Consider the following 57,656-nt stretch of genomic DNA (forward strand, 5'->3'; position numbering starts at 1 on the left):
ATTTAATATAGCAGCTGTTTTAAATTTGCAACAGTTATACACAAATCCTGTCATTTTAACGTAACAAAGTTGTGACTCTCTCAAATCGCACAGCTATTGGTCTGGACTGTATTTTAGGGTAAAGTTCGCGCCTTGAAAATTTTCAGTCAGGGTTACAAGAGTGGGTGGAGCAGAAGTCAGTTTAGAGCACCTTTATAAAGTTTTTACTATGCCAGAAGGTAAAAGCTCGAAGTTAGCCCAAATTGAGCAACATTTATCAGATAACCTTGCCGGATTTTTATCCCAGCATGTGGTTACCAGCGTTAAATCTTTAGAGCAAATCGAAAAGAACTTTGCCGAGTATGCTGTGCCCGAGCAGCCTGAGTTTGTCTCGCAACATGCGGCCAATCTACTGGATAAGCTAGTCGCTAATTCTGTTAATACCTATTCGCCAACTTTTATCGGTCATATGACCTCAGCTTTGCCTTATTTTCATTTACCTTTAGCAAAACTGTTGGTGGGCTTGAATCAAAACCTCGTAAAGATCGAAACATCCAAGGCTTTTACACCGCTTGAACGCCAAGTATTAGGTATGATGCATGAACTAGTCTACGGCCAATCCAGCGATTTTTATGGTACTTACCTGCACAGCGCCAATCACGCTTTGGGGGCATTTTGTTCAGGTGGCACTATCGCCAATGTGACGGCCCTATGGGTAGCGCGTAATAAAGCTTTGCCTGCTACAGCCCAGTTCAGAGGTGTTGCATATGAAGGTTTTGCTGCCGGTTTGCAGCATTATGGTTACAAAAAGATGGGGGTTTTATCATCTAAACGTGGACACTATTCATTATCAAAATCGGTAGATTTATTAGGTTTAGGTCGCGAACAATTATTAACCATCGACTGCCCAACCCAAAGATTGTCAGCCGAAAAGGCTTTATCTGTAGGTAAACAATATCAAAACGAAGGCAACAAAATCCTTGCCATAGTGGGTATTGCTGGCACAACAGAAACCGGCCATGTTGATCCTTTAGATGAATTGGCTGATGTTGCACAAGAACTAGGTTGTCATTTTCATGTGGACGCCGCATGGGGTGGTGCAACCTTGTTTTCCCGTACCTATGGCAAGTTACTTAAAGGTATTGAGCGTGCCGATTCTGTCACCTTGGATGCTCACAAACAAATGTACGTTCCTATGGGGGCAGGCATGGTGTTATTTAAAGATCCTAATGACAGCAACGCAGTACGTCATCATGCTAATTATATTCTACGGGCAGGTTCGAAAGATTTAGGCGCCACTACCCTTGAAGGCTCACGCAATGGCATGGCAATGATGGTCTATGCTTCATTGCATATTTTTGGCCGTCAAGGTTATGAATTATTGATCAATCAAAGCATTGAAAAAGCCAAAACCTTTGCCCGTATGATCCAATCAAACCCAGATTTTGAATTGATCACTGCCCCCATCCTTTCGTTACTGACTTACCGAGTCAATCCCGAGGCATTACAAGATAAAATCAATCGCATGCCCCAACTAGCCAGTGCGCTAAACCTTGAACTTGACCAATTAAATGTCAGCATTCAAAAACAACAACGTGAAGCAGGTAAATCTTTTGTTTCTCGTACTCGTTTGCAAACCGAAAAATATAACAGTCAATCTATAACGGTATTCAGAGTGGTTATCGCCAATCCCCTGACCACGGAATTGGATTTACAAAATATACTGAATGAGCAACTTACCATCGCCCACAAAACCAAAATGTGGCAAAAACTGTGTGCCAAACACAAAAAAGCAGAGTAGTACTCTGCTTTTTGTTATACAGGTAACACTAAATGTTTATAGTTTGATCTGAATATTATCGATCAAACGAGTTTTACCCATAAAGGCCGCTGCCAGTATTACCAAGTTGTTTTCCTCATGGCTCGGTGGCATCAATGTTGCTGCCGCCCGAATTTCGATGTAGTCAGGTTTGAAACCCAGTTCAGCCAACTCTGCTTTGCAATTATTCGCTAATTTGGTGTAGTCTCGGCGGCCTTGCATGATGACATCCGCCAACTCTTGCAGCTTTTGATACAACACTGGCGCTAAAGCCCGTTGCTCTGCGTTTAAATACTGATTTCTAGAACTCATGGCTAAACCATCGGTTTCCCGAGTGGTTGCTACACCAAAGACTTGCAAATTCATCGAAAGATCAGTGACCATAGCTTTAATAACTTGTAGCTGCTGAAAATCCTTTTCACCAAAAAACGCCAAATTGGGTTGCACCATATTAAACAACTTACTTACTATGGTAGCCACACCGCGAAAATGCCCTGGGCGACTAGCACCACAGATCATATAAGAGATACCCGGCACTTCCACAAAGGTTTGCTGCTCTAATCCACGCGCATACATATCCGCCACTTTAGGGGCAAACAATACATCGACACCTAGTGCTTCTAACAACTCTGCATCTTTTGGTAAGGTGCGAGGATAGGCATCCAAATCTTCGTCGGGACCAAATTGCATTGGGTTAACAAAAATGGATACCACTACCACATCCGCATGGCGCTTGGCTTCGCGCACCAGATTCAAATGGCCCTGATGTAAATTACCCATAGTTGGCACAAAGGCAATAACCTTTGACTTTAACTGCCATTCACGCCTTAACTCACGTAATACGGGGATTTCACTGACTAATTGCATATATCGCTTCTCAGAATCTAATTAAAACTGTGTTCTGCAGAAGGGAAAGTCCCTTCCTGTACTTCACGGATAAAATCATTGACCGCAGCGCGCATATCACCACTGGCGAGCAAATAATTTTTCGAAAACTTAGGCATGTAGTTAGCACTGATGCCAAACATATCGTGCATCACTAAGATCTGGCCATCGGTCAGATTGCCTGCACCAATGCCAATCACTGGGATATTTAAACTATGTGTGATTTTTTCAGCTAAACCAGAAGGTATACATTCCAGCACTAATAATTGTATGCCCGCGCGTTCTAATTCTTTGGCTTGTTCAAGGATTTGCTCGGCCTGTAAATCATCCCTACCCTGTACCTTAAATCCACCAAATACATGCACTGATTGCGGTGTTAAACCTAGGTGACCACAAACCGGTACACCACGCTCGTTTAAACCTTTAATGGTTTCTTGCAGCCATGAGCCACCTTCAAGCTTCACCATGCTCGCGCCAGCACTCATCAATTGCGCCGCATTTTGGTAGGCAAGTTCTGGTGTGGCATACGACATAAAGGGCATATCCGCCACCACAAACGCACGCTGCGTTCCACGGCGCACTGCCTTGGTATGATAGGCTATATCGGCAACAGTGACCCCTAGAGTGTCATCTGCGCCCTGTAATACCATGCCTAGGGAATCACCAATGAGCAAAACATCAATACCTTGTTCATCAAACATCTTGGCAAAACTGGCATCGTAAGCCGTAAGGGCGCTTATGCGTTGTTTGTCTTGTTTCATCTTTAACAAGCTTGATGTACTTACTTTTTTCATAAATTTACTCCAATCTCAAGGTGAAATATGGGTTAGTTAAGATGGATGTGTGGCTGAAACAATACGAACAACTAGTTATTAAGTTGGAAAATAGGGGCAGGAGACAAAATTTTAAGGCCGTTTATCGGACATTTTTTAATCAGCTCGGCCAGCAATTCTCCGTCTGGTAAACATAGTTGCGGGCTTATCTCAAATAAGGGAAACAGCACAAACTCCCGTTGTTTCATACCATAGTGTGGTACTACTAGCTCACTACTGTCAATCTGTTGCTCACCGTAAAGCAGTATATCAATATCCAGTGTACGCGGTCCCCATCGCTCTGATTTACGCACTCTGCCATGTTCAAGTTCAATCTCTTGTAAGGCTTTTAACAAAAACAAAGGCGCTAATTGAGTGTGGATCAATACCACAGCGTTAACATAGTCGGGTTGATCTTGTGGCCCCATGGGCTGACTGGCATATAAACTAGAGCAACATTTAATTGCGGTTTCAGCAAGATTATCTAAAGCCTCAAGGGCTGCCTGAATTTGGTGGACAGGCTTATCCAGATTACTGCCTAGGCCAAGATAAACGTCTATACCCATATATTAACTCAGACTTTCTTTTTGCCACGATAACGCCGGTTACGACTTGGAGCGCCTGCCCCACTTTCAGTATTTCTTAAAGTCAGCAACATAGTTTTACGAGCATCTTCATCCGCTTCTTGGAATTCTGTCCACCACTCGGCTAATTCCAATAGTTGCCCACCTTCTACTTCTGAGCGGACTAACAAAAAGTCATAAGCTGCACGAAATTTTGGATGTTCCAGCATTTGATAAGCACGACGACCAAAACGCTTAGACATGCGCGTTTGCAACTGCCAAATTTCGCGAATGGGAATAGTAAAACGTTTGGGGATCATGATGCGCTGAATTTGCTTTTGCAGCACGTCATTCATGGCAAGATTGAAAGCATCAAAATGAGTAAGACCACCCTCAACCATCAGTTGCTGCACACGCTCTTCCAAGGGATACCATAAAAATGCTGCAAATATAAATGCCGGCGTCACTCTTTGCCCCGTATTAATGCGGTTATCGGTATTGATCAATACTTGTTCAACAAAACGTACTTCACGGCTTTGTTGATCCTTTAACATGGGTGCAAGCAGCGGGAACAAAGGCTCAAACAAATGATATTGGCATAATAATCGGAAAGTCTCTAAACCTTGGCCAGACAATAACAATTTAAGAATTTCTTCAAACAACCGTGCGGCCGGGATATTTGCCAACAAGGGTGCAAGTTCTAAGATGGGTTTAGCGCTTTTATCACTAATGCGCATATTGAGTTTAACGGCAAAACGTACGGCACGTAACATACGCACCGGATCTTCACGATAACGCAGCGCAGGATCACCAATTAAGGCAATTTCTTTGGCTTTAATGGCTGCCATGCCACCTGCAAAATCGGTGATCGAAAAATCCGCAATATTGTAGTACATAGCGTTAATGGTGAAATCACGGCGCTGAGCATCTTCTTCAATGCTGCCAAACACATTATCCCGCAACAATTGACCATGATCACTTTGTTTGCTTAGGTTAGATTCTTGCTCGTTATCTTCTTCGCTTTCTTCTTGGTGGTGACCACGAAAAGTCGCCACCTCGATAACTTCGCGGCCATAAACAATATGGGCTAAACGAAACCGGCGCCCGATTAAACGACAGTTACGAAACAAACCTTTAATTTGCTCAGGAGTAGCATTGGTTGTGACGTCAAAATCTTTAGGATGTTTACCTAGCAAAATATCCCGTACACAACCACCAACCAAATAGGCTTCATAACCCGCATTACTGAGGCGATAGAGCACCTTAAGGGCATTTTCACTAACATCATCACGAGAGATTGGATGTTCCGCACGAGGAATAATGGTGGCGCTCAGTTTTATAGGGGGTGCCACTACAGCCACGGTCTTGCCGCGCAGTGCATCTTTCACCTTATCGATTACACGAGAAATTATGAGTTGTACTCCCTGACTGAGTTAAGCCTGAAAAAGGCGCTAATCATATACGTTATAGCGCCTAAATTCTATTATCATTACTGGCCAGTTTGGCCGGAATTGCCTTAAGTTCCCAGACATTTACCGCCCATTCAAGCACGTCTTTCAATTCAGCCGTTTTTAATAAGCTTGAGGGTTCTAATCCCAAAAAATTTAAAGCATCAATGATGTTTTTTTTGGCTGTTTTATTATCCAGCGCCATCGCGTGATTTTGTTTGCTGAGTTTTTGACCTGGTCGGCTTTCGACAACGGGCAAATGCGCATATTCTGGCGCCTCTATTCCAAAAGCCTGATACAAAGCTAACTGATAAAAAGTCGCATGTAATAAGTCCGCTCCACGCACCACTTGGGTAATACCCTGGGCAATATCATCCACCACCACGGCAAGTTGATAAGCATACAGACCATCTTTACGTTTGATCGCAAACTGCGCTTCATTGGCATTTTGTATTGCGCATACTTTACCCTGAACACCATCAAAGAAGGCTCTTGGGGCTTGGGTATTATTAAACCGGATCGAGGCACCTGAGACAGCTTGTTTATTTGTCGCGCAAAGGCATAAAGCATGTTTACCCAAACTGGCTAAACTCGCGCGGCTGCAGTGGCAATAATAAGTATCGCCTTGTGCAATCAGCCAAGCAATTTTATTGTCGTACAAGGTACTGCGTTGGCTTTGGTAAACGGGTATGTCATCCCACAACAGTTGATGTTGTTCAAGAGTATCTAGGATGGTCTGACTTGCGCCTTTTACTTCACGCGGAGGGTCAATATCTTCGATTCTAACTAACCATCGACCTTTGGCTTTGCGCGCTTGCAGATAACTCCCCAAAGCAGCGACCAAAGAACCAAAGTGCAAGGGGCCTGAGGGGGAAGGTGCAAAGCGCCCAACATAAGCAGCAGGTTTATTTACAATGAAATTTTTATTGGCTGACATGCAGAAAGCTAACAATATTAACCGTGTAGAGAATGGAGTTTACACGGTCAATAGTGTTGAAGTGAGTTAACCTTGAAGCTGTTTTTCTTTGATTTCAGCCATGGTTTTGCAATCGATACAGAGGTCAGCTGTAGGTCTGGCTTCTAAACGGCGCACCCCTATTTCGATCCCACAAGCATCACAAAAACCAAAATCGTCATCTTCAATTCGTTTCAGGGTCTTTTCAATTTTTTTGATCAATTTGCGCTCTCTGTCACGAGTACGCAATTCAAGACTGAATTCTTCTTCTTGAGCGGCTCTGTCCACAGGATCAGGAAAATTAGCTGCTTCGTCTTGCATGTGATGAACCGTACGGTCAACTTCTTCACGCAACTGATCGCGCCACGCTTTTAACAATAAGCGAAAATGCGTCATTTGCTTATCGTTCATGTACTCTTCGCCGTCTTTCTCAATATAAGGAGTCAGACCTGCTAATGCGAGTAATCCAAGTGTCTTTGTTGTTTTTTCTGTTGGCATTTGCCAAATCTCCTAAACTGCTGCACGAGCTGAATTGTGCAGGCGGCTATGTATATCAGAAAGCCAATGCACAGGCAATTTTTTGCGGTTCTGCTGTAGCCATTGCAAGCGAAAATTATTTTTAAGCTGCGCAATATGGAGGTACGCTTGAAAAAATCAACCATTAAATTACAAAATAAATGGCAGGGACTGATTTATAAGGATTTTTTCTGGTGAAATATTGGCCGAATAAACTAACACTTCCACACCGCTGCTCAATGCATGCTCAAGTTCATGTTTATATTGAGGGTCAATATGGTCGGCAATTTTAACCGAAGATATCCCATTATGCTGCACACAAAACAATAAAACGGCACGTTTACCTTGATTTGCCAATTCAGCCAGCGCACGCAAATGTTTATGCCCACGCTGTGTCACAGCATCGGGGAAATAACCTTGTTGATCTTGTAACAAGGTGACCGATTTTACTTCCACAAAACAATCCACCAAATCTGGAGCACTGAGCATAAAATCAATGCGACTATTGTCGTGTGTGAGTTTGACTTCGCGCCTTATTGTTTCGTAGTTTTTAAGTTCTGTAATAAGCTTGTTGTATAAAGCCTCAGCCACTAACTCATTGGCTCGGTAAGTATTAATGCCGATGTAATGACCAACGTCACTCTGAACTAACTCCCAGCTATACGCTAGTTTGCGTTTAGGGTTGTTGCTAAGCGATAACCATACCTGCCAACCGGATTCTGCACAGCCAGTCATAGCACCGGTATTAGCACAGTGAGCAGTAACCAAAGTCCCGTCGGCTAATTCAATATCTGCTAAAAATCGTTTATAACGTTTAATTAAACGACCTTGATACAACGTTGTTTCAAAAAACATGCCCTTCCTCAGTTTGTGACGCAGTGCTAGTATCTTAGCACTAGTACATCTCAATATTTTCAATGGAGTTCTTATGTCAACTTGCGCTATTTATCTTACCACTGCGCCTAAACCAACGTATCTTGCCAAAGGCAGTCTGGTATCACTGGATGGTAACCAAGCCTATATCCACCTTGTTGATGCCACAGGAGAGCTAACTCAAATCCAAAAAGCCGCACGGGTTTTAGATGGCATGGGTTTACAACATGTAAAACTGCAAGGCGATTGGCAGATTGAACAACAATGGGCCTTTGCACTAAGTTTTACCGCGGCGAAAAAACCAAGCCAAATTGAATGGCTGGACAACAAGGATCGTGCAGAACTACAACATCGTTTTCAAGCCATGCAATTTACTCGACAGTTAATAAATGCTACCCCAGAAGACCAATCACCCGAGTTATTAGCCCAAGCATGTAGTGACTGGTTAAAAACGCTAACGCCACATGCCGTAACATCGAATTTTATTGTCGGAGAAGACTTAAAAACCCAAGGTTGGCATGGCATTTACCAAGTTGGTAGAGGCAGTACACGCCCACCTGTGTTAGCAGTAATTGACTTTAATCCAAGCAAAGATCCCAAGAGTCCAGTCGAGGCATGTTTAGTTGGCAAAGGCATTACCTTTGACAGTGGTGGCTACAGCATTAAAGCCAGCGAAGGCATGTTAAGCATGAAATGTGACATGGGCGGCGCTGCGACTGTGGTGGGCGGTTTAGGCTTAGCTATATTGCGCGGTTTAAATAAACGGGTAAAAGTATTTTTATGCTGTGCTGAAAACCTGATCAGCGGCCACGCTTACAAACTCGGCGATATTATCACTTATAAAAATGGTACGACGGTTGAAATAGTCAATACCGATGCCGAAGGACGTTTAGTCTTAGCCGATGGTCTAATGGCGGCTAGTGAAACAGGCGCACCGTTAATAATAGATGCCGCTACCTTAACTGGTGCTGCCCATGTCGCCTTAGGTGATGAATACAACGCTTTGTTTGCTTTAGATAAATCACTACAAAGCCGTGTCATGGCATATGCCCAACAAGAAAACGAAGGGGCTTGGTGTTTACCTTTAGAAAAATTTCACAGAGAAAAGTGCCCCTCTCATTTCGCGGACACCGCCAATAGTAGAGCGCAAAAAGGGGGTGGTTCAGGTGGGGCATCCAATGCCGCAGGTTTCTTATCGAGATTTGTAAATGAAGATGGAACTGGCTGGATACATATGGATTTAGCCGCTGCCTATAACGCTAATGCAAGCAATATGTTACCAGCAGGCGCAACAGCCCAAGGCTTTAGAACCATTGCCAGAACCTTAATCGAAGGTTAACGTTAGCAAAAGCACCACTTATAAAATTTTATACTGAAGAGGCGAACATCGTGTCGTCCTTCAGTATAAAAAATTAATTAAAGGCCGCCTAAACGCTCTGCCAATATTTTATATTTTTCAACGGCGCTAGATTCAAACAGTGGTTTGCCATCAGCATCTTTTTCTTGGGCAATTAATAAACTTTCACGCTCTAGTCTTTCTACCCGAACATCTTGTACACCTAAAAACTCAGCAACTTGCGATACCGTCATTAGACTCATGAAATAACCCTCTGTTATTATTTAACTCATACACCGTTTTGTTAGTTATTCAATTAAAGCGCAAATGTTTACTTTTGCTAGTCAATGTTTCAACCTTAAACAACACGTTGTATTTTTGTCATGCAATGTACAAACTAAAATTGCTCAATTAACAACCCAACAACATCAGTCTAATTAAACTCCCTCGACTGACGATTAGAGTATATTGTTCAATACTTTAGCAATTAAAACATCAAGCCTTTGAAAATAAAACTATTTTTTTTGAATAGCTGGGTAGTCAGGCAAAGATACGATAAACTAGCACTAATACTGCTGACAACAGGGATAAAAATGGACACGTGGTCTGCTGCCATCACACTTTTTTTAATCATGGATCCGCTAGGCAATTTGCCTATATTTATGTCTGTGCTTAAGTCGATAGAGCCCAAACGTCGACGTATCGTACTTGCCCGTGAATTGATTTTTTCCCTCATTATCATGATGATATTTCTGTTCAGTGGTCAAGCCGTGTTGAACTTTTTAAGTGTAAAACAAGAAACCGTAAGCATCGCCGGTGGCATAATTTTGTTTTTAATTGCACTTAGAATGATATTTCCACAACCTGGGGGAGTGACAGGTTTAGCGCCAGGTGAAGAACCTTTTATCGTACCTTTAGCTATTCCCATGGTGGCAGGGCCATCGATACTGGCAGCCCTGATTTTGTTGGCCAATCAAGATCACAGTCGTATGCTCGATTGGACTATTGCCCTCGGTGTCGCCTGGGGTTTGTCTGCCACAATCCTGATGTTTTCCACTGTGTTACATAAGTTATTAGGCGAACGCGGATTGATCGCCATCGAACGTTTAATGGGCATGATCTTAATTATGATTTCCATCCAAATGTTGTTGGATGGTCTGGGCCAATACTTTTCTTTACACTAACGACTATTTGAGGATTACCCTTGCTAAAGAAGCTAACCGTTTTTCAAGAAGTCAGAGAGCTAGAAGGCTGGCAAGCAGTGGCATATGCCGCCACGCTGCTGGAAAGAATGCTGCCCAACTACACCTTATTTTGTGAAGTCACCGAGTTTGCTGATCCAAGTCTTTATCGAAATAGCTTAGACGCTATTTGGGATTGGCTGTCTTCACCCAAAGCTAAAATTAACTTTACTGCCCAGTTAGAAAAAATTGAAATGGCTGTTCCTGATGTGGCGGATTTTGATACCTATGGTGTCTATCCGGCGCTAGATGTAGCCATGTCGATGACAGCTATTATCTTATTGATCCAAGGGGAAGATCCCCAAGGTGCGGTAGTGGTAAGTAAACTATCTCAAGGTGGTGTTGAAGCCTTTATCGAAGCCACTGCTGAAGGCGACATTAGTGATGCTGAGATTAAAGTGCATCCTTTGATGCAGTGGGAGATAGAAGTTCAAAAAGAATTATTAGTCTTAATTAAAAAACATCCACACAGTGGCAGTACATGCAAGCTACTCAAAGCTTTTGCTACCGAACCGGGAATGACAAACATAGGCATAGAAATCAATTAGTTGACATAAATTTTTTGATGAAATACTTATAAGAACAAATAGTATTTAAAGTTTTAAAAACTTAAATACGATACAAACGTGAACACAACTGGCTGCCTTGTCTTTCTTTTAACAGTTGCCAGTTGTTAGGCACCACATAATCCGCCGCCTGACTTTCACTTTCCAAATAAACTACCCCATCCTTAGCGAGTAGATTGTGCTCGTTTATGAGTTTAATTACAGGTGGTAATAAATTTTTATGGAAGGGTGGATCAAGAAAAATCAAATCAAACTGCTTATTTAGACTTGGCAAAATCTGCAAGGCATTACCTGCTACGATAGACGCTTGCTCTGAGCTTACTTTTAGTTTTTGTAAATTCTGCTGTAAGTTCGCAATTGCCCCTTTATCCAACTCGATAAAGGTCACCGAACTTGCATAACGGGATAAGGCTTCAAAACCCAGTCCACCACTGCCTGCAAAAACATCCAAACAGTTGGCAGAATTAACATAGGGCATTAGCCAATTAAACAGAGTTTCTTTGTTTCTATCTGTGGTTGGGCGCAAGCCCGCAACGTTAGCAACAGGTAATTTAGTGCCACGCCAACGACCACTGATGATCCTAATTGCACCTGTTGGTTGGTTTGATGGTTTTACGCCTCGCTTCATAGGTCTTTGAAATGCTATTATTGCCCATATTAAGTATTAGTTTATCTTATGTAAGCTTTCGATTTCTCAAGGATTTAGCAAAAATATGTCAAAGTTTTTTAGCTGGCTAAATAAAGACAAAAATAAAACCTCTTCTGCGCAAGCTACAGATCAGGAAGAAATTCAAACTCCTGAACAAAAAACACCAGTTGTAGATGTACAAGAAGTCATTTCCGATATACCAGAACAGCCATCAGCACCGCAAATCCATCAAGCAGATAACAATACAAATGATGACGTAACAGTGGGCCCAACAGATACTGTGCCTGTAATCGCTGCTCAAAAAATCTCAGCCACGGTAAACCCGCCAACACCCAGTGAAACTAGTTTTTTCAGCCGTCTTAGAAAGGGTTTGTCACGCACCACCGAAAATATTGGTAGTGGTTTGGTTGGTCTGTTTCGTGGAAAAAATATCGATGACGATTTGTTTGAAGAACTCGAAACGCAATTATTAATTGCCGATGTGGGCATGGCTACCACCACTAAAATGGTTAAAAAGCTGACTGAAAGTGCTAATCGCAAACAATTGCGTGATTCTGAATCTTTATTTAAATTACTTAAAGATCAAATGGTTGATATTTTGTCTGCGGTTGATGATCCCCTAATCGTCAAAAGCGAGACTAAGCCTTTTGTGATTTTGATGGTTGGTGTTAATGGCGTAGGTAAAACCACCACTATTGGTAAAATGGCTAAACAATTTCAGCAACAAGGCAAAAAAGTCATGTTAGCTGCGGGGGATACTTTTCGCGCCGCAGCAGTAGAGCAGTTACAGGTGTGGGGCGAACGTAATAACATTCCCGTCGTAGCCCAGCAAAGCGGCGCCGACAGCGCATCGGTTATTTTTGATGCTTTTCAATCTGCTAAAGCTAAAAATATTGATGTATTGATTGCCGATACTGCAGGACGTTTACAAAACAAAGATCATCTAATGGAAGAACTTAAAAAGGTGGTTAGGGTAATGAAAAAAATCGACCCACAAGCCCCCCATGAAATTATGCTAACCTTGGATGCTGGCACCGGCCAGAATGCAGTCAGCCAGACTAACCTTTTTCACCAAGCCGTAGGTTTAACCGGTTTAAGTCTAACTAAACTGGATGGTACCGCCAAAGGTGGCGTCATTTTTGCCATCGCCGATCAGTTCCCCATCCCAATCCGTTACATTGGTATAGGTGAAGGTATCGACGATTTACGCCCCTTTAACAGCCAAGAGTTTGTAGAGGCTTTATTTGCCGAATCTGACAAACCCGTATCGAAACAGCAGCATCATTAAAAGTCATATTAAAAATCATGATTAAATTCGAACAAGTCAGTAAAACCTATGCCGGAGGCCAACAAGCTTTACGCAAGGTTGACTTTCATATCGAACCTGGAGAAATGGCCTTTTTAACCGGTCATTCCGGAGCAGGTAAAAGTACGATCCTGAAATTGATTAGCATAATGGAACGCCCAACAGTAGGCCGAGTGCTGATCAATGGGCATGATTTGGGAACCATAGAGCGTAAACAGATTGCCTATATTCGCCGTGATATTGGCATGATCTTCCAAAGTCATCAGTTGTTGATGGATAAAAGTGTTTACGACAATGTCGCTCTACCTTTAATTATTGAAGGTTATTCTCATAAAGAAACCAGCAAAAGAGTGCATGCCGCGCTGGAGATGGTAGGGCTACGCGATAAAGTTAAAAATATACCTATTACTCTTTCTGGTGGTGAGCAACAGCGTGTAGGTATAGCCCGCGCCATCGTTAATAAACCACCCTTGTTGCTGGCCGATGAACCAACCGGTAATCTCGATCCCAAATTATCGATGGAAATTATTAAACTGTTTGAGAACTTTAATCAGGCTGGTGTCTCGGTGTTTATTGCTACCCATGATTTGGGTTTGATCGCCAGAATGAAATATCGCACTTTAACCTTAAAAAATGGCCAGATGATCACCGATGGTTTAACTGAAGATATGCAGGACAATGATTTTTATGCCTAAGCTCAGTCACTTATTTAACCCAAAGACTAAACCATGAGTATTTTGTTTAAAGGCCGTGCCCAAGGGGCACAGATTTCTCATGTTTCTGGACCACAACGTTTTGTGATGTTTTTTGTTAGCCATATTCGCCAAGCCTTAGGTAGCCTAGGTGAGCTTTGGCGTTCACGCATTTCAGCTTTGATGACCATAGGTGTATTAGGATTAAGCATCACCTTACCTAGTACCTTGTATGTCATGGTTAAAAACGCTGAGAATATTAGTTCTGGTTGGCAACAAGCCTCTGAAATATCGTTATTTTTAAAACAAAATGCGACTCAAAGTGATGTAAATCAACTATTAAAACGTATTCAGTTATGGCCAGAAATTGACAAGATCCACTTTATTCCTGCCGATGATGCCTTGTTGGAATTTAAACAGCTTTCTGGTTTTGGTGATGCTATCGCCTATCTAGACAAAAACCCTTTGCCTAACGTGGTATTAGTTATTCCTACCGAACGTCATGCAGGCCCAACAGCGGCGAGAGAGTTACTCGAAAAGCTACGTAAAGAACGTGAAGTAGATATTGGTAAACTGGATATTGAGTGGCTTGAGCGTTTACACGCATTATTAAAAGTGGCTCAGGAATTAGTTACAGTCATCGCTATTTTACTGTTTTTAGCTGTGGTACTCATTATCGGCAATACTATAAGACTGAATATTCTTAATAAGAAAGATGAAATATTGGTGATGAAATTAGTGGGTGCTACAGATGCGTTTATTCAGCGTCCGTTCTTATATACCGGCTTTTGGTATGGTTTACTGGGAGGTTTACTGGCTTGGTTTGCAGTGATTTTGTTGCTGTGGTGGATGAGCAGTAGCATTGCCGCAGTCAGTGAGTTGTATCAGAAAAACTTTAACCTCACTGGCATCGACGGACAAACACTGTTGATTATGCTGGGGCTTTCTGTGTTTCTAGGTTTAAGCGGTTCACTATTGTCAGTAAAACGTTATGTAAGTGAAATAGAACCTAAATAATCTATACCCTTCACCTTTGAAACTGCAGTGTAGTCAGCGACTCTCACTGCACTTTCAATACTTAAAGTTAAGAAACAATACTGTCGTGTTATTGCTGAAGCGCAGCCATACCTTGATAGCGCGCCCGCAAGCCCTCTGTACTTTGCACTTCTGGCAGCTGTTTTAAGACCAACTGTTGCTGACTGGATAAAACCGGCCATTCAACTAGCATCTCTCCATTTGGGTTACCCGTTTTAATAAAATTAACAAAATAACCTTGCACTATCGCGGATACCTGATGATCAGCCTCTGCCCATTCGAAGGCGTCATTAAGCGGTAAATTGCCTAGGGCGTATTCAATTTCTGCCGAATGCACCGCACCTAAATCGCTATTTGGCTGCTCTTTACCTTGATTAAACTCTACTTTAATTGCAGGACGCACGTGATCATACAAATAATAATAAGTCTGCGCATTGGCATTGGCCGCTACACTCTGCGCAAAATTCCAGGTTGAGGCAGATATAAAACGATCACTCATTAAGGCTTGGGCCGCTAATTTAACTTGCTCTGTAGTACTTGCAGGATAAAGCTCAGCAACTTTTACATAATCTTCAGGATAGAGTTTTTGCAGAGCTAATAGATAGTTTTCAACGGTAGCTTCACTGTCGCCTAACAATTGCTGATAACTTCCCTCCTGCGAGTTAACGCCAGCCATTAGCGGTACATCCGCAAACTTTTTCTCTGCAATTAAAACGTCGGGGGCTTTGCTGAGGATCTTGCCGTCGATGGTCGGCCTAAACCACACTAAACCAGCCTCTGTCGCTTGTTTTAATAAGAGCTCGGCAGGTATTTCACGCAAAGCTTCAATGCTGGCAGAGCCATCCTCATTAAGGGTTTGTGCTACTTGCACACCTTGTTGTTCAGCATCTTCAAGTGAATTTACCCGGCTCAGAATGGAACCACTTTCGGCAATAGCGCCAGCGATATAGGGGATAGAATCTAGGGCGAACATTTGTGCGCTCACTGACATGGAGCCTGCGGATTCACCAGCAATAGTAATTTTTTTAGGATCACCGCCAAAAGCCTCAATATTTTGTGCCACCCACAGTAAAGCAGCTTGTTGATCTAATAGGCCATAGTTACCTGAACCTTTATATTGACTTTGTGCGCTTAACTCAGGATGAGCCAAAAAACCAAAAATACTTAGTCGGTAATTAACTGTAACAGTGATGATACCTTTACTGGCCATACTGGCACCGTCATAACGTTTTTCTGAACCATCTCCGGCAACAAAACCACCACCATAAAAATAAACCAGTACCGGAAGTGGCGTTTGTTCACGTTCAAGAGGTGCCCAAATATTCAAAAACAAACAGTCTTCACTCATACCCGAGGCGCGAAACTGCATATCGCTGAACATTGAATTTTGCATACATTTGTGGCCAAAATCGTCAGCAATTTTAACGCCTTTCCAAGGCTCAGCTGCTTGTGGCGGCTGCCAACGTTTATCATTGATAGGTGCTGACGCATAAGGCACACCTTTAAAAGTCACTACCTGATTATGCGGCAGTACATAACCTTTCAGCATCCCTTGTTGAACTGTCACTAAACTTGGATCCGCGGCGGTATAGCTGCTATCACAAGCAAATAAACTAAAAACCACCAGCAAACACAAAATGGATTTAAACATATGCATGTCCCTTTCTAATCTCAATTAAATGTAATATTGCTGGCAAAATTAGCGTTATTGCTAGCTTTTTTATTTCGTTGACTGACTGCTATTCCATTACATCATTTGCAGGCGGCGCATCGATAACATCAGCTTCACTCACTATAGGGTTACTGCCCAACTCGACTTCTACCCCATCCACCCTTTGCAAACCACGAGGCAGTTTATTACCACGGCGACCACGCTCTCCCTGATAATGGCTTAAATCAGCAGCCGATAAAGCCATACCCCGTTTGCCTGAGAGAATTTTAACGCTGGCGCCATCTGGCACTATGCTTAAAACCTTAACAAACTCTTCACGGCTGGCAGCTTTAGCTGAAGGAATACTGATCAACTTATTGCCTTTGCCTTTACCCAAGATTGGTAAGTCTCGCAGAGGAAACATCAACATGCGCCCTTCGCTGGAAATAGCTAAACACCAGTCAGTTTTCAGGTTATGCACCACTTGTGGTGCTATAATTTTGGCGCCAGTTGATAGCGAAATATAAGCTTTACCGGCCTTATTTTTACTCACCATATCTTCAAACTTGCCAACAAAACCGTAACCCGCATCAGAGGCCATCAAATATTGTTGTTGATCTTTACCCATCACCACATGTTCGACATTTTCACCGCCAACAATGTTAAAACGGCCAGTGAGGGGTTCACCCTGACTGCGGGCAGAGGCGAGACTATGGGCATCACAGGAGAAAGTACGACCCGATGAATCCATAAATACCGCTTGTTGATTACTACGACCTTTGGCACTGGTTAAATAACTATCGCCCGCTTTATAACTTAAGCCTTTAACGTCAACATCATGGCCTTTAGCACAGCGTGCCCAACCTTTTTCAGACAGCACCACAGTCACCGACTCTGATGGCACTAATTCTTTTTCACTTAAGGCTTTGGCTTCACCACGAGAGACAATGGGCGAACGCCTGTCATCGCCATATAATTCAGCAGCGGCAAGGATTTCTTTTTTAATCAGGGTTTTTAAACGTTGATCAGAACCTAATAACAATTGTAATTGGTCACGTTCCAGTGCCAGTTCATCTTGCTCACCCTGGATTTTCATTTCTTCCAATTTGGCTAAATGACGTAATTTTAAATCAAGGATCGCTTCGGCTTGAATATCAGACAAACTGAACGTGGCAATCAAAGCCTGTTTAGGATGTTCTTCATAACGAATAATGCGGATCACTTCATCGATATTCAAAAAGGCAATCATCAAACCTTCAAGAATATGTAATCTTGCTAATACTTTATCCAAACGGTACTGCAAACGGCGCACGACGGTATCTTTACGGAAGATTAACCACTCACTCAATATTTGTTGCAGGTTTTTGACTTGCGGACGGCCATCAAGGCCAATCATATTAATATTGACGCGATAGGTTTTTTCTAAGTCCGTGGTAGCAAACAAATGCTGCATCAGTTGTTCAACATCAATGCGATTTGAACGAGGTGTAATCAATAAACGTGTTGGGTTTTCGTGATCTGATTCATCACGTAAATCGCTCACCATCGGCAGCTTTTTAGCCTGCATCTGCGCGGCAATTTGTTCAAGTATTTTGCCGCCTGAGGCCTGATGTGGCAAAGCGGTAATTATAATATCGCCGTTATCTTCATGATAAACCGCGCGCATTCTGATCGAACCTCGGCCGGTTTCGTAGATTTTGGTTATTTCGTCTTTTGGGGTAATGATTTCGGCTTCGGTGGGATAATCCGGCCCCTTTACAAATTCTAATAATTCGCGCAGTTCTGCCTTACTATTATCTAATAAGTGAGCACAGGCATTGGCAACTTCACGGACATTATGGGGGGGAATATCAGTTGCCATACCTACGGCAATACCGGTAATACCGTTTAACAAAATATGGGGCAAACGCGCAGGCAGTACTTTAGGCTCGTCTAAGGTGCCGTCAAAGTTAGGTTGCCAATCCACCGTGCCTTGCCCTAATTCAGTAAGCAATACTTCACTGAATTTAGATAAACGAGATTCGGTATAACGCATAGCCGCAAAAGATTTGGGATCATCTGGGGCACCCCAGTTACCTTGACCATCAACTAAAGGATAGCGATATGAAAAGGGCTGTGCCATTAACACCATGGCTTCATAACAGGCAGAGTCGCCGTGAGGGTGGAATTTACCCAGAACATCACCCACGGTACGGGCAGATTTTTTGTATTTAGCGTTATTGCTCAAACCCAATTCAGACATGGCATAAACAATACGTCGTTGTACGGGTTTTAAGCCGTCACCAATATGGGGCAAGGCTCTATCCATGATGACATACATGGAATAGTTTAAGTACGACTGCTCAGTGAAATGGCGCATCGCCAATTGTTCAATGCCGTCTTTATTGATGATTGTTTCTTGGGTCATATATAACTGGATCCGCTATTTTTATTGTTATTTAGCACGTATACCCTTCATCCTTGAAACTGCACGTTTGTTGCTGCACTCCATCCTTTGCCGCCGCCGTGCAATTCCAATGCTTTTGGGTATAGCAGCTACCGTGCTGATTAAGGCTCACTTGGTTTAAGGGCCTGTCATTCCGGTTTTTGGTAGCTTACCCTATAAATTACGTTGGCGAAATCATCAGCAATCAGCAAACTGCCGTCAGCTAAGCTGGTAATGGCCGCAGGGCGCCCCCATGCACTGTTGTCTGCTTCTAACCAGCCTGTAATAAAGGGGTCATAGGACGTGACTTTACCATCGACAATATTTGCCATCATCACTTTGTAACCTGATTTTTGTGTGCGATTCCACGAACCGTGCTCTGCTACAAATAATCGATTTTGCATCTCAGGCGCAAACATCTTGCCTTGATAAAAGTGAATTCCCAGAGGAGCAACGTGAGCCATGAGATTCAATTTAGGCGCGACATAATCTGTACTCTTTTTATCTGTTCCAAACTCTGGATCAGCAATAGTTCCGGCATGGAAGTAGGGATAACCAAAATGCTGCCCTAACGTCTCCACTTCGTTGATCTCACAAGGAGGGATATCATCCCCCATCATGTCGCGGCCATTGTCACTAAACCACAACTTGTTAGTTTGTGGATGCCAATCAAAACCTACGCTGTTACGTACACCTTTGGCGACCCACTGTTTTTCACCAGTGGTGATATTAAAACGCAGAATAGAGGCATATTCAGGATTATCGAATTTTTCGCCGCCATTGGTTTCACAAATATTACATGGCGCGCCAACCGGCACATAGAGCCAGTTATCCGGCCCAAAATCAATATATTTCCAGCCATGATGTTTTTCAGTAGGTAAACCATCGATCACCACTTCTGGCTCACCTAGGGTTGCGTAATTTTTTTCAATATTGGAATATTTTAATATGCGACTCACTTCAGCCACATATAAATCCCCCTCATGAATGGTCAAGCCTGAGGGCATATTGAGTCCTTCTGCTATTTTAAGCACAGTTTCAGCGTAGCCATCACCGTCTTTATCAACCACAGCATGGACCAATCCAGCATCTCGACTACCCACAATCACAATGCCGTTGTCACTGACTGCCATTTGGCGAGCATTTTTAACTGATTCAGCAAACACACTAATCTGATAACCGGCCGGTAAACTGAGTTTGTCTAGTGAAACAGCCTGAACAGAAAATGCCAGAATCTGGCTCACCAACAAACCCATACCTACTACTTTTAGATGTTTAAATTGCATAATTAACTCTAATTAACCATTAATAATCGAGTTTTATCATACGTTATCTATCTAGTGAACGGTAGAGATTGCCTTGGGCAATATTCGGATGTTTTAATAGCTTTATTATTTGGCCCTGACCGACATTAAATGCCTGACTTTATTCAACGTTTTATTTTACTGTGCTGTTTCATTAGTAGCAGTCAGGTATTTGCCCAAAGTACGGTACAACTTATTTCCACCGATAAAAGTTCCAGATTGGCGGTGCAACTACAAGTTTATTACGAACCGGAAGTGCAGTTATCTGTCCAAGAAGTCAGTAAAAATATCGATAAATTTGCCTGGCATAGTGGTGACAACCCCAATTACGGTTTTAGCAATAAGGGACTTTGGTTATATACCACTATCAGTAATGTTACAGATGTAGAAAAGTGGGTAGTCGATGTCGCTTTCAGCCAACTCGATAAAGTTGATATATACCTACTATTGGACGGTGAAATTCTCGCTCAGGTTAAACAAGGTAAAGAACGTTTTAACCAGCATTATCGTTTACCCACCATCAAAGCGGCACTGCCTTACGCACAAACCATCGATTTATTTGTGCGTATTGAAAGCCGACACTCCAGTTTAATTGCGCCAGTAGATATCCAAACCCATGATCGTCACGAAAGAACTAATTTCTATGACACCCTGATCTGGGGACTGTTTTACGGCGCCTTACTGATTTTGGCCATTTATAACCTCATCATTTATTTTGGGATCCGTGAAAAAAGCTTGCTGGCTTATGTGGCTTATATTGCCTCCGCAATACTTTGGCAGTTTGTTTGGAGCGGACATTCGCATTTAATAATGCCAGAGGGATTTTCCAGATGGGAGAATCAACATACCGATTTAATCTTTGTGATCATTGCCATCACTTCCGGCATTTTCAGTTGGGTATTTTTAGACATTAGCAAAAATGCGCCCAAGAGCATGCATGTTGTCCGCGCCTGCATAGTGATACTACTCATATTAGGCCTGTGTTCCGTTGTTAATCTATTCCCACCTTTTTGGCAGGCTACTTTAGTTTATATAGTGTGTTTAGTTGCCATCAGCAGTTATACCTGTGCTGGTTTCGAGGCCTACAACAATCATTTTAATGCCGCTCGTTATTATATTTTTGCATGGAGTATTGTGACGACAACGGCCTTAATTGGCATGTTAAGTTTATCAGGGGTTTTTCCTTCGAACTTTTTCACTACCTACTGTTTTCAATTTGGCGTATTTATCGAAGCAGGTTTGTTTTCGCTAGCGCTGATGGACAAAAACCGCCACCAACTTGAACAAGAAATCGATCAGGCCACCGATGATTTACGTAATAACATCGTGCTGGTTGAAGAACAAAATGTGCGTCTCGACATCGCGCGCAAAGAAGCGATTAATGCCAGTAATGTTAAATCCCAATTTTTAGCTAATATGAGCCACGAAATTCGTACCCCCTTAAACGCAATTTTAGGGTTTAGCAAAGAATTACACTCTGCTGAGTTGTCGGCGGAAAAACAAGAGCAAGTGAGTATTATCAACGCCGCGGCCGACAACTTATTGAGCATAGTCAATGACGTATTGGATTTTTCTAAAATCGAAGCCGGCAAATTGCGCATCAATAATCATCCATTTTCGCCAACTCAGATTATTGAAGATTTAATCAGCGTGATGGCCAAATCTGCCCATCTTAAAAACCTCGAATTTATTTATGATTTATCACCCCTGCCAGAAAAACTCATCGGTGACAGTTTTCGCATTAAACAGATCCTCAACAACTTATTGGGTAATGCCTTAAAGTTTACTGATCACGGGCATATCGGCTTATCGGTAAAGGGTACTTTTCTTGAACATGGCATGTACGAACTTACCCTTAAAATAGAGGACACCGGCATAGGAATTAGCCGTGAAGATCGCCGCAAATTATTTGCCGCATTTTCTCAAGTAGATGATGCCTTAAGCCGCTCTTATCAAGGTACAGGCTTGGGTTTGGTTATCTGTCAGGAATTGGTCAAACTGATGCGGGGAGACTTGAGCCTGCACAGCACTGTTGGTCAAGGCAGTACCTTTACTGTCACCTTACGCACCAACTTGTTAAATGCAAAATTAGCCCTGCGCCCAGACAGTGAATGGCGCAATAAAAAGGTAGTTTTTTATGATCCCATTCCCCATTCACGTTTTTGCGGTGTTAAATTACTCAAAAATTTAGGCGCTGTTGTCACAGGGGTAGAATCGTTGGCTTTTCTACGCCAGCTCAATGATAAATACGACATGGTATTTATCTGTGTGCCGGGCAATAAAGAAAACGACTTACCTAATGTATTAGAAGCCACTCGACAAATGTCCTGTCAGCAAGCGATCATTTTATATTCTGGTATCAATTCATTATCTAATCGCTCTGATTTATCTCAGTATTTTGACCATAAACTGCGCTTGCCTCTCACTATGAGTCGCCTAACTAACCTGCTGCATTTACCCCAAACCAGCCCCATTGATGCCATTCAATTACAACTGGCCAACCTGCCCAAAGCACGGGTGTTAGCCGTTGATGATATGGAAATGAACCTGCGTTTATTAACCACTTGGTTTAAAAATACTAAGTTGCAACTTACCCTGGCATACAGTGGTAAAGATGCGGTATTGCAATGTTATGAAAATGAATTTGACCTGATCCTGATGGACGTACAAATGCCCCATATGGATGGCATTGAAACCACTAAACGTATTCGCCAAACTGAATTAAATTTGGGCACTCCCATCATTGCCGTTACGGCCCACGCCTTTAAAGAAGAACAAGACAAACTATTAGCCTCTGGCATGGATGATTATTTACCTAAACCTCTTAACCTTTCGGATTTGATTGATTTAATTATTCGTTGGTGTCAGCAAATAGAAGAAACACCGCAAGAACTGGCGCATTTTGACTGGTCTTTAGCGATGACAAGAGCTAATCAAAATGAAGCTGCAGCTATCGATATATTGGAGCAATTTGTTAAACAATTGCCCGGTTTGGCCTCCAACATCGAACAATGTTTCCAAGCCCTCGACTACACTGGGGTAGCAAGGTTACATAAATTATGTGATGCAATTGAAAGCGCCTTAAAACGTCAACAATACGAGCTAGTAGGTAAAAAAATGCAGAGCTTTAATACTGCAATACAAGGGGTACTGTTCAGTGTCAGACAGGGACAATATATAAGCTAATCTGCATATTTATCCAGCAAACAAACTAACTACACTGGTAAGTGACGTTATTTTTAGATAACAATAGCGGATTAGATCAACCTGTCTTCGAGATAATATATCGTGCCGCTCAAAGCCTATTCCTTCCATCATCCCTTGGCCTTTTGGGCAGGTTGTATCTTTATCACTTTGGGAGTGTTATCGCACCTTCCCATGTTTGAACATGCCTCGCATATGAATTATCAAATGGTTGGCATGCCAATGGACAATACAATGTTAGTTGGTATGGCTTTGATCCCCTTGGGTTTGTTACTTGCCTGCTACGGACTGATGCCAAGACTGGCCTTATTACGTGTTGGTAACCATACTGACGCCATTCATTTCCATGTGGCTGATCGCAGCCCACTTAATTACCAGCACTGCACCTTGGTAATTGCCTTACTCATTGCGGTGATTGTCGATGTAATGAAACCCGCCACCCTGGGTTTTGTTATGCCGGGAATGGTAGATGAGTATGAACTTGATCCAGACTCTATCGGTATTTTGCCTTTGGTAGCCCTCACCGGTACAGCCCTCGGTTCAATCATTTGGGGACAAATGGCAGATAAACTGGGGCGTCGTGCTGCGATATTGCTCTCTGCGCTGATGTTTATCGGCACATCCATTTGTGGTGCTATGCCAAGTTTTGAATGGAATTTGGTGATGTGCTTCTTGATGGGTTTATCCGCAGGCGGTTTATTACCTATTACCTTTACCCTGATGGCTGAGATGATCCCCGCCCAGCATCGCGGCTGGTTGTTAGTGGCTTTAGGAGGTTTAGGTACATCCGCTGGTTATCTGGCAGCATCAGGCGCCGCCGCAATACTGGAGCCACTTTTTAGTTGGAGGGTATTATGGATGTTAGGATTACCCACTGGCATCCTGGTGATCATTCTCAATCGCTTCATACCTGAATCACCACGTTTTTTAGCCAATGCCGGACTTGGTAAAGAAGCCCGTGCCATACTCGCCCAATACAACGGCGAAATCGATAGTCATGAAAGCGATATAGTGCAAAAAAAGGATGTAGAGTCACATGGATTTATGCGTAGTATTATGGACTCTTATGCAGCTATCACTTTAGGTTTATTGGGAGTAGGCATTGCTTGGGGCGTAGTAACCTTCGGTTTTTTATTGTGGCTGCCAACCAATTTAAGAGAAATGGGCATGAGTGCAGAAGCCACTAATCTGCTATTAACCCAGTCGGGTCTGTTTGCGCTGCCTGGTATTATGCTGGTGATCTGGCTTTACCATCATTGGAGCAGCGTTAAAACCTTGGTATTGTTTGTCGTACTGACAGCCATCAGTTTATCGTTATATGGTCTATTTGAATGGACGGGAACCCTGTCCAGCGACAAGATAATATTTGCCACCGCGTGTTTATTAGTGAGTTCTAGTGGGGTAATAGCCATGTTGATCCCTTACGCTGCCGAAATTTACCCTGTGCACTTAAGAGGATCGGGTTCAGGCATAGTGGCAGCCAGTTCTAAATTTGGCGGCATTTTAGGTGCTATGATGGGCATTATCGGTGTGTTTAATAGTCTGGCATCCGCCGCGTTACTGATCGCTATTCCACTGATGTTGTTTGCGCTGGTACTGCTTAAAAGTGGGATTGACACCCGTGGCCGCCGACTCGAAGATATTCATGCCGAATTTGTTAATAAGTCAAACAATAACGTCAGGGCTGAGCAGCCCGATCAACAATAACCTGTTGCTGGCATTGTTGCAGTAGTTGTACAAAGGCATGTTCGCTGCGATCTAATTCACTGCCAGCGATATAAAGATCAAAGCCTAATCGTTGCCGCAATTTTTGCATACGATTCGCCAACATGGCCTGAATACCCGTATAAATCAGGCCATCGCTGTCTTTAAAACGGTCATCCTCCAATAAATCATTACCATAACAATTACCGGTTTTACATTGCAGTTGATGTTCTGCACCCAAGCCATAAAGCAACAAGGGCCGTTGCTCCATCAATATATTGGTCATTAAACGTGGTGAAATAGAAGTTAACAAAGGTTGATATGATTTAAGTTTAATGCCCACCATCGCCAGCTCATTTTGCTCAACACCTTGGGTAATTCGTGGCACGGCAATACGTTGAATATCCTGCCAACCAAGCTGCCAACCGCCATTTTTATGTTGATAATGAATATGTTGACGAGATAGTACAAAGCTATGTTGAGGTTCACGGTATTTAAAAAATGCCACCAACAAAGTCACTAAAGATAAACTGACTAACAATATTCCTGGTACATAAAAAATTGTGGGTAACCACAACAAGATTTGAGTGGCAGTAAACAAACCGACGACGCCTAACAAGGTGGTAGTTAGCACATTACGTTTAGTGGCACGACGAATTTCAATGAGTTCTTGCATAACTTATTCTTATAGGCTCAGAGCCAAAACCAAGTAAACACAAAATACATGATAATGCCCCACAGTAAAATTAAACGCCAACGCTGACAGTAGCTACAATCCGATTTCCACCATGATTTTTTGTCTGACTGTTTTGCCATTGTCGTAACGCTAATCCTAATTACAGATATTACTTAAGCTAAAACGGGGGTGTTACGCCGATAGATTAAGGCTATTACCAAGGGAGTAAAGATCAAGGATAGTATAACTGAAAAGCCCACTCCGCCAGCTAACACTACCGCTAACGGTGGCCAAAAGGTACCCTCGCTAAATAATAATAAGGGAATAAAGCCGCCAACCGTGGTAAATGTGGTGGAGAGTATATGCCGGCTACATCCCATCACTTCAGTCACTATATGGGGCACACTACCCCCTTTTGCCATAGGGTTAGCATTGATCGCCGCAATCACTACTATCGAGCCATTAATCGCCACACCAATTAAACCCGCGCAACCAAGCAGTGGGTTAAAACCTATAGGTAAACCTGACAACCATAAACTAAACATGCCCATACCAACCGACAAAATAGCCACAGTACCAATGACTAGAGCTAAACGCAGACTGCTAAAAGATAAAATCAAAGTAGTGATCATCAGTACCAATAATACTGGCGTATAAGTAGCGAGTTGGCCTAGCGCTTCTTGCTGTTTGTCGGCATCTCCGGCCAACTTAAGTTTATAACCTTTGGGCAAGCTAAAACCCATGTCTTTGAGTTTTTGCTCTACCTGCTTACTCACATCAATGGCAGTAGCGTCTGGCAAAAGATAGGCTTCAACATTATTGACCCGTTCACCGTTAAGCCGCGTTATTCCTGCAATACTTGGACGTAAAACAAAATCGCCCAAGGCAGCAACTGGCAGCCAATTGGCCTGATTGGTTGGCGAGTTTACGCTTGTGGCTGGCTGGCTTAAGGGTAGAGCCTGCACAGCAGCAAGTGAATCACGTTGTTGCTGAGCCACTCTGATACGGATAGGAATTTCTTCACTACCTTCCAAAATAGAGCCGCCCACCTTGCCATCTAAGGCAAGTTGCAATTGCTGCGCAACATCCACCAGCGACAGGGCAACTAATTGGCTATTGTCACGTTTAGCATCCAGCACCAATTCCGAATCACCTAAGGTTATCGACGCAACACTTTGACTAATGCCGGGCACTTGCGACATAGCTAAACGCACTTGTTCACCCAGTTGATTTAACATTTCGATATCTGGGCCAAGTATTTTAAAGCCCACTGGCGCTGAGATAGGAGGCCCCTGACCAAAAGCACGTACCACAAATCGAGCGTTGGGATACTGTGCATCAAGACTTTGCTGTAATTCACCAATAAGTTTTTTAGCGGCGGTAACACTGTTTACACTCACCACGGCATTGGCAAAATGCGGAGAGTTATCCCTAGTCATCACTTGATTGTAATATACCGAAGGAGCTGAGCCGCCGACTAACCAAGTGATCTGTTTTACGCCATCTAGATTGGTTATAAACTGATTGGCATCTTGCACCATCACTTCGGTTTGTTTGATAGGAGTACCCTCAGGCATCCACAGGTACACCTCAAATTGATCCCGATCAGCACTCGGGAAAAACACATTACCAAGCTGCGTTGCTAAGACAAAACCCGATAAAGCAAAGATAACTGTCACACTAATGCCGAGCAGCGGACGTTTAATCGCGCGTTCGAGTAAGGTTTTAAATTGCAAACTCACTTGGGGTAACTGAATGCCTTGTTGATACCAGCGCGCCTGTTCTTTTGCAGCACCTCTGGGTAACAAACGAGCCGCCAAGGCCGCAATAATCGACAATGAAATAAATAACGAGCCAAGCAAAGCCATCACCACACTAATGGCGATAGAACCAATAAAATCACCTATATTGCCGGGCAACAAAAATATCGGCATAAAACCCAAGATGGTAGTCAACGTAGATGCCAATAGCGGCACAAACAAATGGCGAACGCTGCTCACCAGTGCATCAAGTCGTGACATGGCGGTTTCGGCCAACTTGGCGCGGATTTCATCGGTAATTACAATGGCATTATCAATTAACAAACCGATGGCAATGATGATGCCAAATATCGACATTTGATGAATTTGTTCACCATAAAAACTAAGCGAAAAAACGGCAAAACTGGCACACAAGGGCAACGACAAACCTACTATCCATGAGGCACGCAAACCCATAAAAAGCAGCACCACAGCCATCACTACCAGACAGCCCAATAACAGATTTTTCACCAGCTCAGACAAACGTTGCTCGGTGTAGATGTTTTGCTCAAAAACAATTTCCGCAGTCACCGTCGCGCCAAATTGTTGATTAAAACCTAATAGTGTTTCTTTGGCATTAGTAGTCCATTTGTCCACTCGCACTGTGCTCTGCATTCGAGCCGCCACAAATACCACCTGCTCACCATTAACCAACGCCATATCGTTAACCGGCGTGCGCCAGCCGCGATTCACCTCTGCCACATCACCCAAACGTAAAAACTGCCCTTGCTGATCAGATTTGAGTGGTAACTGACGAATACGCTCTAAACTATCGAGTTCATCGGCCACCTGCAAACGTGTCTCGTAACCAGCACTACGTAATACGCCCGCCGGCACTTTAGGATCAGCGGCCTGCACGATACTGCTGGCTTGAGCGATATTGAGGCCCGCCGCATGCAACTCCTGAGGATCGATAGTGACGTTTATTTCTTCTTGCAACCCACCATACATCCTGACTAGCTCGGTGCCCGGCACATTGCGTACTCTGTCGGCAAGCTCATCGGCCATGCGACTGACCATCGTCATGGGCGTGGCATAACCTTGAGTCGGTTTTAATGCCAACAACATGGTAAAAGAAGTAGCACCGCGACGTTCATCTAATAAGGGACTGCCGGCACCTTGTGGAAATTTTTGACTGGCATTGCCTAAGGCCTGGCGGATCTTTGAGAAAATTTGCTCGTTATTCGTGTTATCTACCCTAGCTTGTAGTTCTAAGGTAATGACAGAAATACCCGAACGTGAAGTCGAGCGAATTTCGTGAATTTCAAATAATTGACGCAATTCGTCTTCAATTACATCTGTGACTAAGGCTTCAACCCGCTCGGCTGAGGCCCCATTATAAGGCGTGATCACTAGCGCATTGCGGGTATCAATACGAGGATCTTCTAAGCGAGGTAAGTTCATCACTGCCGATAAACCCGCCACCAAGATCACCATTATGCTCAGGCTCAATAAATGCCCATTGCGAAAAAACACACTAAACCAGGGTGACTTACTCGTAGAATGTAAAGACTGACTCATAAAACTGACTCGTTGCTTTTATGACTTGTTTTATTGACTAGCAGCTTAGCTTGCACCAGCTGACCTGGGACCAGTTTATGGATGCCATGCACCACGATGTTTGCCTGATCTGCAAGCGCACCACTTACATAAACCTTATCGTCATCAACGTAATGTATTTCGACTAACTTTGAGACCAATTGCTGCTGACCCTGCTCATTTGACTCAACCACAAATAGGCTCCACAAACCGCGCACTCCACTAATGAGTGCACTTCTTGGCACCCATACCCCTTGGATATCTATCTGTTGTTTGCGCACTAGATTAAGTAAATCCCCCGTCAATAAGCCATTGGTATTGGAGTCTAAACTAAAGATCACATCTACCGTGCGGGTCGCCAGTTTACGCTGTTGACCGACCGAGAACACGGTGGCAAACACGGTTTGTTGGCCAAACAATAACTGACTACTTTCACCTACCGAAAATAGCTGCGCCGCACTGGCTGGTAAGGCAAAACGAGCCTGCAATAAACCTTGTTGCTGTACCACAAAGACACCTTGCCCGGCTGCCACTACAGCCCCTTGATCGATAGCACGGCTGACAACCATGCCTGCATAAGGCGCGATGAGTTTTGATTTATCCAACTCAAGCTCTAAACTCGCTTTACGCGCCTTAATTTCGGCAACTAATGCCATCGCAGCCGTGGTGGATTCGCGCACTTCATCTAAACGCTGGCTGGATTCAAGATTTTTATTCACTAACTCAGTTACGCGTTTTTCCGACAAACTAGCCAAACGTGAATCTGCCTGCACACGAGTAAGCGTGGCATTAATTTCATCAATGCTTGCGATTATCCTTTGCTGATCTTGTACCGCCAATAATTGCCCAGCGACCACACTTTGCCCTTCATCCACTAATATTTGGACAACCTCACCACCGCGGTCAAAACCAATAACAGACTGTTGCAAGGCCTCGACTTGGCCAACGGCCATGCTGTTTTCGCTATATTGTTGTGTTAGACGAATTGGCATAACATCAACTTGTTGAAGGTGGCTTGTAGACACACTCGCTGCTACCTGAGCATTACCCGACATCATCATTAAGCCAATTAGGGCAATAAAGGGCACAACAATAATCAGCAAGAATATTGTTTGGTTAGATTTAAGTAATGTGGCGGTTTTCATACGATTCCCTGCGGTGGAGATAAATAAAATTACTCAAAAACAATACTAGACTGCTGAGTGTGATAATAGCATAGCGTTTAATCAAAATTCTGAGAAGTATTATTTTTTGGCTTTTAGGGGATCACCGCTACACCATTACCAGGTGAAGAAATTGCTTTCGAGGATATTTTATCAATAACCATAAGTTAGTTTTAATGCTCGCTATGTTTACAAGCTTGCTACTTTTAAGCCCATTTGGTGACGCCGCGCAAACACAGAGCCATCCACTATGGCAGGATAATATTGTCGCAGCCCCCTTTGTTAAACCCCAAAACCTGCGGGTTAAAGCCAACAATGCCCGCTATCTGACGATTGATATTCAACAATTAAAGGGCGTGCAAACACAGCTCAATCAAGTGCATAAACTGCAGATACCCGATCTTGCTGGTGCTATGTTTGAATTTGAATTAAAACCTTCAGCGGTCATGTCGGCAGAGCTTGCAGCACAGTATCCAGAGTTCATGAGCTATGCAGGCCAGCAAATTGGCAATGCCAATAATTACGGGCGTTTTAGTCTGTCACCCAAAGGATTTTTTGGCTTTTATCGTATGCAGGGTGAATGGCTTTTGCTCTCGCCCTTGTCAAATATTGCCGGACAGCAAAACTATATAGTTTACCGATACACCGATGCCCTGCCACTTGAGGATGACAGTGAACAAAACAAACACGCTAGGGATCAAGATTTTTTGTTACTTGAAGCGCCAAGGCTAAAGCAAAACACATTACAAAAATCGGCACCAACAGGTGATCAAATCCGCACTTATCGATTAGCTTTGAGCACCACGGGCGAATATAGCCAAAAGTTTGGTGGTAACAAAGCCGCTGTTTTAGAAGAAATGCTGACGCTAATAAATCGGATTAACCAAATTTTACTCAACGACCTTGCCATCCAATTTGAACTAGTGGATAGCCAAAACGTAATTTACACCGATGCCGCCAGCGACCCTTTTACCAACAACGATGCCGCCAGCGATGTTGAAACTAACCAAAGTACTCTTGACGCTGTCTTAGGCTCGGCCAACTACGATATTGGTCACTTGCTTAGTACTAATGGTGGCGGTTTAGCCGCAGTAGACAGTCTTTGTCGAGCAGGTAATAAAGCCACAGCCACTTCGGGCTCCAATAATCCTCAAGGTGAGCGTTTTTATATTGATTTTTTAATTCATGAATTAGGCCACCAGCTAGGTGCCAGACATTCGTTTAACGCTTTAGACCAGCGCATATGTGATGCAGGCCAACGTAATGCCACTAGTGCTTTTGAGCCCGGTAGTGGCTCAACCATTATGTCTTATGCGGGTTTGTGCAGTGGGCAAAATATCCAAACCAGAAGTGATCCCTATTTTCATGCAGGTTCAATAGCGGAAATTCGTAACACGCTAGACAGTAGCAACCGCCAATCCTGCGGCGTAGTTAGCAGTGCCAATAATGCTATTCCACAAATTCAATTAAGCAAAACCAACTACACCATCCCAGCCAATACGCCATTTTTATTGACTGGCAGCGCAACAGATGCTGATCGCGATCCCTTAGTTTATAGCTGGGAGCAAGTTAATGCCGGTGGACTTAACGGTAGCACCGCCAACGCTACAGAGATGAACACAGATAATGGCGACAATCCTTTGTTTCGTTCATTGCCAGCCAGTTCACAATCCCAACGATATTTCCCCGAGCTTAACAGTGTTATCACCCAACAACTGAGTCTGGGCGAAGTGTATCCTGCTACCCAACGTAATTTAAACATGCGTCTCACAGTAAGAGACACCAAAGGCGGGGTGAATAATGCAGATGTAAGTGTGGCAGTAATCGCAAGCCCGCATAAATTTGCGTTTAACTTTCCTATAAGCAGCCATAACTGGCTAGGTTTAAGCAAACAAACCTTGTTATGGAATGTGGCTCAAACCAATGTGGCACCGATCAACTGCAGCAAAGTCGATATTCTTTTGAGTGCGGATGATGCAAGAGATTTTAGTCATATGCTTGCCAGCGGTGTAGACAATGATGGTGAGCAACAAATTCAGCTTCCTAATATCGACAGCAACCACGTAAGACTCATGTTGCGTTGCAGCGACAATATTTTTTATGTTTTGAATAATAGGGATATCAGCATCACCCACTCCGAGCCTATACAACCGGTGATCAGTGGACAAAAGCCCATCACCATAGAGGAAGACAGCAGCACAACAATTACTCTTGCAGATTTAATCATCGACGACCCCGACTCGATTTACCCCGATGATTTCACTTTATTAATTGAGCCTGGGGAAAATTATCTGTTGGCAAACAACTTACTTAGCCCAGCAGAAAATTTTAACGGACAACTGCAAATCAATCTTAGGGTCAACGATGGCCAACTTGATAGCTCACCATTTGTTTTGCTCATTAACGTTAGCCCCGTCAATGATCCCCCTATGGCTATCAACGACAGTGCAAGTGTGGCGCAAAACAGCAGCGCCAGTCTATTTGACGTACTTAATAACGATAGTGATATTGAGGGGGATAACTTGAGCATTACTGCTTTTGAGTATAGTGGGCAAGGCACCGTCAGTATCAATAGTCAACAAATCAGCTATCAACCAGCCAACGGATTTAGTGGCAGCGAAAGCATTAACTATACTCTCAGCGATGGCCAGTTATCTGCCATTGCTAGTCTGAATATCACTGTCATTGCGACACCCCCTCCAAGCAATCCATCACCAAATCCTCCTGCAATTAATAGCAGTGGTGGAGGTTCTGTATTTCAGCTATTGATTTTTATAGCAATTGGCTTAAGTATAAGGGGGCTAAATCTAAGGTTTAAGGAACACCATGAGTAAGCAAAACTATTGGTCGGTCATTTTGTGTTGTATTTGCACACTTTCGGCATGCAATTTTGTACCACAAACCCTGTCAGAGTCAGAGGAGCAAATAGAATCGCTACCTTCAACTTCAGGGGTATCTGACGCAGCGCCAATCGACGTTGAATATGCTGATGCCAAGGCCGAAGCCAATTTTGCCATTCAAAAACAAGACTTTCATTTATTGGCCTTAAACAACAAAGGCATTTCTGTGCCCGGCGTTGACCTTAAAAATTATGCTTTAAATGAGCTAGAACAACAGTGCGGTTTGAAAATATTAGCCAACAGTGGTGATGAAATTACCGATGAAGATGAATTAGCCTTACGCAAAAAACTCTTTGCCTTCGCCGCTCAATATAATCAATTGGTACTGGTCGCCTGCCGAGAGAAATAATGTTTGATGTTAAGCGCATTTAAACACGTCACCGTAAAGCCTGCTCTGCAGGCTTTTTTAGTCCCTCACTCATTGGTAGAAGAAGCAACTAAGCCAATCAGGCTGTAAGTTTGAGTTTTGGGGAATCCCTGTCAATTGTGTATGATCCCACTCCCGCTTCACTAATTTTTGAAATACATGTCTGTAAAAATGCGTTTTTTAAGTCAATTTTTGCTAATTGCTTTAGCAGCTAAATCAGTTGCACAAACACCTGACATCGACACCATCACTGTCACCGCAACTCGTCAAAGTACCGAGCTAGCTGAGCTTGGCAGCAATATCGCGTGGTTAAGTGAAGATGAATTAAACCTACTCGAACCACAACATATTCAGCAAGCGCTAAGCCGCATAGCCGGAGCTTGGATCAGTCGTGGTAATGGTCAAGAACACCTCACCGCTTTACGCTCGCCGGTACTGACTGGCTCAGGCAGTTGCGGTGCTTTTTTTATGGCTGAAGATGGAATATCACTCAGAGCCCCTGGCTTTTGTAATGCCAATCAGCTCTTTGATAGTAACAGCGAACAAGCTGCGCGCATTGAAGTGGTCAAAGGCTCAAACAGTGTATTGTATGGCAGCAACGCAGTGCATGGTGTGATCAACATCATCAGCCCCGATGCTTGGCAATCGCAAGAACACATGTTTTCACTCGAAACAGGCCCCCATGATTATTTACGTGGCAAATTTAAATTTGCGGCACAGAATAAGGAGCAAGCTCTATTGGTTTATGGTCACGCCACTAAAGACGGCGGCTATCAAACAGAAAGTGGTTTTGAACAGCAAAAGCTTAACCTTGTGCATCAAACCTCGGTGGAAAACTGGCAAGTTAAAAGTAATCTCGCGCTGAGTAATCTCAAGCAACAAACCGCCGGTTTTATTGAAGGGTTCGAGGCCTATAAAGATCATCAAACCCGGCGCATCAATGCCAACCCAGAAGCCTATCGTGATGCTCGGTCATTGCGAGCCTACAGCCAGTTTAGCTATCAAACTGATGCTGATACCTCTTTCAGCATTACACCCTATTTACGCAGTAACTCCATGGAATTTTTACAGCATTTTGTACCTTGGCAGCCGGTAGAAAAAAACAGTCATCATAGTGTGGGCTTGCAAAGCCAGTTTGTTAAACAGTATGACAAAATAAACGTAGTCAGCGGTTTTGACTGGGATCAAAGCTGGGGCGAGTTGTCAGAATTCCAGCCCGAGGCATTTTCCGCCAACATTCCCCAAGGTATGCACTACGACTACGAGGTAACAAGTCGAGTTTATTCCCCTTTTGCCCAGCTTAATTGGCTTTTGGGTGACAGCACTCGGCTACTGGCTGGCCTACGTTACGAACATACTGAGCTAGATTATAACAACCAGCTAAGTGACGGCAGTGCCTGTGCCACTACGGTAAGTGTATGCCGTTTTATTCGCCCCGCCGATATCCAACTTACTTATCAGCAGTGGTCACATAAACTAGGACTTAATCATCAACTCAATGCCAACACTAATTTCTATGCCCAGTGGTCAGAGGGCTATCGAGTTCCGCAAACCAGTGAACTCTTTCGTTTACAAGATAATCAAAATAATGCTGATTTAAATCCCGAACAAAGCCAATCTTTTGAACTTGGACTGAGAGCTAATATCTTATCGAGCTATTTTGATCTCAGCGCGTTTTATCTCGACAAAGACAATGTTATTTTGCAAGACACCCAGCGCCAGACCATTAACAATGGCGCAAGCTCCCATCGTGGTATCGAGCTAAGTTTACGTAGCCAACTTAGTGAACAGTTTTATCTGGCAGCCGCCGGCACTTATGCCGTGCATCGCTATGATTCAGCTTTAACCATCAGCCAGCAAGACATCAGTAATAACGACATTGATACCGCGCCCAGAAATATGGGCAGTGTGCAATTGGGCTGGCAAAATGATAGTGGTCAACAAATCGAACTCGAATACATCAGCATGGGGTCTTATTATCTTGATCCCGAAAACAGTGCGAGTTATGCAGGACATGAATTATTGAACTTACGGGCCTCTACCCTGCTCACAGACTCCATAAAACTCAGCGTGCGTCTACTGAACTTAAGCGACCAAGATTATGCCGAACGTGCCGATATTGCCTTTGGCAACTACCGCTATTTTGTAGGTGAGCCGCGCAGTGTTTTCGTGACTTTGGCTTTCAGCCTTTAAAACACAAAGATTAAAGTGATGCACAAGACTGTGACGACAAGAGTCTTTATAATAGCCGCAATTTTTTGCGTTAACTGGATTGAAATTAGATGACTACACCATTGCAATTGTTACCTGAGTGGGTAAAACAAGAGGCAGTAATTCTTGCTTGGCCTGACCAAGATACCGATTGGCACCGCTGGTTGGCCGAGGTACGTCAAGTTTACCTCAATATCATCACGGCATTAAACGCGGCGAATACCCCGGTTATTTTACTAATTAAAGAAGCTGAAGTTGCCGCCTGCAAAGCACAACTACGCAACAATGCCAAAGTCTTATTGTTAGTCGCTGACTATAACGACACGTGGGTGCGTGACTATGGCTTTTTAACCTGCTCAAGCCCCCAAGGCATGCAGCCCCTGGAATTTACCTTTAACGGTTGGGGTGAAAAATTTGATGCACGCAAAGATAACCAAGCTAACCGCAACTATCTTGCGCCCTTGTGCCAATTGCCTCTAATCAGCGTTGAACTCGTCGCCGAAGGTGGCGCATTAGAAATCGACGAACACGGCCATTTGCTCTCTACCGAGTTTTGTTTACGCAACCCTAAACGTAATGGTGATTTATCCTTAGATAAGTACCGTGAAATATTCACTCAATATTTAGGTGCCTCTGATGTCAGTATTTTTGAGCAAGGTCACTTAGAAGGCGACGATACCGACGGCCATATTGATACCCTAGTGCGTTTTACCCTAGACAAAGGTGTAGTGGTGCAATCGGCGTTTAACCGCCCCGACGATCAGCACTTTGCAGGTCTTGCGGCTTTAGTTGCTGAATGCCAAGCAGCATTGCCACAACACAAGATTTTTGAGTTACCTTTACCGGAAATATACAACCCAGAAGGCGACAGATTACCCGCCTCTTATGCTAACTATTTGATTAGTAATCAGCATGTATTATGTCCCGTATATCAGCAGCCAGAAGACCAACTAGCCATGGACATCATGCAAAGCGCCTATCCCGACTTTAGGATAGTGCCAATCAACTGTTTGCCCTTAGTTCAGCAGTTTGGCAGCTTGCATTGCATCAGCATGCAAGTGCCTGAAAACACCTTAAGACCTGAGATAGTGAAGCAATTAAACACAGGAGTAAGCCAACGATGAAACAAGCCACTGCAGCCAAAACCAGTCTACGTGTAGGCCTAGTTCAACAGGCCGTCGCCAATAATGACAAACACCTGAGTTGGCAGCGCAGCGCCGAGCAAGTGACTGCACTTGCCAAACAAGGCTGTGAGTTAGTCATGTTGCAAGAATTGCACAGCACCTTGTATTTTTGCCAACAAGAAAACACCGATTTTTTCGACTTAGCCGAGCCTATCCCCGGCCCAGCAACCGATTATTTTGCCCAGCTTGCAGCCAAACTCAACATCGTATTGATCACGTCTTTGTTTGAAAAGCGTGGTTCAGGTTTGTATCACAATACAGCCGTGGTATTTGACCGCCAATTAGGCATGGTAGGCAAATACCGTAAAATGCACATTCCTGACGATCCAGCCTTTTACGAAAAATTCTATTTCACCCCAGGAGACTTAGGCTTTGAGCCCATCCAAACCAGTGTGGGTAAATTAGGCGTATTAGTATGTTGGGATCAGTGGTATCCCGAAGCAGCCCGTTTAATGGCCATGAAAGGCGCAGACATGTTGTTTTACCCCACCGCTATTGGTTGGGACCCTTTAGATACTAAAGAAGAACAAAAGCGTCAACACGGTGCTTGGCAAACCATTCAACGTGCCCATGCCGTAGCTAACTCTGTACCCGTTATTGTGGCGAATCGCACCGGTTTTGAGGCATCGCCAGTTGAAGGTGATGCGGGTATTCAGTTTTGGGGACAAAGTTTTATCGCCGGCCCACAAGGTGAAATACTCGCTCAAGCCAGTGTGGATAAAGAAGAAAATTTGATTGTTGATGTGGACCTCGCCCGCACCGAAAAAATCAAGCGTATTTGGCCCTACTTCCGTGACCGTCGTATTGACGCTTACGAGGATCTCACTAAGCGCTGGCGCGATTAAGTTTGGTTTGTGAAGGGCAGTGAAACTGCCCTTTTTTGTGGGCAATGCATGTGCATTGCATACCTTATCGCTGCGCAACAGGGCATGCGCTGCGCTTTATGACCAACTGCCACTGAGCTTATCGATAACGCTCGAGTGCCAAGCCTTCTGGATTGATATCAGGTTTGCGACCGCTGATAATATCTGCGACAAATTTTGACGAGCCCAACGACATGGTCCAGCCCAACGTACCGTGACCGGTATTCAGCAACAAATTAGTATATTTAGTGCCACCTAAAATCGGCACACTGTCTGGTGTCATCGGGCGTAAACCCGTCCAAAATTCGGCTGTTTCTACATCACCCGCACCAGGGAAGAGATCACGCACACTAAACTCAATAGCACCACGTCGTTTGGCTTGTAGTTCTTTATTGTAGTTAGCAATTTCGGCGATACCACCAATACGGATACGATCATCAAAACGAGTAACCGCAACTTTATATTTTTGATCCATTACGGTTGAGACGGGGGCTTTACTTTCATCCACGATCGGCATGGTTAACGAATAACCTTTCATTGGGTAAATAGGCACATTGATGCCAATCTTAGCTAAAATAGCAGCGCCATAACTGCCCAAACAAACTAGATATTTATCGGCAGTGAGTTTACCCGCTGAGGTATTCACACCACTTATTTGATTGTTTTGAGTTTCCAACGAATCAATGGTGGTACTCATCTTAAAGGTAACACCGAGCTTTTTGCACTCTTCAGCTAAGGCATTGGTAAATTTAAAACAATCACCAGTTTCGTCGCCGGGTAAATGTAGGCCACCAACGATTTTACTACGTACATTGGCGAGCGCTGGTTCGTGTTTTATACAACCATCGACATCCACCAATTGGTGCGGCACATTACATTTTTTCAGAACAGCAATATCACTTTTGGCGCCTAACATTTCTTTTTCGCTGCGAAAAATTTCTAAGGTGCCACTGGCTCGTCCGTCATAATGAATGTTTAATTCTTTACGCAAAGATTTAAAACATTCTCCACTGTAGCGCGCCACTCGTAACATGCGTTCTTTGTTAATATCAAAGGCCGATTGAGTGCACTGAGTCATCATCTTGGTTAAAAAGTTAACGGTTTTAGCATCGAACTCTTTTAAGTGAAAATACAGTGGAGATATATCCTGCATCATCCACTTGATGGCTTTGAATGGCACGCCTGGCGCAGCCCACGGCGTAGAATAGTCAAATGACAACATGCCCGCATTAGCATAACTGGTTTCCAAGGCGACATTTTCTAGACGATCAACCACAGTAACCGTATGCCCCTCTTTCGCGAGATACCAAGCACTTGTTACACCTAACACGCCACTACCCAATATTAAGACTTGCATATTGACCCACACCGTTGAAAACACCTAAATTAATGCGCTAGTTTATTTGCTTTTGACAAGTGAAAAGCATTGAAAAAATGCATTAAAAAGTTTAAAAGCCTAATATATTGAATTTATTTGGTGAAATTTAACGTTATGAGTGACAGCAAAAAACGCCCCTTAGACAAACTGGATATGCGTATCCTAAGCATGCTGCAAAAAGACGGACGCATCAGCTACGTTGATCTAGCCGATAAAGTGGGCTTGAGCTCAACACCCTGTATTGAAAGGGTCAAACGCCTAGAAAAAGAGGGTTATATCGAAAGTTATCACGCTCGCCTTAATCCTGAATTACTCGGCTTTAACTTGTTGGTATTTGTAGAAATTTCTCTGTCATACCAATCACCCGACGCTTTTAAACTTTTCAGCGCCGCCATCCGCCAGTTGCCCTATATATTGGAATGCCACCTCGTATCAGGAGAATGCGATTATTTGGTTAAAGCCCGTATTAAAGGCATGTCAGAATACCGCGCCCTACTTGGCGATATGCTGCTCACCTTACCCGGCGTGACCAATTCAAAAAGCTATATAGTGATGGAAGAAGTAAAGGAAAGTTTGGATCTGCCTTTGGAAATTCGGTAAACGACATCCTTGTTAAGAAGCAATGGTTTACTTTTCGCTACCCCACTAGTTTTTAATTGGAATAGTCATCATAATTTCGAACATACTCCAGCAGGAATTTAGGCTTATCAAGTTCACTACAAACCGCCTTAATACCCACATAAAGGATTGATTCAATCTCACTTTGAACATATTTTTCAGTAGTTATTTGCTTAAGTCTTGTTAACATTTCTTTGCCCCTATCAAGATCTGAATAACAACCATATTCAACTGCAGAAACTATTTGCGCATATTTATCTCCTTGCTCTAACGCCTGCTGAAACAATACTCGTGCATTTTTTTCGTCATTCAATATCCCTAGAATAAACTTTGCTCGCGCATTATCTCTCTCATTAGCGAGGTATTTTAATAGTGTTTTGGCTTTGTATTCAGAGTGTGGAAACGCGTCAGTTATAGCGTTATTTTTATCCAACAAGCGTCCGTGGTGATAGGCATACGCATAGCGCAATATTTCATTGGATTTTCGTTGGTCTAATGAACTTGGTGTTACATCTATTTCTTTGTTTTGACTAACAACTCTTTGTTGTTCTTGAGCAAGATATTGTTTTTCTTGATATTGATAGTCGTCAAAAAGTGTTAACACAAAAATGGCGATAGCTGAGCTAACAGCAGAGGAAACTATTAAAATAGGCAGGGAAATAATCCATCTATTTTTAAGCTTCTTATCGCTACTATGGCTATTTACCGATGTTAAAAAAGTATGCGCCTTGTGTTCAATAAAAGGGACGTCAATACGAGCCAGATAAATCGCCAACCAAGCGCCGACGGCAAATAAACCAAAAAGAATTGCTCCAGAAATAATAGAACCTACAACAATATTTAAACCCAGTGCGAGAAATACCAACCATATATAGGCAAAAACTGCGAAGGCAGAAAACAAACGCGTTAAACCCTTACCTGAAAAGCGCACCACCAGACCTATTATGCAGCCACTAACCAACAACATTACCGGTCCAAAATTGGGGTTATACGAATAGGCAAACCGCCAAATAATTAAAGTAGGAAATATCCAAACCGCGGCTGCAAGTGAGGCATAAATTAAGTTTTGCTTATTTAGCCTTAATTCAACTTTATCTAATGACGATTGTTCGATATCCACCTAACCTCCAATGTTTTTACTTGTTCATTCTTTTTAAAGAAATAGAACATCTGCCAATTTTGAACTGGACAATTTACCAAGTATAAATAACCTTACCTATGAGATAGTCAACCGGTACAAATCCCCAATATCTGCTATCTAGGCTGTTGTCTCTATTGTCACCCATAACAAAGTAATATCCTTGGGGAACTATCCATTCATCCTGCTTAGTTCCAGCCTGATAAAAGTAATTGCCAGACATGTCATTTTTCCGATCTTTCAACATAATCGTATATGAAACACCGTCTAAATATTCTTGGTACAAAGTAGTATTCGACGTATTGGTGTCTTGGTTAGAAAGTACCTGTTTCTCAACTTCTAAAGGTGTGCAGTCGGTGGACTTGTCCGCACAAGAAGGTTTAATGTAGATTACTTTATTGCGATAACTCACTGTATCGCCCGGCAATCCGACTACTCGTTTTACATAATTAGTTTCAGGACTTAATGGATATTGAAATACAATCACATCTCCCCTATTCACTGCTTTAGATGGGAAGGTCTTGCTTATTTGGATCCCATGATAACGATAATTCCCATACCCATTTTTACTTACTATTATTTGATCTCCAGCGTTGATGGATGGACTCATTGAGCCGGCAGACATAGTGAATGGTTCATAAAAAAATGTTCTCAAAATAATTAGTAAAATAGCACTCACAAGAAAACTCAATAAAGTTCCCCACCAACTGGCATACCAGCGCCTTGCTTGATTTGAATTATATTTTCTCGCAACTAGATACGCATGAATTGGACAAATAACTAAAAACAACCAAGAGAAATAAAATAGCTCATGCCATGATCCACCTTTTGAATCTGCATGCAGCATCATGTCAAGTATTGAACTAAAAACTAACAGAATTAAATACAGCCCAAAAAGCCCAATTCTATTCACGTATAAAAAAGCAAATGGTTGTAAAAGAACACCGAATAGGGCACTTAACCACGCTTTAGGTTTCCATATTAATTCCAATTTAAATCCTTTTTAATTCTCTAAAAAATGATTTTTCCAAATATTTCATATTGTTGAATAAAAGAGAAGCGGTAATTTTTATCGGCAAAGCCGATGTTTTTCTCTAGCACTAACAGGACAGCCATGTTAATTCCGATATAGAACGCAATCGAAGAAAGATGGTTTTACTCCCCGTATAAACGTTCCCTGAATTGCGCCAGAATTGACTGAGTAAACTGGCAGGGATAGCCAGTTTAGCTTTGTCTTGTCGGGAACAAGTCAAAGCGGCTTAGTTAATTCAAGCAAGTCAGGATCAGAACGTTTAGTGGGGGCGGCTTTTCTTGCCTACTTCTTTTAGCTGTTGAAAAGAAGTAGGTCGGTTGGCAGGGATGCCAACAGAAAAACGCAATGGATTGCGGTCGCGTAGCGATGCTTGTGCACGCAGTGCATAATCTTATTGGCCGCAGGCCATTTCAGTGCGCGCAGCGCATGCTTTAATAAGCAAAGCGTATAAAAAGCTGGCCGCAGGCCATAGCCTGCTTAGCAGCGACCTACTTCGCTGCTACCACAAATGCTATTTCTACCAAATAATCAGGATTAGCTAACTCGGCTTTTACACAGGCGCGACTGGGTGCACAGCCCTCGGGTAACCACTTTTCCCACTCTTGATTAAGCACATCAAAGTTTGCAAAATCGGTAACGTAAATAGTGACTGAAATGATCCGTGATTTATCACTATTCACTGTGACTAAACTGTCTTCCGCTTGAGCAAATACTTGCTGCATTTGCCCAGCCATATCGGCACTTGGATCTTCTGCTACTTCGACAAAATAGCCCACACCATTATATACCGTAGCATCAGACCAACGCGGGCTAGGGTTAATACGTTTAATTTCCACTTTTATCTCCAAATACTTCAATTCGATAGGCTTATATTACACTACCACTCTAGGCTTTCCCTAAACCAATACCCGTTTGTTGCATATAAGCCAACAGCGCGATGGCTTCAGGGTGTTTGCTACGTTCTAACCCAATGACCGTACCTTGTTGATCTGCAATGCTCTTGTGTTGACCCAGTTTTTGCTTGCCTTCGATCTGCGTAATTTCAATTTTAAAACCTACTATGGCTTTAGCTAATTTGTGTTGGTAATCCGCTGGCATTAAGGCTTCGTTGTCTAATAACGCTGGTTCGTATTGTTTAACCAAGGCATGCACGGCCGCTAGCGTTTGTTCATCATTCAACAAAGTAGCCCGCCCTGTTACATGCACTGCAGCGTAATTCCAAGTGGGCACCGCTGGGCCTACGGCATACCAACTAGGTGATATGTAAGAATGGGGGCCGTTAAATATCACCTTTACTTGTTGAGAGTTGAGGGCTTTCCAATGGGGATTGGCTCTTGCCATATGCCCATATAACACTCCCTTTTCACCCTCATCTTTTACCAGATACACAGGTAAGTGGCTGACTTGTAAGTCTTGGGTAATCAGCACGCCAAAGCCAAAATCCTCAATCAAGGTGTGATAATGCTCAGCATTTTCCATTTGCATATTTCGTGGCACATACATTAACGTTAACTCTCCTATCTGATTGTTTAGTTGGCTATGTTATCTAATTAAATTAAACAGCCACAATTATGCAATTTTAATAACCAAATGGCATATAAACTTAAATTTAAACTGTTTATTCACAGATACAGAAAAGGCAAACTGCCTTACTCGACAACTAAGATTAAACCGCCATGCAATATTTCCCGATTTTTTTAGATACCAGCGAATTAAACTGCCTAGTGGTAGGCGCAGGGGAAGTTGCCGCGCGTAAAGTAGAGCTATTATTAAAGACCTCCGCTCAAGTTACCGTTGTCGCTCCTTGGGCCTGTTCAACTATTCTACGTTTGGTCGAGCAGCAGAAGATTGTGCTACACGAACGACCTTTTACCGACAGTGATCTTGATGCTAAACAATTGGTTTTTGTCGCCACTAACGACTCCCACCTTAATGCCAATATACATGCCTTAGCTAAGGCGCAAAAAATCTTGGTCAATGTGGTGGATAACATTCCCCTCTGCCAGTTTATCACTCCCTCGATTATCGACCGCTCCCCCATAGTGATTGCCATTAGTAGCGGTGGTGTGGCGCCGGTATTATTGCGGTATATGCGCCAAAAGCTAGAATCGCTGTTGCCACACAAGATTAGTTTACTTGGGCAATTTTCCGAAAAATTTCGTGAACTCGCCAAACAAAAGTTAGCCACTGTCACGGCCAGACGCTTTTTTTGGGAAGACGTATTAGACGGTGATATTGCCGAAAACGTCATTGCAGGCAATGATGCCTTAGCCGAACAAAAACTCCTTGCCAAACTCGAGCATGACGCTTCACACACCCAAGCGGGTGAAGTGTATTTAGTCGGCGCAGGCCCTGGTGATCCTGACTTACTGACGTTTAAAGCATTGCGACTTATGCAAAAAGCCGATGTGGTGGTATACGACAGGCTGGTATCACCCGAAATATTAGAATTAGTCCGTCGTGATGCCGAAAAAATCTATGTGGGTAAGGCCAAAAGTAACCATTCGGTACCACAAGAAAACATCAACGAATTGCTCGCCAGAGAGGCGTTAGCAGGCAAAAGGGTGGTAAGGCTTAAAGGGGGTGATCCCTTTATTTTTGGCCGCGGCGGCGAAGAAATCGAAACCTTAGTTGCACAAGGCATAAATTTTCAAGTTGTGCCGGGCATTACCGCGGCCAATGGCGCGGCGAGTTATTGTGGTATACCACTTACCCATCGCGATCATGCTAAATCCGTGGTTTTTGCTACCGGCCATTTACAAGATAATACCATTAACTTGAACTGGAAAGGTTTAGCCCAAGCTGACCAAACCATAGTGTTTTATATGGGTTTAACTGGTTTAGCTACCATCTGTGAAAAGTTGGTCGAATATGGCTTACCCGCGTCAACCCCTATTGCCATGATCCAATCAGCAACGACTGCAAAACAAAAAATTGTGGTAGGCGAACTGTCTAATATGGTGGCAAAAGTGGCCGAAGCAGGCATTCAACCGCCTTCATTGATTATTGTGGGCTCAGTGGTGAGTTTGCAAAGCAAACTACAGTGGTTTAAACAAAGTTAATGGCTGGTTTCGCCTAACAAAGTTTGCAATTTAGCTTGGTATAATTGTTTGTTGTCCGCCCGGTAGGATATCTCGATTGCGTGATTGAGTGCGGCTTTAGCAGAGTTAAACTTACCTAATTGATAATACGCTTTTGCTAGGCCAAATTGACTTTCATGCACGTATGGCGCAAGTTGATTAGCCTTTTTATAGTATCTTTCTGCCAGCGCATAATCCCCCGTATTGAAGGCTTTATCAGCCATATCTATCCAGCGATAGGGGTTATCGTCTTCTATCTTATCTATGCGTTGAGCATAAATTTTAGCTTCTTTAATACGCCCTTGTGTTTGTAACAACGAGGAATAGTTAGCAATAACATTGGCCGTGGCATAGTCGTTATCCAGCATATAACGATAAAGTGTTTCAGCCTGAGTGTGTTCGGCCAATTTAGTAAACAATACGGCTAGGGTATTTAAAGTGTCTGGATTGCTATGATTAAGCACAATCCCTTGTTTTAGTAATGAATAAGCATAGTCATATTGTTTAGTGATTAAGGCCTCTGCCGCCAAGTTTTGATAGTACATGGCGATAAAGTCTTGTTGCGCCACCATGTAGCCGGATACATCCGACGAAGTGGGGAAATAATCAATAATAACACTGGCTCTTCTAACCACAATCAGCTCGGGATTTTCTATTACATTTGGCTCATACACGTAGGTTCTAACGTGTGATGACAAGGTCATTACATCGGCGTAACGAGCATAGACTGGCGCACTATTAACCCTTTGAAAGGCTGTTTCTAAGCCGACTAAATCAGCTAGAGCTTTGGTTACAATGGCTAAGGTGAGGCAGTTACCGGTTTTTTGCTCCAATGCCTCAGATGCGGTCAATGTCACACCATGAAAATTAAAACCATCAACATAGTCTTCTAAATATTCAAACAAACGTACATTCGGCGGAATTAGCTGATTTTTAGGTGAGTTGTAGTAGCTCAGAAAAGCCTCTTTTTGCGCTTCGCTCACTGCAAAAATATCATTTAAAGCGGGTACTGGCAGAGGAGTAAATAAGGAAGTTTTTAAGCTAGGTAAGGGCGGTTTAACCTGCGTGACTACTGCCTGAGTAGCACAGCCGAGTAATAAAAAACCTAAACTTAAGCCCAGCAATAATTTAAACATCAAACATCCTCAATTTATCTTTTTATCTGACTCTATCCGACCTATTTGTACGATGCTATTTTTTACCAATAACGTTCCATGGAAATCTGCCCGGGTAAACGGCGTAAATGTTTACTGAGGCCCAAGCCACTTAGTACCTCGACACTGTGTTCAATCATTTGGGGATTGCCACATAACATCACTTGGCTGTCGGTGGAATTGAGAATTAACCCGACTTGTTGTTGAATTTCAGGCAGTAAGGTTGGAATACGTCCCAACAGACAACCATTGGCGGCTTCACGACTCACAATAGGCACAAAACGAAAACGCCCCGCATATTCTTCTTGCCACTGGCTAATCAGGGGCAAATAAGCTAAATCGTGCTGCCAACGTGCACCATAAACCAATACGATATTTTGATAATTTTGCCACGCTTGAGGGGTAGACAAGATAGAAATAAAAGGGCCGACGCCTGTACCGGTAGCGATTAACCACAAGTCTTTACTAACAGGTACTTCATCGAGGATCAAAAAACCAGTAGGGGGCGCCATCACTTTCAGACTATCGCCCACTTGTAAGTCATGCAGCTTAGGCGACAGCAAGCCCTCTGCCACTGGTACGGCAATAATTTCTAAACAATCATCATCAGGGGCATTAACCAAGGAATAAGGGCGCGACAATATTTTGCCCTCTAGCTCTAGGCCAATTTTAGTGAATTGCCCCGCTTTACACTGCGGAAACTCAGGGCAAGTAAAACGTAACGAAAACAGGTGATCATTCCAATCCGTTCTACTCACCACTTTTGCATCCAGCCACTGCGCCATCTATGCCTCCTGTTTCGATTTTCTAAAAATTAACAGATTGAGCCAACCATAGCACGGGTTTTTCCAGTTGTACCAAATACTTAAGTAAGTCATTTAGATGACAATTAAACGAATCTAAATACTCGTATCGGGTGAATTTAATTTAGCCTCTCCCTATTTCAGATAACTTTAACTAACCTGACAGTGTCAAAATATGCATTTGTCAGCGCACTCGTAGTTGCCTAATCTGTTTTTGCAAAGGCTAAAGATAAAACAACATTGTTTGTGCAAATTGCCTCATGCGCCTTCGCTAATGCATGTAGCGAGATAACGTAATTTAAATAGTCCATGACAATGCAGTAACTGGAGTTGTATATGAAAAAATTCGTCACTTTTGCTCAACGTAACACGATTTTAACCTTGGCCTTATTCGCTAGCTTACCCGCGCAAGCCGGTCTAATTATCGATGATTTCAGTTTTCATCCATCTTACCTTAATACTCACCCCATGATGCCCATCTTGACGGCTAATCAAGCTGATCCCAATAAATATGCTAGTTCAACTACAGGTAATATTTTGGGTGGTGAAAGGGATGTGAGTGTCAATATGACTGAACTATTAGGGCAATATGCACAAAGTACCGTTAATAATGGTTGGTTTGGTCCTTACAACATGCCCATGATGACGATTCGCTTAGATTGGACTGGCGAGTTCTCTTACCAAATACAATACGATGGCTTAGACGGTGCGGCCACGAGAAATGGAGGTTTAGGGTTAGACTTAAATGCCGCACTGGCTGGCGATACCTTACAAATAGGCTATTTCCGCCAAAACATATACAACGACAATGCCGACGGGGATGCTGATCCCACTGGCAATACCACATGGGATATATCTCTCGTTGATAACAATGGCCACGTCAGCACTGTTAGCAACACCATAGTGGGTAATAGTTTGGGTGGTTTCAATTTACTCAATTTCAACTTCAGCGACTTTGAATCCAACAATAGCTTATTTGACATTAGTCATGTCAGTGTCATCGAAATAGCCAGTACGATAATGGCCATGGGGCCTGGTTCAAGTTGGATTGAATTAACCGGTATTGGTATTAGTGGTGATGTTTATACCCAAACCAATACACCCAACAATAACAATCCACAAAACCCATCTAATTCGGTACCCGAACCTAGCGCCCTAGCCCTGTTTGCATTTGCTTTAGTAGCAATGGGTATACGCCGCAAAAAGTAACTCGATTTATTGAATCACACTCCCAAGTGTTGTTAGGGCAAGGTAGTAACCTTGCCCTTTTTTATTTTTGGCAAATCAATTCATTAGGCACAACTAAACAAACACGCTTTGCAATAGCGCTTTAAAGTCGGAGTTTTCTAAGACAGTCAACTAATTGCGTGGCTTGCTGCGCGGTATTATAGATATGCAATGACAAGCGCAAGATCGAGCTGCGTCGATCATAGTAAGCACCAAAAGATGTGAGATCTTCAACAAACGCCTGCATCGCCGCAGGCTTAAAGTCCAAACACAAAGTACCACCTTGTTGCTCTAAGTCATGCTGACTCAGTAATAATGGTTCAGCAGCCTGATACACTTTTTGCCGCAACTGGCGATTATGTTTGGCAATCTGTGCTACACCAATTTGATTAATTTGCTGCAAGCTGCCCAATGCCGTGGCAAAAGGCGCAATACTCGGGGTACCACCCCAAAAACGTTTGGCATTGTAAGCATACACAAAATGTTCAATATCAAATTCAAAGGGATTAGCGTGGGAAAACCAGCCTACATCCAGTGGTTTAAGTGCCTCTATTTGCGAGGGCTCTAACCACATAAAACCAGCGCCGGGGCCACCACATAACCATTTAACACAAGAGCCCAATACACAATCCGCTTGCCAAGCAACTACATCGACAGGCACTACACCAATAGATTGCGCCACATCCACTATAACTTTGGCTTGTTTGGCATGAGCCAAGGCAGAGATCTCAGCCACCGGCGATAATACCCCAGTATTGCTGTGCACATGGGTGATCAATACCGCTGCGGTTCTATCGCTGATCTGGCTTCGCCATTGCTGTAAGTCGCGTGGGCTATGTTGCTCAACAATGAGTTCAAACTCATAACCCGCTTGTGTTAAAGCTTGCGCCACAAAGCCCATGGACGGAAAGGCGCTGGCATGCATCAATATGACGTTTTTGGATGGATTAAGTGGCAAGGCCTGCAAGTACTTAGTTAAGCCACTGGATACATTTGATTGAGGACAAATATCCTTGCCATCTGCGCCGATGATCTTGCCCAGTTCAGCGCAAAAATCATCAATAATACCCAACCACTTTGGCCAAGCGTCACCGCCTTGTTGTTGCCATGGATTCAAATAACGTTGAGTCAGAGTTTGTTCTGCGTTTTTTGGCAAACAGCCAACCGAATGGCTTAACAAATACATGCCCTGTGGCACATTAAACAAGGATTCAGTTGTGTGCAATTTCACGGTTTAGGACTCGGCACTGTGAAAAGGGCATTGGCTAATAGATTCGCGCACTGTGCCATAAGATCCACCCCAAGTGTCTGTCATGCGGCTGCGAATATCCCACAATTCAGGGAAAAATCGATGTTTAGCCCCCGTTTGTAACAACTCAACCGGCCGGCCTTTTAAGGATTTTGACGCCATACCAATAGAACGTTGGATCAAGAAAATGTGATTACTGCGGAATTTTTGCAATTGCTCATCAAATTCCACCAAAGCTTCTGCAATGGCGTAGCTATCATCGTGGGCAAATTCACTGTCATAAATTTGTTCAACCGTTTTGCCACGTTTAACTAAGTACTGTTCATTAAACACCTCCCACAAATCAGCAGGAATTTTTAATAAAGTCCGAAAACCCGGTGACTCCTGACCACTGCCGTTACCCAACTGCAAACGTATTTCTTGATACTCTTTTGGCGACATGGTTTCGAGCAAGTCGAGTTGCTGGGTCATCATGCGCTGAATAAAATTGACCCGCTGCATCAAATTCAGCACCTTCAGAGTGTGTTGTTTTTCCATCAGTTCGAGCACATCAATCAAGCTATAGATCATCAACTTCATCCATAACTCTTCTACCTGATGCACAATTTGAAATTGTAATTCGTCGCCGTTACATAGTTTGTCGAGCGGTTTTTGACAGGACAGTAAACGTTCACAGTTTAAGTACACGCCATAATCTAACATGGCGGGTGATTCTATTAAGGCAGAGTATTTAGTTCGAAACATGGCAGCTATTCACCGAGAAAATAAAAACCATAATAGTCCGCTTCCTCTCGAACATTGTTCCATTTATACTCAAATAATAGATATTTTGAGAACGATAACCCTATTTATGGCTAATATTAAAAACAAAACCACAAAATTACTCCACTCTTTGGTCGAACTAGCGATCTTAAAAAATTTGGAAGCAGACGGTCGCCTGTCTTTTGCCGTTTTGGGAGAGCGGCTTGGTATCAGCAAAACCCCGTGTTGGAACAAGGTGCAGGACCTACAAAACAGCGGTGTTATTGAAGCTTACAGTGCGCGCATTAACCCCGGCAAACTTGGCTTAACCATTCGCGCTTTGGTGCATGTGGTGGTTAATTTCAGTCATTATAAAGAATTTGAGCAAGCCATTGTTGCCCACCCCAATGCGCGCTCCTGCCATGCTGTTACTGGCGAATATGATTATGTACTGGAAATTCTAGCCCGCGATATTCAAGAGTTTGATCAACTACTACGTGAAAATCTCAGTCAATTGCCCGGAGTTGAACGCTTTAATACATCCATTTCGACTCGTATGGTTAAACAAGACGGCCCCTACACACAAATGCTCTAAGGTGAATTCGGCTTAGCTTAGTCACCTCAATGCAAAAGTTAATGTTTATGAGTGGCGAGATGTTGTTGAAGTAAGTCTTTTCCATAATCGTTACCATTAGGGGTACGGATGACCACATGAATATGATCGCGAGTCGGTACTCCATTCTCATGCAACATTTCTGTACCAACAGGGACTTGATGGTCAAACTCAATCAATATCACCGGACTATGTATGCGGTAGTAAAACACACTGTCATCGTTAACGTCCCCTACCCAGGCAAACCACGTATTTTCTAAGTGAGTACGTACCTCATCCATGCGGACTTTGGCATGGGATTCTTTCATATTCGCTACATAAGAACCTATCAGGTCGAGTAATTTGTGTTGTTGTTCCTCGTCAAGCACAGAGGCCTTAATACCGCTATAATCGATTACCAAATTGTCTTGATGGGCGGCTGCTTGCATATTGTCATGGGTTTTCCGAGAGGACAGTGTGGCGGCTTGCTGTTGATCAGTAGTAAGCGATTGCATCAAGGCAAGTCCCCTATCCTGCTCTGCTTGTAACACTTTATTACCTGCATATTTTCCACTTGTGGTCACTGCTGGTTCGGCGCCCAGAAAAGTGGGTGTCATTACAACTTGATCGCCCATCACAAAATAATTGATCACAAGATGGTGTCCATCCATTTGCCATCCCCAAGGTTCTTTGTCATCGGGTGTACCCATAATGGTCAGAAAATAGAGATCTTCATCGAGGAAACCATGACCATTCAATTCCGATAGGGTGCGATCTGTTTTCATAATATTCTTACTTAAATCCAGTCCTTTGGCGCTTAACGACGACTCGAGTAAGCCCCAAGCTGCTTTTCGCTGCTCGTGGTTCATCTCTTTGAGGCTGAGTCCCTGACGTACATAAATACCATTGTCTACATTGAACCAACGCCGCCATTCTGGATCGTCCACCGCAAATTGTGTGCGGATCAATTCAGGTGTTGAAAGTAGGCTGAGGTAAGCTTTGGCAGCTTCTACAATAGGGGCTGTGCTGACCCCGGTATTGCGAATAGGAAAAAGTTCTTGTTGCTTGCCTTGCGAGGTACTAAGACCTTCAAAACGCTCAGCGAGCGCCGCAACTTCTATATCAGAGAAGTGTTTTTTAACGGCTAAAAAGTCATTTGAATACTTATCTTGCTGGGCTATGCACAATCCACTGGTTGACAGCATGGCAACCATTATCACCCACAAGCAATTTTGAACTTTCATCACCGCCTCTCCGTTATTTTACTGTTCGAGCATAGGTTAGTTGTAGCCATTAACAAAATCGACAAACACATTAAATACTGCAATGGCGCTGAGTTAGTTAAAAGACTCTATATGTTGCTGATTATGACTAGTGTATCTCTACTAATTTAAACTGAACTACTTCTTATCCTCGACCAAAACATTCCACAAAAGCATCGGCAAAACGCTGAGCCGCCAAAGGATCCATGTTGAAATACAACGAAGGCTCAATCAGTTCTATCTCCATCAAAGCAAACTCTCCCTGATGGCGCACTAAATCTATACGTGCATACAAGGCATCCTCTGGTAAAGAGGCCAGCGCATGACGAGAGCAAGTCAACATTTCTTCACAAGGCTCTATGCTTTGCAACAAACCACCATGCTCTTCCTGAACTCGAAAATCCCCACTTTTTGGGCGTTTTAAAATGGCATGACTGTAATGCCCAGCAAAATAAAATAAGGAATACTCGCCCTCTTCCACTATAGCGGGTAAAAAGGGCTGCAACATAAAGGGCCGCTTGGCAAATTCTGTTGTGAGTTGCTGGTGCATATCGCGCAGGTTTTGTGACGTCAAACGATAGGTATGATCGGCATTCGCACTGATCAAAGGTTTGATCACCAATTGCTGGCAAGCAAACTGTATAAAACCTTGCTGAATCTGTTGTAGCTCAAAAGAGTCAAACCATAAGGTCGGTACGATATTAATGCCTTGTTGCTGCATATCTCGTAAATAGTCTTTGCTGATATTCCATTTAACCAGCTTAAGCGGGTTTTCGAGGCGCGCACTAGAGGCTTCTATCGTCTCTAAACAGGCTAAAAATGCAGATGCGTCGCTTTGATAATCCCAAGTACTGCGGATCACCACTACGTCATAGTTTGACCAATCCACATCCGGTTTACGCCACGAAACATGCTCTGCCTGCCAGCCCAATTTTTGCAGCGGCTCAAAGGCCATATCATCATATGCAAAAAAGTTTTCTAACGAATCCATGGATAAAAATGCGCACTTTTTCATAGCCTTAAATTTCTCATATTTATCAAGCACCTTGCTTGCAATCCTTGTTGTTATGTTAAGCACTTTAACAGATAAAAACGTTTATTTTTCAACTGTCTATTTGACTGTTTATTAGCCTTTTTTCGCTCAAATAGGCTTAATTGTTACAAAACCTCCATTTAGCCTGTTTTGCTTACATAATTTAACAATTGCAAATATTAACTTGGTCTCAGCTACGTTATCATGCAGCTAATCGAACCAGGATAAAATGGACGCAAATAAAAATGAAAACAAATTGGAAAAAAATTGCACTTCCTTTCATCGTATTAATTGTAGGTTTTGGTGGCATGCAAGCCATCAATGCATCAGCCGAAAAAGAACAAGAAAAAAAGCCGGTTGATACCCGCCCAACAGTCAAAGTTGAAGCGGCATTGTCGCAAGATTACCAAGTACTCATTAGTAGTTTTGGTGAAGTTAATCCGCTAGAAAGCACCATGTTGTCGGCTCAAGTATCAGGTGAAGTCATCGCTTGGAATGAAAATTTTGTGCCCGGTGGTTTAGTGCTCAGAGGCGAAACGCTGTTTGCCATCGAAAAAGATACCTATGAAGCTGCATTGTTACAGGCTGAGGCGAGCTTAAGCTCGGCACAATCCCTGTTGATAGAAGAGCAAGCTCGCGCACAAGTAGCCAAGCAAGAAGCTAAAAATTTACCCCAAGCCAAAATAACCGATTTGTATTTACGCAAACCACAATTGCTCAGTGCTGAAGCCGCGCTTAAATCTGCTCAAGCAAAAATAAAAATTGCCCAACGTGATCTTGATAACTGCGAAGTCAAAGCCCCTTATGATGCACTGGTGATCAACCGTAATGTCGGTGTGGGTCAATACGTTAACCAAGGCACACAAATCGCTCAATTAAACAATGTTGAAAAAGCCGAGATTATCATTCCTGTTGCAGGTTTTGATAATGCGTTTTTGCCCAGCGGTTTAGCCGGTACCGTCGCCACGATCAGCACTAAGGGTTTTGATGCGGTAAGTCGTGAAGGTTTAATCGCACGAGATTTAGGCATAGTTGATAAAGCCACGCGTATGAGCCAGCTCGTTATTCGGGTAGATGATCCCTATGGTATTAACAATGGCCTACCCGCCCTTAAATACGGTACCTATGTTGAAGTAGCGTTTAAAGGCAGGACCCTGCAACAAATTTACCGCTTACCTCAAGAGTTAGTCTCTAATCGTACCGTATGGATAGTCGATAAAGATAATAAACTAGAGCCACGTAAGGTGGATATTATTCGTGAAGAGGGAGAGTATTTTTTAATTGGCGAAGGTTTAGCTAATGACGAAAAAATTGTGGTCACCCTACCTGAATACCCACAAAAGGGTATGGAAGTAAAAACGGTTCAAGCCTCTGGCAGTGATATGACTGCTAAAAACGCTTCATAGGAGACACAATGGACGCTAACACCACCAAAGAAAAAGGTTTAATCGCCTATTTCGCCAGCAACTCTGTTGCGGCAAATTTAATGATGGGATTCATTATCGTGATGGGTTTAGTGAGTTATTTCACTATTCAAAGGCAGATGTTTCCTAATATTGAAATTAACTACATTAATATTTCAGCGACCTATCGTGGTGCTTCCCCACAAGAAATCGAAGAAAGTATCTTAATTAAAATTGAAGAATCTCTTAAAGATATCACTGAGATAAAAAAATTAGTCGCACGCTCTTACCGTAACGCCGGTAGCGTGAGTTTAGAAATTTATCCCGATGAAAAACTCACTGACGTATTAGACAAAGTCAAAGCAAGGGTAGACAGCATTGCTACTTTTCCAGCCGACATGGAACCAGTGCAAGTATCTCAAGTTGAATTTAAGCAAGATGTTATCGAAATGTCTTTGGTGGGTGATTTACCACTGACCGAACTTAAACCCATCGCCAAACAAATAGAAAAAGAATTACTCGAACTCGACAATATCTCATTAGTAGGCCTTGAAGCGCCTGAAGATGAAATTGCCATTGAAATCCAGCCCGATGTATTGCGTAAATATAACCTAACTCTTAACGATGTCAGTGCGGCAATTCGCCGTCATTCAGCTAATTTTTCAGCTGGGCAAATTCGTACCGACGCAGGGATCATTTCTGTCAGGGTTGAAAACCAATATTACGACGGTGAAGAATTTGGCCAAATCCCGGTAAAAATAGGCGCCAACGGCGCAAGAGTCTTATTACAAGACATCGCGACGATTCAAGATGGTTTTACCGAAGGTGAGCGTTACTTTAAATACAGTGGTCAGAACGCTATTTTTATGGATGTTAAAGCCACCAAAACCCAAAACATTATCCCCGTTGCCCAATCAGTCCATAACTACATCGAGCAAAAAAATAAATCCTTACCCTCAGGCCTACAGTTAAAAGTCTTAGTGGATATGACTTATTACCTCAATGGCCGTTTGGATATGATGATTAAAAACCTTATCCAGGGCGCTATTCTGGTGGCCATTTTATTGTCTATTTTCTTGCGTTTTCGTTTAGCGTTTTGGGTCATGATGGGTTTGCCCGTGTGTTTCCTTGGCGCAGTGATGATGATGCCAGTGCTGGGTGTTAGTATTAATATCCTGTCACTGTTTGCCTTTATTATGGTGCTCGGTATCGTGGTCGACGATGCTATCGTTATAGGGGAAAGTGCTTATTCTGAAGTGGAAGAAAAAGGCGGCGGTGTAGACAACGTCGTACGGGGTGCAAAAAAAGTAGCAACACCCGCCACCTTTGGGGTATTAACCACTATTGCGGTATTTGCTCCTTCGGTTTTTTCCACAGGTCCTGAAGGCGCATTTTTCTATAACATCGCTACCGTAGTTATATTGTGTTTGATATTTAGCTTAATCGAATCCAAGTGGATACTACCTGCCCACATTGCCAAGATTAACTTTACACCAATCAAACCCGGCAGTTGGCGTGAGCGTTTTAATACCTCATTTTTTAGTTTTGTGAATGGACCATACCGCAACTTTGTCAATCGTTGTATCGAATGGCGTTATGTCACCTTTACGGTTTTTATCGCCTTGTTAATGTTCAGTATGGCCATGTTCAACGCCAACTATGTGCGTTTTATACCCACGCCTAAAGTGCCTCATGACTTTCCTTCGATCAGAATAGAAATGAATGAAACCGTATCTGATGAAATGACCATTGACGCCTTAAAAACCATCGAAAAAATCGTTTTGGATACCGAAGAAAAAATCAAACAAGAATATGATGGTCAGGGTATGGTGAGAGACTTACTGGCCTTTAACCAAGGACGCACTGAAGCCCGTATGGTTATGCCTTTGGTAGCCGAAGATGATCGTCCTTTTGATACCTTTGAATTAGCCAGACGCTGGCGCGAGGTGATGCCGGTTATTCCAGGTATGAAATCTCTAACCATTCAGGATGACATCAATGGCGGCGGTAATGACGGTGAGTTTGGTTATTTACTCTATGGCCCCGATGTTGAAACTCTAAACGCTGCGGGTCTTGAGTTCATTACCTTGCTGCAACAAGAAAAAGGTTTGTACGACGTTAGTTCAACCATTGATCCGGCCAGTAAAGAAATTCAGATGGAATTACTGCCCGTTGCTTATGATTTAGGGCTGAATCTTTCTAGTATCGCTTCTCAGGTAGGTGCCAGCTTTTACGGTGATCAAAGCCAGCGCGTGATCCGCGATGGTGAAGAAGTCAGAGTGATGGTGCGTTACCCTAAACTCACCCGCGAACGTTTTGCCGCCTTAAAATACACCGTTATCAGCACGCCTGATGGTAAAGAAGTATTGCTTGGTGACGTTGTTACCTTGAGTGAGAAACCCGGTATCAGCTATATTCGCCGTGAAAGTGGTTATCGCAGTGTCTATGTTTGGGGCGCCATCGACGAAGAAGTCGTAGAACCTAACGAAGTGGTTAAAATTATCGAAGATAAATTGCTGCCGCAAATGAAAGAGTCCTTCCCTTCGGTTAAAACCGAATTAGGTGGCTCGGTAGAAGAGCAACAATCCCAGCAAAATGAACAACTGATGTTTTTTATCGCTGGCATGATCATGGTTTTCATTTTACTCGCCGTACCTTTAAAAAGTTATAGCCAGCCGTTGATCATTATGTCGGTTATTCCTTTTAGTTTAACCGGTGCCATTTGGGGACATTTTGTTTTTGGCATGGACATGAGTATGATGTCGGTATTTGGACTTATCGCTGCTGCAGGTGTCGTCATCAACGACAGCTTGGTTATGACTGACTTTGTTAATCAACGCCGAGCGCAAGGTTATAGTGTTCGTGACGCGGTGTCTGAGGCGGGCTGTGCACGTTTTCGGGCAATTACGTTAACCTCTATCACCACCTTTTTTGGGGTGGTGCCGATTATGTTCGAACCCAGCATGCAAGCCAAATTTGTGGCGCCCATGGCAAACGCCTTAGGTTTTGCCGTGCTTTACGCCACGGTTGTTACCTTGGTATTAGTACCTTGTTTGTATATGGTGTTAGAGGATATGAAAGCAGGTTTTAGTAAGATAGGTGGTTTATTTGGCAAACTAAAACCACGTAAAAAAATAGTGACGGACAATACGCCATCTGAAGCATAAACTACGAAAAAAGCGCCTAAGGGCTAATGCCGATCAGTTAAGAAATTGACATTTGGCATAAGAGGATCAAAATCCGATGATCGTAAGGTCATCGGATTTTTTTGTGCAACTTC

At 43.2% G+C, this 57,656-nt stretch carries 46 protein-coding genes; 20 read left to right on the top strand and 26 right to left on the bottom strand.

The genetic code is table 11. From position 1 onward, the window contains the following. Positions 1 to 160 precede the first annotated feature (160 nt). The gene (panP, locus tag AX660_RS03620; protein ID WP_068372665.1) at positions 161 to 1,780 is read left to right on the top strand and encodes a pyridoxal-dependent aspartate 1-decarboxylase PanP; all 1,620 of its coding nucleotides are present in this window, start codon (positions 161 to 163) and stop codon (positions 1,778 to 1,780) included. 36 nt (positions 1,781 to 1,816) lie between these two features. On the opposite strand, the gene panC is transcribed toward panP, so the two are convergent. The 7 genes from panC to sfsA all read right to left on the bottom strand — a co-directional run bounded on the left by panC (position 1,817) and on the right by sfsA (position 7,832). Continuing rightward, positions 1,817 to 2,665, bottom strand: a complete 849-nt coding sequence (gene panC / locus AX660_RS03625; protein WP_068372670.1) for a pantoate--beta-alanine ligase — start codon at positions 2,663 to 2,665, stop codon at positions 1,817 to 1,819. Positions 2,666 to 2,682: 17 nt separating this feature from the next. Continuing rightward, the gene (panB, locus tag AX660_RS03630; RefSeq protein ID WP_068372673.1) at positions 2,683 to 3,477 is read right to left on the bottom strand and encodes a 3-methyl-2-oxobutanoate hydroxymethyltransferase; all 795 of its coding nucleotides are present in this window, start codon (positions 3,475 to 3,477) and stop codon (positions 2,683 to 2,685) included. A gap of 71 nt (positions 3,478 to 3,548) precedes the next feature. Beyond that, positions 3,549 to 4,061, bottom strand: a complete 513-nt coding sequence (gene folK / locus AX660_RS03635; RefSeq protein WP_068372676.1) for a 2-amino-4-hydroxy-6-hydroxymethyldihydropteridine diphosphokinase — start codon at positions 4,059 to 4,061, stop codon at positions 3,549 to 3,551. Between the two features lie 8 nt (positions 4,062 to 4,069). Next, positions 4,070 to 5,377: a polynucleotide adenylyltransferase PcnB gene (gene pcnB / locus AX660_RS03640; protein ID WP_082768790.1), complete on the bottom strand. Its 1,308-nt coding sequence runs from the start codon at positions 5,375 to 5,377 to the stop codon at positions 4,070 to 4,072. A 154-nt stretch (positions 5,378 to 5,531) separates the two neighbouring features. Further along, positions 5,532 to 6,443: a tRNA glutamyl-Q(34) synthetase GluQRS gene (gene gluQRS, locus AX660_RS03645; RefSeq protein WP_068372680.1), complete on the bottom strand. Its 912-nt coding sequence runs from the start codon at positions 6,441 to 6,443 to the stop codon at positions 5,532 to 5,534. 66 nt (positions 6,444 to 6,509) lie between these two features. Beyond that, complete coding sequence (gene dksA, locus AX660_RS03650; RefSeq protein WP_068372683.1) at positions 6,510 to 6,959, bottom strand: RNA polymerase-binding protein DksA; 450 nt, start codon at positions 6,957 to 6,959, stop codon at positions 6,510 to 6,512. Between the two features lie 168 nt (positions 6,960 to 7,127). Continuing rightward, on the bottom strand, positions 7,128 to 7,832 hold the full coding sequence (gene sfsA, locus AX660_RS03655; RefSeq protein ID WP_068372685.1) for a DNA/RNA nuclease SfsA: 705 nt from the start codon (positions 7,830 to 7,832) through the stop codon (positions 7,128 to 7,130). A gap of 73 nt (positions 7,833 to 7,905) precedes the next feature. Here sfsA and pepB point away from each other — a divergent pair, with 73 nt between their 5' ends. Beyond that, positions 7,906 to 9,189 (top strand): aminopeptidase PepB, encoded by a 1,284-nt coding sequence (pepB, locus tag AX660_RS03660; protein ID WP_068372687.1) that lies wholly within the window; start codon positions 7,906 to 7,908, stop codon positions 9,187 to 9,189. Positions 9,190 to 9,266: 77 nt separating this feature from the next. Here the strand turns inward: pepB and AX660_RS03665 are convergent, their stop codons facing one another. Beyond that, positions 9,267 to 9,449: a hypothetical protein gene (locus tag AX660_RS03665; RefSeq protein WP_068372688.1), complete on the bottom strand. Its 183-nt coding sequence runs from the start codon at positions 9,447 to 9,449 to the stop codon at positions 9,267 to 9,269. Between the two features lie 330 nt (positions 9,450 to 9,779). Between AX660_RS03665 and AX660_RS03670 the strand changes: the two genes are divergently transcribed. Both AX660_RS03670 and AX660_RS03675 read left to right on the top strand, forming a co-directional pair. Further along, complete coding sequence (locus AX660_RS03670) at positions 9,780 to 10,370, top strand: YhgN family NAAT transporter (RefSeq protein ID WP_068372689.1); 591 nt, start codon at positions 9,780 to 9,782, stop codon at positions 10,368 to 10,370. Positions 10,371 to 10,390: 20 nt separating this feature from the next. Then, a complete protein-coding gene (locus AX660_RS03675; protein WP_068372693.1) occupies positions 10,391 to 10,975 on the top strand; it encodes a YjaG family protein in 585 nt (194 codons plus the stop codon). A gap of 61 nt (positions 10,976 to 11,036) precedes the next feature. On the opposite strand, the gene rsmD is transcribed toward AX660_RS03675, so the two are convergent. Next, positions 11,037 to 11,621: a 16S rRNA (guanine(966)-N(2))-methyltransferase RsmD gene (gene rsmD, locus AX660_RS03680; protein WP_068372695.1), complete on the bottom strand. Its 585-nt coding sequence runs from the start codon at positions 11,619 to 11,621 to the stop codon at positions 11,037 to 11,039. An 85-nt stretch (positions 11,622 to 11,706) separates the two neighbouring features. On the opposite strand from rsmD, the gene ftsY reads away from it, so the two are divergent. From ftsY to ftsX, 3 genes are read left to right on the top strand one after another with little or no spacing between them, the layout of a single operon-like run. Next, positions 11,707 to 12,930 carry a signal recognition particle-docking protein FtsY gene (ftsY, locus tag AX660_RS03685; protein ID WP_068372698.1) on the top strand — a complete coding sequence of 408 codons (1,224 nt, stop codon included), beginning with the start codon at positions 11,707 to 11,709 and terminating at the stop codon, positions 12,928 to 12,930. 17 nt (positions 12,931 to 12,947) lie between these two features. Further along, positions 12,948 to 13,643, top strand: a complete 696-nt coding sequence (ftsE, locus tag AX660_RS03690; RefSeq protein ID WP_068372700.1) for a cell division ATP-binding protein FtsE — start codon at positions 12,948 to 12,950, stop codon at positions 13,641 to 13,643. A gap of 33 nt (positions 13,644 to 13,676) precedes the next feature. Next, the gene (gene ftsX, locus AX660_RS03695; RefSeq protein WP_068372706.1) at positions 13,677 to 14,657 is read left to right on the top strand and encodes a permease-like cell division protein FtsX; all 981 of its coding nucleotides are present in this window, start codon (positions 13,677 to 13,679) and stop codon (positions 14,655 to 14,657) included. An 88-nt stretch (positions 14,658 to 14,745) separates the two neighbouring features. Here the strand turns inward: ftsX and AX660_RS03700 are convergent, their stop codons facing one another. The 3 genes from AX660_RS03700 to AX660_RS03710 form a co-directional block, all read right to left on the bottom strand. Further along, positions 14,746 to 16,326: a carboxylesterase/lipase family protein gene (locus AX660_RS03700; protein WP_068372707.1), complete on the bottom strand. Its 1,581-nt coding sequence runs from the start codon at positions 16,324 to 16,326 to the stop codon at positions 14,746 to 14,748. 88 nt (positions 16,327 to 16,414) lie between these two features. Beyond that, positions 16,415 to 18,733, bottom strand: a complete 2,319-nt coding sequence (parC, locus tag AX660_RS03705) for a DNA topoisomerase IV subunit A (RefSeq protein ID WP_068372708.1) — start codon at positions 18,731 to 18,733, stop codon at positions 16,415 to 16,417. A 167-nt stretch (positions 18,734 to 18,900) separates the two neighbouring features. Continuing rightward, positions 18,901 to 20,007, bottom strand: a complete 1,107-nt coding sequence (locus AX660_RS03710) for a PQQ-dependent sugar dehydrogenase (RefSeq protein ID WP_407669349.1) — start codon at positions 20,005 to 20,007, stop codon at positions 18,901 to 18,903. Positions 20,008 to 20,166: 159 nt separating this feature from the next. Between AX660_RS03710 and AX660_RS03715 the strand changes: the two genes are divergently transcribed. Both AX660_RS03715 and AX660_RS03720 read left to right on the top strand, forming a co-directional pair. Beyond that, on the top strand, positions 20,167 to 23,241 hold the full coding sequence (locus AX660_RS03715; protein ID WP_068372714.1) for a hybrid sensor histidine kinase/response regulator: 3,075 nt from the start codon (positions 20,167 to 20,169) through the stop codon (positions 23,239 to 23,241). A gap of 240 nt (positions 23,242 to 23,481) precedes the next feature. Next, positions 23,482 to 24,966, top strand: coding sequence for an MFS transporter (locus tag AX660_RS03720; RefSeq protein WP_235594645.1), 1,485 nt, complete (start codon positions 23,482 to 23,484; stop codon positions 24,964 to 24,966). Here AX660_RS03720 and AX660_RS03725 read toward each other — a convergent pair. The 3 genes from AX660_RS03725 to AX660_RS03735 all read right to left on the bottom strand — a co-directional run bounded on the left by AX660_RS03725 (position 24,938) and on the right by AX660_RS03735 (position 30,122). After that, a complete protein-coding gene (locus AX660_RS03725; protein WP_068372733.1) occupies positions 24,938 to 25,639 on the bottom strand; it encodes a DUF2982 domain-containing protein in 702 nt (233 codons plus the stop codon). The two genes, AX660_RS03720 and AX660_RS03725, sit on opposite strands and share 29 nt — an antisense overlap. Before the next feature lie 173 nt (positions 25,640 to 25,812). Further along, the gene (locus AX660_RS03730) at positions 25,813 to 28,959 is read right to left on the bottom strand and encodes an efflux RND transporter permease subunit (protein WP_068372739.1); all 3,147 of its coding nucleotides are present in this window, start codon (positions 28,957 to 28,959) and stop codon (positions 25,813 to 25,815) included. Next, positions 28,956 to 30,122 carry an efflux RND transporter periplasmic adaptor subunit gene (locus AX660_RS03735; RefSeq protein WP_068372742.1) on the bottom strand — a complete coding sequence of 389 codons (1,167 nt, stop codon included), beginning with the start codon at positions 30,120 to 30,122 and terminating at the stop codon, positions 28,956 to 28,958. Before AX660_RS03735 ends, AX660_RS03730 begins: the two co-directional genes overlap by 4 nt. Positions 30,123 to 30,316: 194 nt before the next feature. On the opposite strand from AX660_RS03735, the gene AX660_RS03740 reads away from it, so the two are divergent. The 5 genes from AX660_RS03740 (at position 30,317) to AX660_RS03760 (ending at position 37,647) form a co-directional block, all read left to right on the top strand. Next, positions 30,317 to 32,974, top strand: a complete 2,658-nt coding sequence (locus AX660_RS03740; protein WP_068372743.1) for a reprolysin-like metallopeptidase — start codon at positions 30,317 to 30,319, stop codon at positions 32,972 to 32,974. Further along, positions 32,967 to 33,389, top strand: coding sequence for a hypothetical protein (locus AX660_RS03745; RefSeq protein WP_068372746.1), 423 nt, complete (start codon positions 32,967 to 32,969; stop codon positions 33,387 to 33,389). Before AX660_RS03740 ends, AX660_RS03745 begins: the two co-directional genes overlap by 8 nt. A 177-nt stretch (positions 33,390 to 33,566) precedes the next feature. After that, positions 33,567 to 35,600 (top strand): TonB-dependent receptor, encoded by a 2,034-nt coding sequence (locus tag AX660_RS03750; protein ID WP_068372755.1) that lies wholly within the window; start codon positions 33,567 to 33,569, stop codon positions 35,598 to 35,600. Positions 35,601 to 35,689: 89 nt separating this feature from the next. After that, entirely contained in the window at positions 35,690 to 36,742 is a 1,053-nt protein-coding gene (locus AX660_RS03755; protein WP_201027402.1) for an agmatine deiminase family protein, read from the top strand. Further along, the gene (locus AX660_RS03760; RefSeq protein WP_068372757.1) at positions 36,739 to 37,647 is read left to right on the top strand and encodes a carbon-nitrogen hydrolase; all 909 of its coding nucleotides are present in this window, start codon (positions 36,739 to 36,741) and stop codon (positions 37,645 to 37,647) included. Before AX660_RS03755 ends, AX660_RS03760 begins: the two co-directional genes overlap by 4 nt. A gap of 118 nt (positions 37,648 to 37,765) precedes the next feature. Here the strand turns inward: AX660_RS03760 and AX660_RS03765 are convergent, their stop codons facing one another. Next, positions 37,766 to 39,022: a D-amino acid dehydrogenase gene (locus AX660_RS03765; RefSeq protein ID WP_068375107.1), complete on the bottom strand. Its 1,257-nt coding sequence runs from the start codon at positions 39,020 to 39,022 to the stop codon at positions 37,766 to 37,768. A 135-nt stretch (positions 39,023 to 39,157) separates the two neighbouring features. Between AX660_RS03765 and AX660_RS03770 the strand changes: the two genes are divergently transcribed. Then, the gene (locus tag AX660_RS03770) at positions 39,158 to 39,643 is read left to right on the top strand and encodes a winged helix-turn-helix transcriptional regulator (RefSeq protein ID WP_068372761.1); all 486 of its coding nucleotides are present in this window, start codon (positions 39,158 to 39,160) and stop codon (positions 39,641 to 39,643) included. Between the two features lie 52 nt (positions 39,644 to 39,695). Here the strand turns inward: AX660_RS03770 and AX660_RS03775 are convergent, their stop codons facing one another. The 4 genes from AX660_RS03775 to AX660_RS03790 form a co-directional block, all read right to left on the bottom strand. After that, positions 39,696 to 40,781, bottom strand: a complete 1,086-nt coding sequence (locus AX660_RS03775; RefSeq protein WP_068372763.1) for an MFS transporter — start codon at positions 40,779 to 40,781, stop codon at positions 39,696 to 39,698. Positions 40,782 to 40,854: 73 nt separating this feature from the next. Beyond that, positions 40,855 to 41,790, bottom strand: coding sequence for a signal peptidase I (gene lepB / locus AX660_RS03780; protein WP_068372766.1), 936 nt, complete (start codon positions 41,788 to 41,790; stop codon positions 40,855 to 40,857). Between the two features lie 530 nt (positions 41,791 to 42,320). Beyond that, on the bottom strand, positions 42,321 to 42,668 hold the full coding sequence (locus AX660_RS03785) for a RidA family protein (RefSeq protein WP_068372767.1): 348 nt from the start codon (positions 42,666 to 42,668) through the stop codon (positions 42,321 to 42,323). Between the two features lie 49 nt (positions 42,669 to 42,717). After that, the gene (locus tag AX660_RS03790) at positions 42,718 to 43,335 is read right to left on the bottom strand and encodes an FMN-binding negative transcriptional regulator (RefSeq protein WP_068372772.1); all 618 of its coding nucleotides are present in this window, start codon (positions 43,333 to 43,335) and stop codon (positions 42,718 to 42,720) included. Between the two features lie 173 nt (positions 43,336 to 43,508). Here AX660_RS03790 and cysG point away from each other — a divergent pair, with 173 nt between their 5' ends. After that, positions 43,509 to 44,894, top strand: a complete 1,386-nt coding sequence (cysG, locus tag AX660_RS03795) for a siroheme synthase CysG (RefSeq protein WP_068372776.1) — start codon at positions 43,509 to 43,511, stop codon at positions 44,892 to 44,894. Here the strand turns inward: cysG and AX660_RS03800 are convergent. Beyond that, positions 44,891 to 46,048 carry a tetratricopeptide repeat protein gene (locus AX660_RS03800; RefSeq protein WP_068372779.1) on the bottom strand — a complete coding sequence of 386 codons (1,158 nt, stop codon included), beginning with the start codon at positions 46,046 to 46,048 and terminating at the stop codon, positions 44,891 to 44,893. The two genes, cysG and AX660_RS03800, sit on opposite strands and share 4 nt — an antisense overlap. 62 nt (positions 46,049 to 46,110) lie before the next feature. Further along, positions 46,111 to 46,851 carry a ferredoxin--NADP reductase gene (locus AX660_RS03805; RefSeq protein ID WP_068372783.1) on the bottom strand — a complete coding sequence of 247 codons (741 nt, stop codon included), beginning with the start codon at positions 46,849 to 46,851 and terminating at the stop codon, positions 46,111 to 46,113. 354 nt (positions 46,852 to 47,205) lie between these two features. On the opposite strand from AX660_RS03805, the gene AX660_RS03810 reads away from it, so the two are divergent. Further along, entirely contained in the window at positions 47,206 to 48,078 is an 873-nt protein-coding gene (locus tag AX660_RS03810; protein WP_068372789.1) for a PEP-CTERM sorting domain-containing protein, read from the top strand. Between the two features lie 121 nt (positions 48,079 to 48,199). On the opposite strand, the gene AX660_RS03815 is transcribed toward AX660_RS03810, so the two are convergent. Together AX660_RS03815 and AX660_RS03820 are read right to left on the bottom strand one after the other, a co-directional pair. Beyond that, a complete protein-coding gene (locus AX660_RS03815) occupies positions 48,200 to 49,327 on the bottom strand; it encodes an aminotransferase class V-fold PLP-dependent enzyme (protein ID WP_327082843.1) in 1,128 nt (375 codons plus the stop codon). Positions 49,328 to 49,330: 3 nt separating this feature from the next. Next, positions 49,331 to 50,089, bottom strand: coding sequence for a tryptophan 2,3-dioxygenase family protein (locus tag AX660_RS03820; protein WP_068372790.1), 759 nt, complete (start codon positions 50,087 to 50,089; stop codon positions 49,331 to 49,333). Positions 50,090 to 50,195: 106 nt separating this feature from the next. Here AX660_RS03820 and AX660_RS03825 point away from each other — a divergent pair, with 106 nt between their 5' ends. After that, entirely contained in the window at positions 50,196 to 50,681 is a 486-nt protein-coding gene (locus AX660_RS03825) for an Lrp/AsnC family transcriptional regulator (RefSeq protein WP_068375113.1), read from the top strand. A 38-nt stretch (positions 50,682 to 50,719) separates the two neighbouring features. On the opposite strand, the gene AX660_RS03830 is transcribed toward AX660_RS03825, so the two are convergent. Both AX660_RS03830 and AX660_RS03835 read right to left on the bottom strand, forming a co-directional pair. Further along, on the bottom strand, positions 50,720 to 51,922 hold the full coding sequence (locus AX660_RS03830) for a DUF3500 domain-containing protein (RefSeq protein ID WP_068372794.1): 1,203 nt from the start codon (positions 51,920 to 51,922) through the stop codon (positions 50,720 to 50,722). Positions 51,923 to 52,085: 163 nt separating this feature from the next. Then, entirely contained in the window at positions 52,086 to 52,955 is an 870-nt protein-coding gene (locus tag AX660_RS03835) for an ATP-grasp domain-containing protein (protein WP_068375116.1), read from the bottom strand. A gap of 263 nt (positions 52,956 to 53,218) precedes the next feature. Here AX660_RS03835 and AX660_RS03840 point away from each other — a divergent pair, with 263 nt between their 5' ends. Both AX660_RS03840 and AX660_RS03845 read left to right on the top strand, forming a co-directional pair. Then, the gene (locus AX660_RS03840) at positions 53,219 to 54,379 is read left to right on the top strand and encodes an efflux RND transporter periplasmic adaptor subunit (RefSeq protein ID WP_068372797.1); all 1,161 of its coding nucleotides are present in this window, start codon (positions 53,219 to 53,221) and stop codon (positions 54,377 to 54,379) included. Positions 54,380 to 54,387: 8 nt separating this feature from the next. Next, complete coding sequence (locus AX660_RS03845; RefSeq protein WP_068372798.1) at positions 54,388 to 57,543, top strand: efflux RND transporter permease subunit; 3,156 nt, start codon at positions 54,388 to 54,390, stop codon at positions 57,541 to 57,543. Positions 57,544 to 57,656 lie beyond the last annotated feature (113 nt).

It is taken from the genome of Paraglaciecola hydrolytica (genome assembly GCF_001565895.1).
GTDB classification, from domain to species: Bacteria; Pseudomonadota; Gammaproteobacteria; order Enterobacterales; family Alteromonadaceae; genus Paraglaciecola; species Paraglaciecola hydrolytica.

What these genes read in the sequence shown, in the direction of transcription:
- panC (WP_068372670.1), bottom strand. Translation starts at nt 2,665, where the DNA reads ATGCAATTAGTCAGTGAAATCCCCGTATTACGTGAGTTAAGGCGTGAA.
- panB (WP_068372673.1), bottom strand. Translation starts at nt 3,477, where the DNA reads ATGAAAAAAGTAAGTACATCAAGCTTGTTAAAGATGAAACAAGACAAA.
- folK (WP_068372676.1), bottom strand. Translation starts at nt 4,061, where the DNA reads ATGGGTATAGACGTTTATCTTGGCCTAGGCAGTAATCTGGATAAGCCT.
- gluQRS (WP_068372680.1), bottom strand. Translation starts at nt 6,443, where the DNA reads ATGTCAGCCAATAAAAATTTCATTGTAAATAAACCTGCTGCTTATGTT.
- dksA (WP_068372683.1), bottom strand. Translation starts at nt 6,959, where the DNA reads ATGCCAACAGAAAAAACAACAAAGACACTTGGATTACTCGCATTAGCA.
- sfsA (WP_068372685.1), bottom strand. Translation starts at nt 7,832, where the DNA reads ATGTTTTTTGAAACAACGTTGTATCAAGGTCGTTTAATTAAACGTTAT.
- pepB (WP_068372687.1), top strand. Translation starts at nt 7,906, where the DNA reads ATGTCAACTTGCGCTATTTATCTTACCACTGCGCCTAAACCAACGTAT.
- AX660_RS03665 (WP_068372688.1), bottom strand. Translation starts at nt 9,449, where the DNA reads ATGAGTCTAATGACGGTATCGCAAGTTGCTGAGTTTTTAGGTGTACAA.
- AX660_RS03670 (WP_068372689.1), top strand. Translation starts at nt 9,780, where the DNA reads ATGGACACGTGGTCTGCTGCCATCACACTTTTTTTAATCATGGATCCG.
- rsmD (WP_068372695.1), bottom strand. Translation starts at nt 11,621, where the DNA reads ATGAAGCGAGGCGTAAAACCATCAAACCAACCAACAGGTGCAATTAGG.
- ftsY (WP_068372698.1), top strand. Translation starts at nt 11,707, where the DNA reads ATGTCAAAGTTTTTTAGCTGGCTAAATAAAGACAAAAATAAAACCTCT.
- ftsE (WP_068372700.1), top strand. Translation starts at nt 12,948, where the DNA reads ATGATTAAATTCGAACAAGTCAGTAAAACCTATGCCGGAGGCCAACAA.
- ftsX (WP_068372706.1), top strand. Translation starts at nt 13,677, where the DNA reads ATGAGTATTTTGTTTAAAGGCCGTGCCCAAGGGGCACAGATTTCTCAT.
- AX660_RS03700 (WP_068372707.1), bottom strand. Translation starts at nt 16,326, where the DNA reads ATGTTTAAATCCATTTTGTGTTTGCTGGTGGTTTTTAGTTTATTTGCT.
- parC (WP_068372708.1), bottom strand. Translation starts at nt 18,733, where the DNA reads ATGACCCAAGAAACAATCATCAATAAAGACGGCATTGAACAATTGGCG.
- AX660_RS03710 (WP_407669349.1), bottom strand. Translation starts at nt 20,007, where the DNA reads ATGGGTTTGTTGGTGAGCCAGATTCTGGCATTTTCTGTTCAGGCTGTT.
- AX660_RS03715 (WP_068372714.1), top strand. Translation starts at nt 20,167, where the DNA reads ATGCCTGACTTTATTCAACGTTTTATTTTACTGTGCTGTTTCATTAGT.
- AX660_RS03720 (WP_235594645.1), top strand. Translation starts at nt 23,482, where the DNA reads ATGGACAATACAATGTTAGTTGGTATGGCTTTGATCCCCTTGGGTTTG.
- AX660_RS03725 (WP_068372733.1), bottom strand. Translation starts at nt 25,639, where the DNA reads ATGCAAGAACTCATTGAAATTCGTCGTGCCACTAAACGTAATGTGCTA.
- AX660_RS03730 (WP_068372739.1), bottom strand. Translation starts at nt 28,959, where the DNA reads ATGAGTCAGTCTTTACATTCTACGAGTAAGTCACCCTGGTTTAGTGTG.
- AX660_RS03735 (WP_068372742.1), bottom strand. Translation starts at nt 30,122, where the DNA reads ATGAAAACCGCCACATTACTTAAATCTAACCAAACAATATTCTTGCTG.
- AX660_RS03740 (WP_068372743.1), top strand. Translation starts at nt 30,317, where the DNA reads ATGCTCGCTATGTTTACAAGCTTGCTACTTTTAAGCCCATTTGGTGAC.
- AX660_RS03745 (WP_068372746.1), top strand. Translation starts at nt 32,967, where the DNA reads ATGAGTAAGCAAAACTATTGGTCGGTCATTTTGTGTTGTATTTGCACA.
- AX660_RS03750 (WP_068372755.1), top strand. Translation starts at nt 33,567, where the DNA reads ATGTCTGTAAAAATGCGTTTTTTAAGTCAATTTTTGCTAATTGCTTTA.
- AX660_RS03755 (WP_201027402.1), top strand. Translation starts at nt 35,690, where the DNA reads ATGACTACACCATTGCAATTGTTACCTGAGTGGGTAAAACAAGAGGCA.
- AX660_RS03760 (WP_068372757.1), top strand. Translation starts at nt 36,739, where the DNA reads ATGAAACAAGCCACTGCAGCCAAAACCAGTCTACGTGTAGGCCTAGTT.
- AX660_RS03765 (WP_068375107.1), bottom strand. Translation starts at nt 39,022, where the DNA reads ATGCAAGTCTTAATATTGGGTAGTGGCGTGTTAGGTGTAACAAGTGCT.
- AX660_RS03770 (WP_068372761.1), top strand. Translation starts at nt 39,158, where the DNA reads ATGAGTGACAGCAAAAAACGCCCCTTAGACAAACTGGATATGCGTATC.
- AX660_RS03790 (WP_068372772.1), bottom strand. Translation starts at nt 43,335, where the DNA reads ATGTATGTGCCACGAAATATGCAAATGGAAAATGCTGAGCATTATCAC.
- cysG (WP_068372776.1), top strand. Translation starts at nt 43,509, where the DNA reads ATGCAATATTTCCCGATTTTTTTAGATACCAGCGAATTAAACTGCCTA.
- AX660_RS03800 (WP_068372779.1), bottom strand. Translation starts at nt 46,048, where the DNA reads ATGTTTAAATTATTGCTGGGCTTAAGTTTAGGTTTTTTATTACTCGGC.
- AX660_RS03805 (WP_068372783.1), bottom strand. Translation starts at nt 46,851, where the DNA reads ATGGCGCAGTGGCTGGATGCAAAAGTGGTGAGTAGAACGGATTGGAAT.
- AX660_RS03810 (WP_068372789.1), top strand. Translation starts at nt 47,206, where the DNA reads ATGAAAAAATTCGTCACTTTTGCTCAACGTAACACGATTTTAACCTTG.
- AX660_RS03820 (WP_068372790.1), bottom strand. Translation starts at nt 50,089, where the DNA reads ATGTTTCGAACTAAATACTCTGCCTTAATAGAATCACCCGCCATGTTA.
- AX660_RS03825 (WP_068375113.1), top strand. Translation starts at nt 50,196, where the DNA reads ATGGCTAATATTAAAAACAAAACCACAAAATTACTCCACTCTTTGGTC.
- AX660_RS03830 (WP_068372794.1), bottom strand. Translation starts at nt 51,922, where the DNA reads ATGAAAGTTCAAAATTGCTTGTGGGTGATAATGGTTGCCATGCTGTCA.
- AX660_RS03835 (WP_068375116.1), bottom strand. Translation starts at nt 52,955, where the DNA reads ATGAAAAAGTGCGCATTTTTATCCATGGATTCGTTAGAAAACTTTTTT.
- AX660_RS03840 (WP_068372797.1), top strand. Translation starts at nt 53,219, where the DNA reads ATGAAAACAAATTGGAAAAAAATTGCACTTCCTTTCATCGTATTAATT.
- AX660_RS03845 (WP_068372798.1), top strand. Translation starts at nt 54,388, where the DNA reads ATGGACGCTAACACCACCAAAGAAAAAGGTTTAATCGCCTATTTCGCC.